50 protein-coding genes and 5 tRNA genes (1 of these 55 running past the window's edge) are annotated in these 56666 nt (G+C 65.9%); 33 read left to right on the plus strand and 22 right to left on the minus strand.

The features are described 5' to 3' along the window. Positions 1 to 143: 143 nt before the first annotated feature. The 7 genes from ACW7G2_RS07990 to yecR all read right to left on the minus strand — a co-directional run bounded on the left by ACW7G2_RS07990 (position 144) and on the right by yecR (position 3962). A complete protein-coding gene (locus ACW7G2_RS07990) occupies positions 144 to 584 on the minus strand; it encodes a DUF4279 domain-containing protein (protein WP_456974526.1) in 441 nt (146 codons plus the stop codon). A gap of 85 nt (positions 585 to 669) precedes the next feature. After that, entirely contained in the window at positions 670 to 1287 is a 618-nt protein-coding gene (locus ACW7G2_RS07995) for a hypothetical protein (RefSeq protein ID WP_456974528.1), read from the minus strand. A 110-nt stretch (positions 1288 to 1397) separates the two neighbouring features. After that, positions 1398 to 1907: a hypothetical protein gene (locus tag ACW7G2_RS08000; protein ID WP_456974530.1), complete on the minus strand. Its 510-nt coding sequence runs from the start codon at positions 1905 to 1907 to the stop codon at positions 1398 to 1400. Between the two features lie 109 nt (positions 1908 to 2016). Then, positions 2017 to 2394, minus strand: coding sequence for a fluoride efflux transporter CrcB (crcB, locus tag ACW7G2_RS08005; protein ID WP_456974532.1), 378 nt, complete (start codon positions 2392 to 2394; stop codon positions 2017 to 2019). Between the two features lie 117 nt (positions 2395 to 2511). Beyond that, on the minus strand, positions 2512 to 3006 hold the full coding sequence (locus ACW7G2_RS08010) for a hypothetical protein (protein ID WP_456974534.1): 495 nt from the start codon (positions 3004 to 3006) through the stop codon (positions 2512 to 2514). A gap of 135 nt (positions 3007 to 3141) precedes the next feature. Further along, on the minus strand, positions 3142 to 3510 hold the full coding sequence (locus ACW7G2_RS08015; RefSeq protein ID WP_456974536.1) for a hypothetical protein: 369 nt from the start codon (positions 3508 to 3510) through the stop codon (positions 3142 to 3144). 122 nt (positions 3511 to 3632) lie between these two features. Further along, positions 3633 to 3962, minus strand: coding sequence for a YecR family lipoprotein (yecR, locus tag ACW7G2_RS08020; RefSeq protein WP_456974538.1), 330 nt, complete (start codon positions 3960 to 3962; stop codon positions 3633 to 3635). A 199-nt stretch (positions 3963 to 4161) separates the two neighbouring features. Here yecR and ACW7G2_RS08025 point away from each other — a divergent pair, with 199 nt between their 5' ends. From ACW7G2_RS08025 to ACW7G2_RS08085, 13 genes are all read left to right on the plus strand, one after another. Next, a complete protein-coding gene (locus ACW7G2_RS08025) occupies positions 4162 to 5175 on the plus strand; it encodes an integron integrase (RefSeq protein ID WP_456974540.1) in 1014 nt (337 codons plus the stop codon). After that, a complete protein-coding gene (locus ACW7G2_RS08030; protein ID WP_456974542.1) occupies positions 5175 to 7544 on the plus strand; it encodes a DNA internalization-related competence protein ComEC/Rec2 in 2370 nt (789 codons plus the stop codon). Before ACW7G2_RS08025 ends, ACW7G2_RS08030 begins: the two co-directional genes overlap by 1 nt. A gap of 102 nt (positions 7545 to 7646) precedes the next feature. Beyond that, the gene (locus tag ACW7G2_RS08035; protein WP_456974544.1) at positions 7647 to 8318 is read left to right on the plus strand and encodes a MotA/TolQ/ExbB proton channel family protein; all 672 of its coding nucleotides are present in this window, start codon (positions 7647 to 7649) and stop codon (positions 8316 to 8318) included. Positions 8319 to 8324: 6 nt separating this feature from the next. Then, positions 8325 to 8753, plus strand: a complete 429-nt coding sequence (locus ACW7G2_RS08040) for an ExbD/TolR family protein (protein ID WP_456974546.1) — start codon at positions 8325 to 8327, stop codon at positions 8751 to 8753. After that, entirely contained in the window at positions 8750 to 10522 is a 1773-nt protein-coding gene (gene msbA, locus ACW7G2_RS08045; RefSeq protein WP_456974548.1) for a lipid A export permease/ATP-binding protein MsbA, read from the plus strand. Before ACW7G2_RS08040 ends, msbA begins: the two co-directional genes overlap by 4 nt. A gap of 77 nt (positions 10523 to 10599) precedes the next feature. After that, complete coding sequence (lpxK, locus tag ACW7G2_RS08050) at positions 10600 to 11601, plus strand: tetraacyldisaccharide 4'-kinase (protein ID WP_456974550.1); 1002 nt, start codon at positions 10600 to 10602, stop codon at positions 11599 to 11601. Then, entirely contained in the window at positions 11598 to 12371 is a 774-nt protein-coding gene (gene kdsB, locus ACW7G2_RS08055) for a 3-deoxy-manno-octulosonate cytidylyltransferase (protein WP_456974552.1), read from the plus strand. The genes lpxK and kdsB overlap by 4 nt, the downstream gene beginning before the upstream one ends. 8 nt (positions 12372 to 12379) lie before the next feature. Beyond that, positions 12380 to 12859: a low molecular weight protein-tyrosine-phosphatase gene (locus ACW7G2_RS08060; RefSeq protein WP_456974885.1), complete on the plus strand. Its 480-nt coding sequence runs from the start codon at positions 12380 to 12382 to the stop codon at positions 12857 to 12859. 30 nt (positions 12860 to 12889) lie between these two features. Continuing rightward, positions 12890 to 14314 carry a thioredoxin-like domain-containing protein gene (locus ACW7G2_RS08065; protein WP_456974554.1) on the plus strand — a complete coding sequence of 475 codons (1425 nt, stop codon included), beginning with the start codon at positions 12890 to 12892 and terminating at the stop codon, positions 14312 to 14314. Continuing rightward, positions 14311 to 16173, plus strand: coding sequence for an excinuclease ABC subunit UvrC (gene uvrC / locus ACW7G2_RS08070; RefSeq protein WP_456974556.1), 1863 nt, complete (start codon positions 14311 to 14313; stop codon positions 16171 to 16173). Before ACW7G2_RS08065 ends, uvrC begins: the two co-directional genes overlap by 4 nt. Before the next feature lie 55 nt (positions 16174 to 16228). Then, positions 16229 to 16828 (plus strand): CDP-diacylglycerol--glycerol-3-phosphate 3-phosphatidyltransferase, encoded by a 600-nt coding sequence (gene pgsA / locus ACW7G2_RS08075; protein ID WP_456974558.1) that lies wholly within the window; start codon positions 16229 to 16231, stop codon positions 16826 to 16828. Positions 16829 to 16864: 36 nt separating this feature from the next. Then, positions 16865 to 16940: transfer RNA gene (locus tag ACW7G2_RS08080), tRNA-Gly, on the plus strand. A 95-nt stretch (positions 16941 to 17035) separates the two neighbouring features. Further along, positions 17036 to 17109 (plus strand) — tRNA-Cys (locus ACW7G2_RS08085). Between the two features lie 102 nt (positions 17110 to 17211). Here the strand turns inward: ACW7G2_RS08085 and ACW7G2_RS08090 are convergent. From ACW7G2_RS08090 to ACW7G2_RS08100, 3 genes are all read right to left on the minus strand, one after another. Beyond that, positions 17212 to 17298, minus strand: a tRNA-Leu gene (locus ACW7G2_RS08090). A 69-nt stretch (positions 17299 to 17367) separates the two neighbouring features. After that, positions 17368 to 17580 carry a hypothetical protein gene (locus ACW7G2_RS08095; protein ID WP_456974560.1) on the minus strand — a complete coding sequence of 71 codons (213 nt, stop codon included), beginning with the start codon at positions 17578 to 17580 and terminating at the stop codon, positions 17368 to 17370. Between the two features lie 229 nt (positions 17581 to 17809). Continuing rightward, positions 17810 to 19438, minus strand: coding sequence for a Na/Pi cotransporter family protein (locus ACW7G2_RS08100; protein ID WP_456974562.1), 1629 nt, complete (start codon positions 19436 to 19438; stop codon positions 17810 to 17812). Between the two features lie 87 nt (positions 19439 to 19525). Between ACW7G2_RS08100 and ACW7G2_RS08105 the strand changes: the two genes are divergently transcribed. Next, positions 19526 to 21151, plus strand: coding sequence for an FMN-binding glutamate synthase family protein (locus ACW7G2_RS08105; RefSeq protein ID WP_456974564.1), 1626 nt, complete (start codon positions 19526 to 19528; stop codon positions 21149 to 21151). Between the two features lie 6 nt (positions 21152 to 21157). Here the strand turns inward: ACW7G2_RS08105 and arsC are convergent, their stop codons facing one another. From arsC to ACW7G2_RS08125, 4 genes are all read right to left on the minus strand, one after another. Beyond that, complete coding sequence (arsC, locus tag ACW7G2_RS08110; RefSeq protein ID WP_456974566.1) at positions 21158 to 21511, minus strand: arsenate reductase (glutaredoxin); 354 nt, start codon at positions 21509 to 21511, stop codon at positions 21158 to 21160. Between the two features lie 62 nt (positions 21512 to 21573). Beyond that, on the minus strand, positions 21574 to 22416 hold the full coding sequence (locus tag ACW7G2_RS08115; protein ID WP_456974568.1) for a MurR/RpiR family transcriptional regulator: 843 nt from the start codon (positions 22414 to 22416) through the stop codon (positions 21574 to 21576). Positions 22417 to 22429: 13 nt separating this feature from the next. Continuing rightward, the gene (locus ACW7G2_RS08120; protein ID WP_456974570.1) at positions 22430 to 23527 is read right to left on the minus strand and encodes a dipeptide epimerase; all 1098 of its coding nucleotides are present in this window, start codon (positions 23525 to 23527) and stop codon (positions 22430 to 22432) included. Positions 23528 to 23548: 21 nt separating this feature from the next. Beyond that, positions 23549 to 24943: a C40 family peptidase gene (locus tag ACW7G2_RS08125; RefSeq protein ID WP_456974572.1), complete on the minus strand. Its 1395-nt coding sequence runs from the start codon at positions 24941 to 24943 to the stop codon at positions 23549 to 23551. A 315-nt stretch (positions 24944 to 25258) separates the two neighbouring features. Here ACW7G2_RS08125 and ACW7G2_RS08130 point away from each other — a divergent pair, with 315 nt between their 5' ends. The 4 genes from ACW7G2_RS08130 to ACW7G2_RS08145 all read left to right on the plus strand — a co-directional run bounded on the left by ACW7G2_RS08130 (position 25259) and on the right by ACW7G2_RS08145 (position 34799). Then, a complete protein-coding gene (locus ACW7G2_RS08130) occupies positions 25259 to 28300 on the plus strand; it encodes a TonB-dependent receptor (protein ID WP_456974574.1) in 3042 nt (1013 codons plus the stop codon). Positions 28301 to 28377: 77 nt separating this feature from the next. Continuing rightward, positions 28378 to 29985 carry a serine hydrolase gene (locus tag ACW7G2_RS08135; RefSeq protein ID WP_456974576.1) on the plus strand — a complete coding sequence of 536 codons (1608 nt, stop codon included), beginning with the start codon at positions 28378 to 28380 and terminating at the stop codon, positions 29983 to 29985. A gap of 242 nt (positions 29986 to 30227) precedes the next feature. Continuing rightward, positions 30228 to 33122, plus strand: a complete 2895-nt coding sequence (locus ACW7G2_RS08140; RefSeq protein ID WP_456974578.1) for a TonB-dependent receptor domain-containing protein — start codon at positions 30228 to 30230, stop codon at positions 33120 to 33122. A 66-nt stretch (positions 33123 to 33188) separates the two neighbouring features. Next, positions 33189 to 34799: a serine hydrolase domain-containing protein gene (locus tag ACW7G2_RS08145; RefSeq protein ID WP_456974580.1), complete on the plus strand. Its 1611-nt coding sequence runs from the start codon at positions 33189 to 33191 to the stop codon at positions 34797 to 34799. Positions 34800 to 34891: 92 nt separating this feature from the next. Here the strand turns inward: ACW7G2_RS08145 and ACW7G2_RS08150 are convergent. Next, positions 34892 to 34966: transfer RNA gene (locus ACW7G2_RS08150), tRNA-Val, on the minus strand. 173 nt (positions 34967 to 35139) lie between these two features. Here ACW7G2_RS08150 and ACW7G2_RS08155 point away from each other — a divergent pair. Continuing rightward, positions 35140 to 35215, plus strand: a tRNA-Phe gene (locus tag ACW7G2_RS08155). Between the two features lie 234 nt (positions 35216 to 35449). Next, positions 35450 to 35932 carry a DUF6491 family protein gene (locus tag ACW7G2_RS08160; RefSeq protein ID WP_456974582.1) on the plus strand — a complete coding sequence of 161 codons (483 nt, stop codon included), beginning with the start codon at positions 35450 to 35452 and terminating at the stop codon, positions 35930 to 35932. Here ACW7G2_RS08160 and ACW7G2_RS08165 read toward each other — a convergent pair. The 4 genes from ACW7G2_RS08165 to ftsY form a co-directional block, all read right to left on the minus strand. Then, the gene (locus tag ACW7G2_RS08165) at positions 35908 to 36183 is read right to left on the minus strand and encodes an oxidative damage protection protein (protein WP_456974887.1); all 276 of its coding nucleotides are present in this window, start codon (positions 36181 to 36183) and stop codon (positions 35908 to 35910) included. The two genes, ACW7G2_RS08160 and ACW7G2_RS08165, sit on opposite strands and share 25 nt — an antisense overlap. A 79-nt stretch (positions 36184 to 36262) precedes the next feature. Then, entirely contained in the window at positions 36263 to 37306 is a 1044-nt protein-coding gene (gene mutY, locus ACW7G2_RS08170; RefSeq protein ID WP_456974584.1) for an A/G-specific adenine glycosylase, read from the minus strand. Further along, a complete protein-coding gene (locus tag ACW7G2_RS08175; protein WP_456974586.1) occupies positions 37303 to 38586 on the minus strand; it encodes a hypothetical protein in 1284 nt (427 codons plus the stop codon). Before ACW7G2_RS08175 ends, mutY begins: the two co-directional genes overlap by 4 nt. After that, on the minus strand, positions 38583 to 39911 hold the full coding sequence (gene ftsY, locus ACW7G2_RS08180; protein ID WP_456974588.1) for a signal recognition particle-docking protein FtsY: 1329 nt from the start codon (positions 39909 to 39911) through the stop codon (positions 38583 to 38585). Before ftsY ends, ACW7G2_RS08175 begins: the two co-directional genes overlap by 4 nt. A gap of 80 nt (positions 39912 to 39991) precedes the next feature. On the opposite strand from ftsY, the gene rsmD reads away from it, so the two are divergent. From rsmD to ACW7G2_RS08210, 6 genes are all read left to right on the plus strand, one after another. Further along, on the plus strand, positions 39992 to 40567 hold the full coding sequence (rsmD, locus tag ACW7G2_RS08185; protein WP_456974590.1) for a 16S rRNA (guanine(966)-N(2))-methyltransferase RsmD: 576 nt from the start codon (positions 39992 to 39994) through the stop codon (positions 40565 to 40567). Positions 40568 to 40628: 61 nt separating this feature from the next. Beyond that, the gene (gene coaD / locus ACW7G2_RS08190; protein ID WP_456974889.1) at positions 40629 to 41135 is read left to right on the plus strand and encodes a pantetheine-phosphate adenylyltransferase; all 507 of its coding nucleotides are present in this window, start codon (positions 40629 to 40631) and stop codon (positions 41133 to 41135) included. Between the two features lie 37 nt (positions 41136 to 41172). Next, positions 41173 to 41649: a hypothetical protein gene (locus ACW7G2_RS08195; RefSeq protein WP_456974592.1), complete on the plus strand. Its 477-nt coding sequence runs from the start codon at positions 41173 to 41175 to the stop codon at positions 41647 to 41649. 27 nt (positions 41650 to 41676) lie between these two features. Beyond that, positions 41677 to 41970 (plus strand): YfhL family 4Fe-4S dicluster ferredoxin, encoded by a 294-nt coding sequence (locus ACW7G2_RS08200; protein ID WP_456974594.1) that lies wholly within the window; start codon positions 41677 to 41679, stop codon positions 41968 to 41970. Positions 41971 to 42003: 33 nt separating this feature from the next. Then, positions 42004 to 43764 carry a gamma-glutamyltransferase gene (ggt, locus tag ACW7G2_RS08205; protein ID WP_456974596.1) on the plus strand — a complete coding sequence of 587 codons (1761 nt, stop codon included), beginning with the start codon at positions 42004 to 42006 and terminating at the stop codon, positions 43762 to 43764. Next, positions 43761 to 44648 (plus strand): MBL fold metallo-hydrolase, encoded by an 888-nt coding sequence (locus ACW7G2_RS08210; RefSeq protein ID WP_456974598.1) that lies wholly within the window; start codon positions 43761 to 43763, stop codon positions 44646 to 44648. The genes ggt and ACW7G2_RS08210 overlap by 4 nt, the downstream gene beginning before the upstream one ends. A gap of 137 nt (positions 44649 to 44785) precedes the next feature. On the opposite strand, the gene upp is transcribed toward ACW7G2_RS08210, so the two are convergent. After that, a complete protein-coding gene (gene upp / locus ACW7G2_RS08215; protein ID WP_456974600.1) occupies positions 44786 to 45418 on the minus strand; it encodes a uracil phosphoribosyltransferase in 633 nt (210 codons plus the stop codon). Positions 45419 to 45855: 437 nt separating this feature from the next. Between upp and ACW7G2_RS08220 the strand changes: the two genes are divergently transcribed. Further along, the gene (locus ACW7G2_RS08220; protein ID WP_456974602.1) at positions 45856 to 46782 is read left to right on the plus strand and encodes an IS110 family RNA-guided transposase; all 927 of its coding nucleotides are present in this window, start codon (positions 45856 to 45858) and stop codon (positions 46780 to 46782) included. 292 nt (positions 46783 to 47074) lie between these two features. Here the strand turns inward: ACW7G2_RS08220 and ACW7G2_RS08225 are convergent, their stop codons facing one another. Then, positions 47075 to 49927 carry a TonB-dependent receptor gene (locus ACW7G2_RS08225; protein WP_456974604.1) on the minus strand — a complete coding sequence of 951 codons (2853 nt, stop codon included), beginning with the start codon at positions 49925 to 49927 and terminating at the stop codon, positions 47075 to 47077. Between the two features lie 191 nt (positions 49928 to 50118). Here ACW7G2_RS08225 and ACW7G2_RS08230 point away from each other — a divergent pair, with 191 nt between their 5' ends. The 3 genes from ACW7G2_RS08230 to ACW7G2_RS08240 are packed head-to-tail and all read left to right on the plus strand — an operon-like array spanning position 50119 to position 53296. Further along, the gene (locus ACW7G2_RS08230) at positions 50119 to 51291 is read left to right on the plus strand and encodes a phytase (RefSeq protein WP_456974606.1); all 1173 of its coding nucleotides are present in this window, start codon (positions 50119 to 50121) and stop codon (positions 51289 to 51291) included. Further along, complete coding sequence (locus ACW7G2_RS08235; RefSeq protein ID WP_456974608.1) at positions 51288 to 52706, plus strand: metallophosphoesterase; 1419 nt, start codon at positions 51288 to 51290, stop codon at positions 52704 to 52706. Before ACW7G2_RS08230 ends, ACW7G2_RS08235 begins: the two co-directional genes overlap by 4 nt. Beyond that, on the plus strand, positions 52703 to 53296 hold the full coding sequence (locus ACW7G2_RS08240; RefSeq protein ID WP_456974610.1) for an inorganic diphosphatase: 594 nt from the start codon (positions 52703 to 52705) through the stop codon (positions 53294 to 53296). The genes ACW7G2_RS08235 and ACW7G2_RS08240 overlap by 4 nt, the downstream gene beginning before the upstream one ends. A gap of 73 nt (positions 53297 to 53369) precedes the next feature. Here ACW7G2_RS08240 and ACW7G2_RS08245 read toward each other — a convergent pair whose 3' ends face one another. Continuing rightward, entirely contained in the window at positions 53370 to 54851 is a 1482-nt protein-coding gene (locus ACW7G2_RS08245) for an aminotransferase class III-fold pyridoxal phosphate-dependent enzyme (RefSeq protein ID WP_456974612.1), read from the minus strand. A 186-nt stretch (positions 54852 to 55037) separates the two neighbouring features. Here ACW7G2_RS08245 and ACW7G2_RS08250 point away from each other — a divergent pair, with 186 nt between their 5' ends. The 3 genes from ACW7G2_RS08250 to ACW7G2_RS08260 form a co-directional block, all read left to right on the plus strand. Continuing rightward, positions 55038 to 55469, plus strand: a complete 432-nt coding sequence (locus tag ACW7G2_RS08250) for an Lrp/AsnC family transcriptional regulator (protein ID WP_456974614.1) — start codon at positions 55038 to 55040, stop codon at positions 55467 to 55469. Further along, positions 55469 to 56518 (plus strand): tRNA preQ1(34) S-adenosylmethionine ribosyltransferase-isomerase QueA, encoded by a 1050-nt coding sequence (gene queA, locus ACW7G2_RS08255; RefSeq protein WP_456974616.1) that lies wholly within the window; start codon positions 55469 to 55471, stop codon positions 56516 to 56518. The genes ACW7G2_RS08250 and queA overlap by 1 nt, the downstream gene beginning before the upstream one ends. A 79-nt stretch (positions 56519 to 56597) precedes the next feature. Beyond that, on the plus strand, positions 56598 to 56666 hold the beginning of the coding sequence (locus tag ACW7G2_RS08260; RefSeq protein WP_456974618.1) for a Fe(3+) ABC transporter substrate-binding protein. It continues 1035 nt past the right edge of the window; 69 of the gene's 1104 nt are visible here — the first part of the coding sequence; the start codon lies at positions 56598 to 56600; the stop codon falls past the right edge of the window.

The following is a 56666-nucleotide window of genomic DNA, read 5'->3' on the forward strand; positions in this document are numbered from 1 at the left end:
TTGCGGGTGTGGCCACTCCAACAAACAGTTCTTTGCCGCCTAACACCTAAGTTAAGCCGAATTGCAGCGTGTAGCCGGCAACATGGCAAGCTCTTTCTGCCATGTTGTTGGCGTAGCGATGCAATTTCGGCTTGAACGCATTGTTAGGCGCCACCCTTAGATAATTTAGGTGCGCCCTCGTAATCTTCCGTGTTGCCGAAGTAGACATCCCACCAGATTGGAAGGCCAAGGCGCACTAGCCCCGTCATTGTTTGCAACTCCAAGGATGGTCCTCCTTGCCCCGACGAAACCCAGTAACAACACACGTCGATGTCACAGCCTGAACTCCGTAATTGTTCCAGCGCCGCCTCTTTGCCGCCCAGGGCACGAATGATTGCATTGATGTGGGCCAGCCCATCCGTGGACTGTTCCGTGGCGCGGCTCTCCAAGTTCCAATAGTGGTGTTCGCGTCTGTGGCGATACTTGGAGTCTGGATCGAGTGGCCGACCAAGCGTCGGCTCAATCCCCAGCACTTCAGTGATCTGGTCAGGGTGCACCGAAGTCGAGAACACCCGGAGTGATGCATACGTTTCAAGACATGTCATGGAGACACAACTCCGGTTGAAATGCTGTGGCGCCTAACGCCTGAATTAAGCCGAGCCGCGAAGCGGCTTCGGCTTGAATGAATTGTTAGGGCGCGCCACGAGGATACCCAATCTCTTGCGCTTGCCCATGTGTAAAATAAATGTCTGCGTCTGGGTTAAGTGCCAAAATTATTGAGTCAGTAAGAGGCTGGTGGGCGAAGATCGCGGTCACCGCATCAAGCGCTACCGGAACCTCAAAGTATTCCTCCGCCCACTCTTTGTAGCCGGATGGTCCAGAGACGAGAAGTGCAAGCATTTCATCGGAACCGTCGTCGTCAGGTCCGCCGTCGACTTTGCTCCAGAAGTTGTCACTCGCTTTGCGCCAGTAGCAAAAGGTGGCGTACTGCATTGAGAACGCCGGCTCATTGAGGAAGGACGAAAATTCCGCCGGGACTTGGGTCTGGATGTTCTGTGAGAGAAGGGGGCCGTCCGCAAGTTCATGGGCAAAGCCCTTAATGGCCGCGCCAGCATGATCTAGGAGCAAGAACCAATCGTCACCAGATCCGTCGCGCATTGACGCCATTTCCTCGCCCGGCCCCCACGCGCTATTGAAGCTGTAGTAGCGGTCCTCCCACTCTGGGCAAAGCATTGCATCAAGCATGGCAAGCGATTGGGCAGTGCGACGCAACTCTGGGATTGACGGCAGATCAAGTGAATCGTGCATAGCGCCCTAACACCTAAGTTAAGCCGAGACGCGTAGTGGAGAAAAGCGCATGGCAAGCTGTACCTGCCATGTGCTTTGCGTAACGAAGCGGCTTCGGCTTGAACGCATTGTTAGGGCCCAGCGCCGCGAGTCGTGAACCCCTCTGGAGCATAGATCCTTTCCTCGCCGTACAGCGAAACGTAGATTCGGACCGGTGGCGAGTCACCGACGACAACGTCATACACATCAAGAAACCCAACTTTAAAGCCCTCAGCAACGAACTTCTCGTCGTCCAAGGCGAAACCGCAGCAGCTTCCGACTCGCTCGAAGTGTATAGGTTCTCCGGCAGGGCCTAGCAGCGAGGCGAAATACTGCCCGGACCAGCTATGCCCAGCGCCTTCAAGAAAGCCGCCAATCTGGACGGGCTTTGTCTTGGTGTAGCCATACTCTTGGTCTTCCGTCGGTACAAGCCAAGTCAGGTACTTCTCATCAGTGCTAGAGCCGCTGGGCGACCCCTTTCCATCACTGGACTGTGTGCGAGCCTCGATCACTGGTGGATCGGAAGCGTCGACACGCCCGGACAGCGCTCCAAGCAGGAGGAAAGCAACAAAGCTAGCTACCAGTACTCGGATGATTGTCATGGGCCCTAACACCTAAGTTAAGCCGAGACGCGTAGTGGAGCGAACCACATGGCAAGCTTTTTCTGCCATGTGGTTTGCGTAGCGAAGCGGCTTCGGCTTGAACGCATTGTTAGGCCTCAGCTCCGCCGGTGAAACGAAGACCTAGCCAGACTGCAGCAATGCCCACGAGGACGCTGCCAAGAATGTACAGCAGAGCAAGGCTGGTTTCTCCGCGCCGCAGGAGGGTGAGCGACTCCAGCCCGAACGCTGAGAAGGTAGTGAAGCCCCCGAGGATACCGGCGACCAGGAACAGGCGAACCGGCTCAGAGACGGATGTCTTGGAAAGAATGCCTACTAGCAGGCCGATCAGCAGACAGCCCAAACAATTGACAGCGAAAGTGGCCCACGGAAAGCGACCCGCCGGCGCAGCACCTAACCCGACGGCCACAGCGTAACGGGCCACCGAACCGATGAAGCCGCCGAGTCCTACCCACAAGTACTCGTTCATATGTGTTTGAGGCCTAACGCCTGAGTTAAGCCGACCTGCGTAGCGTAGCCGACAACGTGGCAATCTTTACCCGCCACGTTGTTGGTGTAGCGAAGCAGGTTCGGCTTGAACGAATTGTTAGGCCTCAGCCAGTTCGTCGGCCGGGCCATAGAAGTACGGTTTGCACCGGGACACAGCAAATGCAACTAATGCGTACAGCCCGAGCATTACCGCGGCTGCAATGAGCATGGACTGCTGCGTAAAGATCATGTCCATTGCCTCTTCACGCACAGCAAGGCCACGTAGCTCACGCCCACGAGCATATGCCTCACGAACGCCCGCGATGTTGTTGAAGGCAAAGCCTAGCGTAACGACATTTTGGACCGCTGCAGCTGCGAGCGCATTGAACAGTACGCGGTACCCCAGCGGCTGAGGCCTAAAGAGATAGAACACGGAAGCTGTATTGAGCAGGAAGACCACCAAGCCCATCACGAAGTACAGCCAAGGCAGTCCTACGCTTGAGAGGACGTAGAAGTCTGATGTGATTGAGTAGCGAACCAGAGCGTCCAGGTCCTTGCCAGTAGCCCACAAGAACCAAACGATGAGAAAGATGACAGTCTTTGACTTGCCCACGAATTTTCCCCCTGAGGCCTAACACCTAAGCTAAGCCGCGCCGCAGCGGGGCGTGAAGCACATGGCAAGCTGTACCTGCCATGTGGTTTGCGCCCCGATGCGGCGTCGGCTTGAGCGCATTGTTAGGTTGCACCCTCAGAATTCCTGCCGGAGATAGATGCTCGCGAATTGCTTGGGCTCCATTGCAATGCCAAGCGCAACAAGCCTCTTCAGTAGAAGCTCTTGAATCTCAACTCGATTCGTGCGGCCGGCTATCAGATTGAGTTGCATATTCTTCATTAGCTCACGAGTAACAACCTGCTCCGGCTGCGACCGAAGGATCCCAATCCATTTTGGAATCTTCCGCTCAAGCTCTCGCTGCCGTGAGCTCGGAAGCATTTCAATGTCGTCACCTTCAGCAGCGCCTGTGGCCTTTCTTATATCCGCAAGCTCTTCCTCAAAGTTGGTCAGCTTGGTGAGGGCGTTTCCGAAGGAGAGCTGAGCAAATATTCCCATCTTATCCATAGCTACATCTAACACCTTGAGTGAATAGTTTGTTTCGCCGCAAGGACGGCAGATGACTAAGAATGCACGAACGAGCCCAGCTCGATGAGAAGCGCGAGGTGCGGTCCGCGTGAGACTGCTTCCTATTGACCGCTTGGACTGCCGGTGCATTGATACTGAATGTCAACGCGCCTTGCTCCGCAATTGCCGAAGCCACGGCGCGACGTGCATGTTGTTCTTTCTGACCCGAAAGATTCAGCTCCCGAGTAGCCCCATGCAACGCACCTTTGGGTAGCCAGCTCCTGGGCTCGCTGAGCATCATACGAAACGCTTTGAAACTCGTTGCTCTCGTATGACAGCGTTACAACACCATCGGATCGGCTCGCCTCTGTCACCAGAAGCTCCTTTTGCGTGGCACATCCAGCAAGAACGATGCTCGTTGCAACAAGCACGAAAGATATCAAGCTACGCATTCTCTCCCCCTCTGTGATGAATTGGCTGTGCAACCTAACAACAATTAGCCCCCTGAAATGAGGCGTCGCCCCGAGTATGCCCGGCAGGGCGAGAGGGGCCAATAGGGAAAATCCTACCGCTCTTCAACAGGTTGGATGACTGTCGCAGCTTTCTCCCGGAACTAGCCTGAAGGCGTTATCCGGTGCGCAAGGAAGCGCTATGGGCTTAGGCGGCCGAAAAGAGGGTGTAACGGGTCACGAAAGCAACGACGGGGCGGGCGAGCCTCGCCTGCTGGATCAGGTGCGGGCCCGGTTGAGGGTGCGCCACTACAGCCTGCGTACCGAACAGGCCTACGTGAGCTGGATCCGGCGTTTCATCCTGGCGAATGGCAAGCGTCACCCGCGGGAGCTGGAGGGACGGCATGTTGAGGCGTTCCTGACCGGGTTGGCTACCCGGGGGCGGGTGGCGGCCGCCACGCAGAACCAGGCGCTTGCGGCGCTGCTGTTCCTGTATCGGGAAGTGCTGCAGGTCAAGTTGCCCTGGATGGACTCGGTGATTCGGGCCAAGCGGCCGCGGCGCCTTCCTGTGGTTCTGTCGCAGACGGAAGTGCGGCGCCTGCTGGCGGCGGTGGATGAGCGCGCTTGGCTGATGGTGGCACTGCTGTACGGCACCGGGATGCGGTTGATGGAGTGCCTGCGGCTGCGGGTGAAGGACGTTGACTTCGAACGCCGGGAGATCCTGGTCCGGAGTGGCAAGGGCGGGAAGGATCGCCGGGTCCCGTTGCCCGACAGCGTGCGTGATCCACTGCTGGCTGCGATTGAAAGGGTGAGGATCACCCACGAGGCTGATCTGGCGGCCGGACTTGGTGCAGTGTGGCTGCCCGCCGCCCTTGAGCGGAAATATCCAAATGCCGCGGTCGAGTTTGGCTGGCAGTATCTGTTTCCCTCGCCGCGGCTTTCCACGGATCCGCGCACTGGCGCCATCAGGCGCCACCATCTGGACGACAGCGTGCTGCAGCGGTCGGTACGTGCAGCGCGGCAGCGGGCGGGGATCATAAAGCCCGCCACCTGCCACACGTTGCGCCATTCGTTCGCCACCCACCTGCTGGAAGCGGGCTACGACATCCGCACCATCCAGGAGCTGCTGGGCCACAAGGATCTGGCCACCACACAGATCTACACCCACGTACTCAACCGGGGCGGGATGGCGGTGCGCAGCCCGTTGGATCGCTGATGGACGCGAAGTCCTCGTCCCGCAGGCAGTCGCCGTTCGGTCTGGCGTTGGTTGCGGCGCTGTTGGCAGGCGCGACGCTGGCATTGCGCCTGCCCGCGCTGCCATCAGCGGGTTGGATGTGGGTCGGGGCTGGGGTCGGTCTGATGGGGTGGCTGTTCGGCCGACGGATGGCACTGCGGGTGCCCGCTGCGTTGCTGGCAGGTTTCATGTGGTGCGGGTTGCATGCGGCCTGGGCGTTGGCGCTGCAGCTTCCGGTGGAGCACGAGCGCGCCGATCTGGAGCTCACCGGACGGGTAGTCCAGCTGCCCGAGCACGATGCCGATCGCACCCGCTTCATGTTCCGGGTGGATCGGTCGGCGGAGAACCCGGAGTTCCTGCAGGGCAGGGTACTCAGGCTGTCGTGGTACGACGGCTGGGGCCAGGAAGCATCGCGTCGGGGCGAGATCGAGCCCGGCAGCGGGTGGCGTTTCACCGCGCGGGTACGGGCGCCGCGCGGGCTGCGCAATCCCGGTTGGTTCGATGGGGAGAAACAGGCGCTGTCCCGACGGATCGCGGCCATCGGCTATGTGCGTGACAGGGATCCGGTGAAGCGGCTGGGCGATGCGCGCGGGATGGACGCTTGGCGTGATGCGATGGCCACGCGCATCGATAGGGCGGTGGCCAGCGAATCATCGCGCTATGTGCGGGCGTTGGCGCTGGGAGATACGCGCCAGCTGGCCGAAGGGGACTGGGAGGCGCTGAGGGCCACCGGGCTGACCCATCTGATCGCGATCTCCGGCTTCCACGTGGGCCTGGTGGCGGGATTTTTCGCTTTGATCGCGGCCGGCATCTGGAAGCTGCTGCCCGGGCTGGGGCGATGGCTGCCCCGGCCGCAGGCGGCGGCGATCGTGGCGTTGGCGGGGTCGCTGGTGTACGCGGCGGTTGCCGGCTGGGAGCTGCCGACCGTGCGCACGGTGCTGATGATTGGCGTGGTGGTGGTGGCGCGGTTGTCGCGGCGCTCGCTGCGTGTGGCTGATTCGTTGGCCCTGGCGGCGGTTGCCATAGTGCTGGTTGATCCACTGTCGCTGCTCACAGCCGGGTTCTGGCTCAGCTTTGCCGGCGTGGCATGGCTGGTGTGGTGCCTGCCGCGGGTAGCCGAGCAGCGTCTGGTGTCGGGCTTCCTGGGTGCGCAGTGGGTGGCCACATTGGGGTTGCTGCCCTTGACCGCGGTGCTGTTTGGCCAGGCCTCGCTGGCCGGGCCGCTGGCCAACCTGGTGGCGATTCCGTGGTGGAGCCTGGTGGTGGTGCCGCTGTCGCTGCTGGGCACCGGGCTGGAGGCGGTGAATCCAGGATGGGGCGGCTGGGCATGGCGGCTGGCGGCATGGTGCTTTGACCTGTCCTGGCCGCTGTTCGGCTGGCTGGCGGAAAGCCGCTTCTCACTGTGGTGGCTGCCCGAGGCGCGCTGGGTTGCGCTGCCGCTGGCACTGATCGGCGCGTTCTGGCTGTTGCTGCCCCGGGGTGTGCCCGGCAAACCATTGGCGGCGCTGCTGTGGCTGCCGCTGCTGTGGCCGGACCGGGAGCTTCCACGCCATGGTGAGGCCGAGCTGGTTGTGCTGGACGTGGGGCAGGGGCTGTCAGTACTGATACGTACTGCCAATCACGCCTATCTGTATGACATGGGTCCGGCCGTCCCCGATGGGTACGACGCCGGTGAGCGGGTAGTGGTGCCTGCACTGCTGGCGCTGGGCGTGCGCCGGTTGGATGGGGCCTTCGTCAGTCATGGCGATGCCGATCACGCCGGCGGCCTGGGGGCGGTAATGCGCCGCTTCCCGACGCGGGCGCTGTTTGCGCCGCATGGTTCGCCGGTGGAGGCGGCGCCCTGCCTGGCCACAACCGCGTGGGAAGCGGACGGGGTCCGCTTCAGCTTCCTCCACCCGACCATGCATTTTCCCTACCTGGGCAACGAGGCCAGCTGCGTGCTGCGGGTGGAAACGGACCACGGTGCGGCGCTGTTGACCGGCGATGTCGGCCACGTGGTCGAGCGCGAAATGACCCGGCGGGATCCGCAATCCGTCCGCGCTGACCTGGTGTTGATGGGGCACCACGGCAGTCGCGGTTCGTCCGATCCCATGTTCGTGGCCGCCACCGGGGCCAGCCATGCCTTGGTGTCGGCTGGCTATGGCAACCGGTTCGGGCATCCGGACGGCGGCGCGGTGCAGCGCTGGCAGGAGGCCGGCGCCCAGGTGCTGTCCACGGCCACCGGCGGTGCCCTGCGGCTGAGGCTGGCGGAAGGCGGCGTGGTTGCGGAGCAGCGGCGGCTGGCCCGTCGCCGTTTGTGGGATGCCGATCACCGTTTGGCAGCCACATCCTCGACAGAGGAAGAGCAGTAATCCGGCGGCGGCCCTGCCACCCGGGCGGATAACGGCTTGGCCGCCGCCCTACGCTATCCTATTCGCCGGTTTTATCAGGCCCGCGGGGCCCTGGGGATATACGTGCTGGAACTGGTCAAGGCTGGCGGCTGGCCGATGATTCCACTGCTGATGCTTTCGGCGGTGGGGCTGGCGATCGTGGTCGAGCGCCTGTGGGCGTTGCGGCGGCAGGCGGTGATGCCGGCCGGGCTGGGCGCGGAAGTACGCAGCTGGGCCGGGCGCGGACGGCTGGATCCGGCCCATATCGATTCCCTGCGCACCAACTCTCCGCTGGGCGAGCTGCTGGCCGCGGCGCTGGATGTACGCAACCGCCCGCGCGAAGAGATCCGCGAGCGGATCGAGGATACCGGCCGGCACCTGGTGCACCGCATGGAGCGTTACCTGGACGGACTGGCCACCGTTGCTTCCACCGGTCCGTTGCTGGGGCTGTTCGGCACGGTGGTGGGCATGATCCAGATGTTCCTTGGGGCAATGGAGTACGGCGTGGGCGATGTCAGCCAGCTGGCCGGCGGCATCGGCAAGGCGCTGGTGTGCGCGGCCATGGGCATGGTGGTGGCGATACCGGCACTCATCTTTCACCGCTGGTTCCGCAGCCGGATCGATTCCTACATCGTGCAGATGGAGAAGGAAGCCATCCTGCTGTTGGACGTGCTGGATCCGCGTTCACGCCGCGCCGGCGCCAGCGTTGCCGCCGAATCCGCACCGCCCGCCAACCCGCTTCCCGCGCGGAGCTGATCCACCGTGCGCATCCGCGACCGCCGTGCCGAGTCCGAGCCCGAGATCAACCTCGTGCCGCTGATCGACGTGATCCTGGTGCTGATCATCTTTTTCGTCGTCACCACCACCTTCGATACCAGCTCGGTGCTCAAGCTGCAGCTGCCCAGTGCCAGCAGCGACCAGACCGAGGCGCCCAGCCAGGCGCTGAGCGTGCTGGTGAACGCCGATGGCCGCTATTTCATTGATGAGCACGAGGCGCTGCGCACCGATGTGGAGTCGCTCAAGCGCACCATCATCGAAGTGGCCGGTGACGACCGCCAGCGCCCGGTGCTGCTGCGGGCCGATGCCCGCACCCCGCACCAGGCGGTGGTGACGGCGATGGAAGCGTTGGGGCAGCTCGGCTTCCGCCATGTATCCATCGCCACCGCGCCGGACCAGGCGGTGGCGCCGTGAGCGGGCCGGCTGCGCAAGAGGAGCAGGCAGCCTGGCCGATCTACCGGCGGCTGCTGGGCTATGCCTGGCGTTACTGGCCGCTGCTGCTGGTGGCGCTGGTGGGCATGACCATCGAGGCGGTCGCCGGCGCCGCTTTCGTCCAGCTGATGGACCCGCTGGTGAACGACGGTTTTGTCGATCCGCAGCCGCGCATGGCGGTCCTGCTGCCGCTGGCCATCGTGGCCTTGTTCCTGATGCGCGGCGTTGCCACATTCGCCACCGACTACGGCATGGCCCGCGCCGGCCGCAGCGTGGTGCGTGACCTGCGCGAACTGGTGCTGGCCAAGTACCTGCGCCTGCCCAGCACCAGCTTTGACCGCGAGTCGGTGCCGGTGATGGTGAGCCGCCTCAATTTCGATACCGAACAGGTCACCCAGGCCAGCGCCGACGCGCTCAAGGTGATCGTGGCCGACGGGCTGACCATCCTGCTGCTGCTGGTGATCATGTTCCTCACCAGCGTCAAGGTGACGCTTGCCATGATCGTGATCGCGCCGCTGATCGGGGTGCTGGTGTGGGTGGTGGGCAAGCGGTACCGGCGCATCAGCGGCGGCATCCAGACCGGTATGGGCGACCTGGCCCAGGCGGCCGAACAGTCTTTGGCCGCGCAGCAGGACGTAAAGGTCTACGGCGCGCAGCAGTTCGAGCGCGCCCGCTACTCGGGCCTGGCCAACCGCATCCTGCGCCTGAACATGAAGGTCGAGACCACCCGCGCGATGGCGTCGGCGATGGTCCAGATCCTGGCCGCGATCGCGCTGGCCGGGATCGTCTGGGTGGCTACCCGCGAGGCGCTGGTGGGTCAGCTCAACCCCGGCGAATTCGTCAAGCTGATGACCGCGATGATGGGCATCATTCCGTCGCTGCGCCGGATCACCAATGTGCAGAGCGTGATTGGGCGCGGCGTGGCCGCGGCCGAGCGCCTGTTCCAAGTGCTGGACACGGAAGAAGAGCGCGACGCCGGCAAGGTGACACTTGGCCGTGCCCGCGGCGAGCTGGAATTCAGGAACGTCGATCTGCGCTACAGCCGCGAGGGCGATGACACGCCGGGCATGGCCCTGCAGGACATCAGCTTCACTGCTCGTCCGGGCACGGTGACCGCCATCGTCGGGCGCTCGGGCAGTGGCAAGACCAGCCTGGTGCGGCTGGTGCCGCGTTTCTACGAGCCCAGCGCCGGCCGGATCACCCTGGATGGGGTGCCGCTGGACGACTACCGCCTGGCCGACCTGCGCCGGCAGATCGCTCTGGTCGGGCAGCGGGTGATGCTGTTTGACGACACCGTGGCAGCCAACATCGCCTACGCCTCAGAGGCGGACCCGGCGGCGCTGGTGCAGGCCGCCAGGGATGCCAACGCGCTGGAGTTCATCGAGCGCCTGCCGCAGGGCATGGAGACGCCGATCGGTGAGAACGGCTCGCTGCTCTCCGGCGGCCAGCGCCAGCGCCTGGCGATTGCCCGCGCCATCCTGCGCGATGCCCCGATCCTGATCCTGGACGAGGCCACGGCGGCGCTGGATACTGAATCCGAGCGGCTGGTGCAGGACGCGCTCAACCGCCTGATGCCGGACCGGACCACCCTGGTGATCGCCCATCGCCTGTCCACCATCGAACATGCCGACCAGGTGCTGGTGCTCGACCACGGCCGGCTGGTGGAGCAGGGCACCCACGCCGAACTGCTCACCCGCGGCGGCCTCTACGCCCACCTGCACAACATGCAGTTCCGCGAGTCCGCCGAATGAACATGGCGTTTGGCGCCAACGCGGACGGCCTGCCCACACCCGTAGGAGCGCGCCACGCGCGCGAAGCCGCGTGAATCATGGCCCGTAAACCCCCCGCCTGGTGGTTCGACGGCGCCCGCGTCCCTCTCGCCGCCCGCGCCCTGTCCCACGTCTATGCCGGTGCCGTGTCCACCCGCCGCTGGCTCTACGACAAGCGCCTGCGCCGCAGCGCCCGGATCGATGTCCCGGTGATCGTGGTCGGTAACCTGATCGCTGGCGGCAGCGGCAAGACTCCGCTGGCCATCGCACTGGTGGAGCGCCTGCGCGCCGCGGGCTTTACCCCGGGCGTGGCCAGCCGTGGCTACGGGCGTGAGGACGAGAAGCGAGCGCGCTGGGTCGAAGCGGATACCGATCCACGCCTTGGCGGCGACGAGCCGGTGCTCATTGCCTATCGCACCGGGGCAAAGGTGCGCGTGGACCGCGATCGCGTTGCCGCCGCCCGCGCACTGGCGAAAGCGGGCTGCAACGTGGTGGTGTGCGATGACGGCTTGCAGCACTACCGGCTGCGCCGGGATATCGAGATTGAAGTGATCGATGGCCGCCGCCGCTATGGCAATGGCCGCCTGATCCCTGCAGGCCCGCTGCGCGAACGCCCCGAGCGCAGTGGCAGCTTTGATTTCCGCGTGGTCAACGGCGGCGGGGAAGGCTTGGACGAGCCTGGCTTTGGCGAATGGCCGATGCGCCTGCAGACCAGCCGGGTCCAGCCCATGCACGGCGGGCGCCCGCTGCCGCTGTCCATGTTCGCCAACAGCCGGGTGCATGCGGTCGCCGGCATTGGTGATCCGGAGCGTTTCTTCGCCACCCTGCGGACGCAGGGCATCGCCGTGGTACCGCATGCGTTCCCCGACCACCATCGCTACATCGCCGCCGACCTGCAGTTCGGCAGCGACCTGCCGGTGCTGATGACCGAGAAGGACGCGGTCAAGTGTCGCGGCTTTGCCGCCGATCGCCACTACAGCGTGCCCATCACCGCCGAGCTGCCCGAGGCATTCTGGATCGCCCTGCTCGACCGCCTCACAAGCCCGTCCCGCACGCCATGACCACAACGCCCGATTTCGTCGTCGCCATCCCCGCGCGCTTCGCCTCCACCCGCCTGCCCGGAAAGCCGCTGCAGCTGATCGCCGGCGAGCCGATGATCCTGCACGTGGCCCGTCGGGCACTGGCCGCCGGCGCGCGGGAAGTCTGGGTCGCGGCCGACGATGCGCGCATCGCCACGGTGCTGGAGGACAGCGGCGTGCACGTGGCCATGACCGCCGGCAGCCACCAATCCGGTACCGATCGCCTGGCCGAGTGCGCTGACATCGCCGGATGGAGCGATGACGTGGTGGTGGTGAACCTGCAGGGCGATGAACCTTTCGCCCCGGCCGCCGGTATCCAGGCCGTCGCAGCCATCCTGGTCGAGTCCGGCGCGCCGATGGCCACCCTCGCCACCCCGGTGGAAAGCGCAGAAGCCCTGTTCGACCCCAACGCAGTGAAGCTGGTGCGCGCCGCCAGCGGTGACGCCATGTACTTCAGCCGCGCGCCGCTGCCGTGGGCGCGCGATGCCTTTGCCAGCGACCGCAACCGGCTGCCCGACGGCGGACCGTGGCTGCGCCACATCGGCATCTACGCCTATCGCGCCGGGTTCCTGCGCACATTCGCAGCGATGGCGCCGGGCCGGCTGGAGCAGCTGGAGGCGCTGGAGCAGCTGCGCGTGCTGGAAGCCGGATATCGCATTGCGGTTGGTGTTACCCCCGAACCCTTTCCCCCGGGCGTGGATACGCCCGCTGACCTGGAGCGCGCACGCAAGCGCATGGAGCAAAAAGAATGACCCGACCCGTGAACCTGCTGGTGGTGTGCCTGGGCAATATCTGCCGCTCGCCGATGGCCGAAGGCGCGCTGCGCGCCCGCCTGGACGAGGCGGGGCTGGGCCACGTGCGGGTGGATTCGGCCGGCACCAGCGATTGGCACGTGGGCAAGCCACCCGACAGCCGCTCCATTGCTACCGCGGCGCGGCATGGCGTGGACATTTCCGGCCAGCGGGCACGCCAGCTCCACGAAGACGATTACCGGCGCTTTGACTGGGTGCTGTGCGCCGATGTGCAGAACCTTGCCGATGTGCAGGCTCGCAGGCCACAGGACGCCAGCGCGCAGATCGACCTCCTGACCCGCTGGGCCGGCGTGCATGCAGACGTGGATGAGGGAGCGATCCCGGATCCGTATACCGGCGGGCGTAACGAGTTCGAACACGTCTGGAAAATGGTGGACGCGGTAGCCGAAGCGGCCGTTGCACGCCTTCGCACCGGTATTGACGCATAATCTGGCGCTCGCCCGTTTCGCCCCGTTCCCATGGATGCACAGGTCGCTCCCGAGTTTCCGGACTCCATTGAATGGCTCAACCTTGCCGGGCCGCTGCGCATGTCGCAGCTGCGCGGAAAGGTCTGCGCCCTTGCGTTCGTCAACGCAGGCTCGGCCTGGTCCATCCAGCGGCTGAAAGACCTGGTGACCCTGCTCGGGCGCCACCGCGAGGGACTCAACGTGGTGGCCGTGCACGTGCCGCGCTTCGAGCACGAGCGCGAGGGGCGCCGGGTGGCCAAGCGGCTGCGCAGGTATGGCTTCGAGTTCCCGCTGGGGCACGATCCCGACTGGACCCTGTGGCAGCACTACGATGTGCAGGCTTGGCCGACGGTGGTTCTGGTTGACGGTAATGGCGTGGTTTCCGGCCGGGTGGTCGGCGACGGCCCGCTGCGCGAGCTGGACGCCCAGGTGGCCGATCTGGTGCGCGCGCTGGTGCCGCAATCGATCAATCCTGAACCGATCGAACTGCGTCGCGGCGGCGAGCCACCGTTGCCGCTGCGCTTCCCCATGGGCCTGGCCCTGGCCGGCAACTATCTTTACGTGGCCGACAGCGCGCACCACCGCGTGCTGGAGTGCGACCAGAGCGGACGCATCCTGCGCCAGTTCGGCAGCGGCGGCGTGGGTTTCATTGATGGACCCATGGAGCTGGCCGCGTTCAACCAGCCGCAGGGCATCGCGGTGGAGCGCGACCTGCTGTACGTGGCCGACGCGGGCAACCACGCAGTGCGCCGGGTGCAGCTGCGCACCGGTGATATCGACACCGTGTTCGGCGCCGGCCGGCCCGGTACGCCGGCCGACGGCACCGTGGCCAATCCCCGCGACACCGTCATGGATCGGCCCACCGGCGTGGCCCTGGCCGCTGGCTGCCTCTACGTGTGCAGCAGCGGCGACAACCGGGTGTGGGCCTATGGGCTGGGCGATCACTCGCTGCGCTGCCTGGCGGGCTCCGGCCGCCTGGAAGTGACTGACGGCGTGGGCGCGGAAGCGGCGTTTGCCGAGCCCACCGGGCTCGCGGCCGTGCAGCAGACCGTTTATGTGTGCGATGCAGCCGGCTCGGCGGTGCGCAGCGTCAACGCGCGCAGTGGCCAGGTGCAGACGGTAATGGGCCGCAGCGCATGGGAGTTCGGCAGCCAGGACGGCCGGCGCAGTGAAGCCCGGCTGCAGCAGCCGCAGGCGATTGCCCTGGACCCCGACTCGCCGCGGCTGTGGATTGCCGATTCCGGCAACGACCTGCTGCGCTGCCTGCGCCTGGGCGGGGGCGAGGTCTCCACCTTTGCGCTGCCGCGTCCGCTGCATGGCCCGGCCGGGCTTGCGGTGGGTTCCGGGGTGATCTGGATCGCCGATACCGATGCGCACGCCGTGCTGCGTCTGGACACTTCTACCGGGGATCTGCACCACATCCCCCTCGGCGAATGAGTCCGGGCGGGGACAGCGTGCCCGGTCCGGCGCCGGAAGTCTTTGACGGCAAGGCGTACGTGGCCGGCTTGCCCAATGCGCCCGGCGTGTACCGCATGTTCGCCGCCGATGGCGGCGTGCTGTACGTGGGCAAGGCCGGCTCGCTGCGCAAGCGGGTGGCCAGCTATTTCAGCGCCTCGCCCAAGTCGGCGAGGATCATGTCCATGCTGGCCCAGGTGGCGAGCATGGAGGTCACGGTCACCCGTACCGAGATCGAGGCGCTGCTGCTCGAGAACCAGCTGATCAAGTCGCTCAAGCCGCGTTACAACGTGATGCTGCGCGACGACAAGAGCTATCCCTACGTGTTGCTGACCGGAGACGAATGGCCCCGTCTCGCCTTCCACCGCGGCCCGCGCAGCACCCCTGGCCGCTATTTCGGCCCGTATCCCAATGCGGGCACGGTGCGCGACACGCTCAACCTGATGCACAAGCTGTTCCGCCTGCGCAGCTGCGAGGACAGCGTGTTCCGCAACCGCTCGCGGCCGTGCCTGCAATATCAGATCGGCCGCTGCAGCGCGCCCTGCGTGGGCCTGGCGCCGGCGGAGGAATATGCCGATGCAGTGCACCGGGTCACCCTGTTCCTGGACGGTCGCAGCGACGAGTTGACCAACGAGCTGAGCGCGGCAATGGAACGGGCCAGCGCGGATCTGGACTTCGAGCTCGCCGCCCGGCTGCGTGACCAGGTTGCCGCGATCCGCAGCCTGCAGTCACGCCAGTATGTGGACGGGCACGTGGCCGATCTGGACGTATTGGCCTGCGCCATGCGTGGCAGCGAGGCCTGCGTGCTGCTGCTGGCGTTTCGTGACGGACGCAACCTGGGGACGCGGGCGTTCTATCCGCAGACCCGCGGCAGCGAGGACGCGGCCGAAGTGCTGTCCGCGTTCGTATCGCAGTACTACGCCGCACAGCCGCCGCCGCCCGAGATCGTGCTGGATCGCCCGATCGAGGAGGGCGAGCTGCTGGAGCAGGCGTTCTCGGAATCGGCCGGGCGCCGGGTGCGCATCCGCTCCAGCGTGCGCGGCGACCGCGCCGGCTATCTGGACCTGGCGCGGCGCAACGCCGAACTGTCGCTGGCCGTGCGGGTGGACAGCCAGTCCGCCCAGCAGGCACGGCTGGAAGGGCTGCGTGAGCTGCTCGGCATGGACGAACCGCCGCAGCGGATCGAGTGCTTCGATATCAGCCATACCATGGGCGAGGCCACGGTGGCCTCCTGCGTGGTGTTCGATGGCGAAGGTCCGGTGCGTGGGCAATACCGCCGCTACAACATCACCGGCGTGATTCCGGGCGACGACTACGCGGCCATGGGCCAGGCGCTGATGCGCCGCTTCCGGCGTGCGGCCGAGGCGGGCGGAGTGGTGCCCGACGTGCTGCTGATCGACGGTGGGGCAGGTCAGGTGCGTCAGGCGAACGAGGTGCTGGCGGAGCTCGGCGTGGCGGACGTGATCGTGGTCGGCGTGGCCAAGGGCCCGGAGCGGCGCGCAGGTCATGAAACGCTGCTGCTGCCGGACGGGCGTGAGCTGCGTCCGGGACCGGCCGCGCCCGGCCTGCAGCTGATCCAGCAGGTCCGCGACGAGGCGCACCGGTTTGCCATCACCGGTCATCGTGGCCGCCGCCAGAAGGCGCGCAGCGTCAGCCGGCTGGAGGATATTCCCGGGATCGGCCCGCGCCGGCGCGGCAATCTGCTGCGCCACTTCGGCGGCCTGGTTGGCCTGCGCGCCGCGGGCGTGGAAGAGATCGCCCAGGTGGAAGGGATCAGCAGCGCCTTGGCCAAGCGCATCCATGCCAGCCTGCACGGGATTGAGTCGCAGGACGGGTCCTGATTCGCACTCTGTCGCAGCAACTCCACTGCCCACCCCGTAGAATGGCCGCGTGCAAATGAAGCTCACTATCCCCACCTGGCTGACCCTGCTGCGGATGATGATGATCCCGCTGCTGGTGCTGGTCTTCTATCTGCCCTTCAGTTGGACCAATCTGGCTGCTGCGGCGATCTTTGCCGTGGCGGCGATCACCGACTGGCTGGACGGCTGGATCGCGCGCCGCTTCAACCAGTTTTCGGCCTTTGGCGCCTTCCTCGATCCGGTGGCCGACAAGCTGATGGTGGCGGTGGCCCTGTTCCTGATCGTGCAGGCGCATCCAACGCCGTGGATGGCATTCTGGGCGGCGGTGATCGTCGGCCGCGAGATCGCGGTTTCGGCGCTGCGCGAGTGGATGGCCGAACTGGGTCAGCGGGCTACCGTACGGGTGGCGATGATCGGCAAGATCAAGACCGTAGTGCAGATGGTGGCCATCCTGTGTCTGCTGTACGCGGTCACCCCGAAGAGCCGGCCCGAGGCGCTCAAGCCGTGGTGGAACGACATGGTGTTCCTGCTTGGCGACTGGCTGCTGGCTGGCGCTGCGGTACTGACCTTGTGGTCCGGGTTGATGTATCTGCGTGCGGCGTGGCCCGTGCTGCGGGGACCGGATGGAAACGGTTGACATACATTTCTGAACCCGTAAAATAACGGGTTCAACGCGGGAATAGCTCAGTTGGTAGAGCGCAACCTTGCCAAGGTTGAGGTCGCGAGTTCGAGTCTCGTTTCCCGCTCCAGATTTGATCCGACGAAACCCCGTACGCGGGGTTTCGTCGCGTCAGGCGCTTGAAATCCGCGCCAAGCTGCGCCAGCCTCATGGCGCAGAGTCACCGGCCTGGTGGCAGAGTGGTCATGCAGCGGACTGCAAATCCGCGTACGCCGGTTCGATTCCGACCCAGGCCTCCATATTGAGCAAGCAAAAGGCCCGCTTTGGCGGGCCTTTTTGTGTGTTGCTTTGCGTAGAGCTGACAAGCCGTGCGCCAAAAAAACGTGGCTAGGCGGAACCACTGGTGCCCGGGGCGGGGGTCGAACCCGCATGGTGTTGCCACCGAGGGATTTTAAGTCCCTTGCGTATACCAGTTTCGCCACCCGGGCCGGCAACGCAGTAGCGTGCCTGAGAGTGGCCTGTGTGGAAAGCCCGGGAGGCCGAGTGGCGTGGGCGGATCAGCCGAAAGTGGCGACGATTTCGAACTTGCCGTCGTCATTCTCCGCTTCAACGCTGGCGGGCAGGCCGTGGTACAGGCTTCTGGCATCGGCCATGATCGTGGCGATCTCCAGGCCCTTGGCCCGTTCGGGGAACCAGAAAACAGGATTGCCGGCGTCCAGAAGTTGCCAGCCGCCATATGACTTGACCAGTTGCAGGGTGGCCGTATTCATGGGCGCGCTCCATGCGGTGAGGAGGGCGCCCCGGCCCAGCTGACGACTTGCTCATGGTCGCGGCCAAATCCTTTGCAGAGCGGCATCCGTTGCCTTGTGCATGACCGTGCTGCCGGGGCACGGCCAGAATGGCTTTTCTGCGGACCAAAGGCAGTCGGCTAGGTTCCCGACACCGGGTAGGAAAAGTCTGACCCCAGCATCTTTCCGGATTGCCGAACACAGCTGGGGATCAGTTCGCCACTTCGCCGCTGTCCTGCTCTGCCAGGAAGCGGTCCAGGTAGTGCGCCGCTTTCGCGCTCTGTTCGCAGATGCGGTGCAGCACGCTGCCGTACTCCAGTACCACCACCATGCGCCGGGGCACGATATCGCCGCTGGAGCCGGCCCGCAGTACCGCGGCCTTGAAGCTCTGGTAGACCTCCTCGAGCACCGCTGCCAGGGCGGCGGACGGTCGCTGCGACTGATCTGGTGAAGGCGCCTCGATCTCCTGCAGCAAGCGCGCGGCGGTCTCGCGCAGCCGGTCCAGGCTGGCCGCCGCCTCATCCACCTCCAGGTGGGCGTGCGGACGCAGCCGGGCCAGCTCCGGCGCAAGCTCGGCGAGGTTCATGTGGTACTGGGACACCCGCAAGGCGTTCGGGAGGCGGGCTTCAAGCGCCGGATCGCGGATCTGGCCGTGGATGCGGGCGGCATATTCCCCCACTTCGGCCTGCAGAGATTCGATCACCCGCCTCCCGGCTTCCAGCTGTGATCCACGCCCGCGGGGTGCCTCCAGCGCCGAGCGGCAATATCCGAGCGCCAATGCCTCCATGCGCCGCAGCTCCATGCCCAGTGCGTCCATGGCCAGCGCGGGGGTCACCAGCAGGTTGGTATCCAGATGACGGGTCCGCGCCTGGTCTTCCTCGGCGCTGCGGAAACGGCGTTCGAGGAAGGTGACGAAACGCGGGGTGAGTGGCCACATCACGCCCACGCCGAGCAGTTTGGTCAGGGTGTGGAACAGGGCCAGGGCCAGTGCGATATGTGGCTCGTTCACCAGCAGCCCGACCATCGCCTGGGCCAGCCACAGCAGGGCCGGCAGCAGGGCCAGGGCCACGGTGGCGGTAACGACGTTGAAGGTCACGTGTGCGGCCGCCACGCGCTTGGCCGGCGAGGTGGCGCCAATGGCGGCCAGCACTGCGGTGGAGGTGGTGCCTACGTTGGCGCCGACGATCATGGCGGCGGCGGCTTCGATTGGCATCATCCCGCCCGCTGCCGCGGTGAGGGTGATCGCCAGCGTGGCGCTGGAGGACTGGGTCAGCAGGGTCACCACCATCCCCGACAGCACGAACGCAGCCATGCCCAGGAGCCCGCCCTGCACCTGCTCGTGCAGGGCGAACCCCGGGCCGAGCCCGGCGAAGGCTTCGCGCAGCACATCGATGCCCAGGAAGAACAGCCCGAACCCGGCCGCGGCCTGGCCCAGTGCGCCCCAGCGCGAATTGCGCGAGAGCGCCCATGCGACCGCGCCCACGCCGATGGCCGGCAGGGCGATAACCCGCAGGTTGAGGTTGAAGCCGGCCAGGGCCACCAGCCATGACGTCAGGGTGGTGCCGAGGTTGGCTCCATACACGAGGCCGATCGCCTGGCCGAGGCTGAGCAGCCCGGCGTTGACGAAGCCGATGGTGGCGAAGATCACCGCGCTGGAGGATTGCACTCCGGTAGTGATCAGCAGGCCCGAGCCCAGCGCACGCAGGCGGCTGCGGGTAGCGCCGGCCAGGATGGTGCGCAGCCCGCCACCCGCCGAAGCGGTGAGACCGTCGGTCATCAGGCGCATGCCCAGCAGGAACAGGCCGATGCCGCCGATCAGGTTGAACAGTCCATTACCCATCACTCCCGATTATCGCAGCTGGCGACGGCAAACCCCGGCCACGGGTACCGCGTTAGACTTGGCTCGAATCCGCTGTGTGGGACATTGATGAGCCGCTATTTCGCGTGGTGGGCAAGCATTGCGCTGGCGCTGCTGTCGGCGGTACTGGCGCTGACCTGGCAGCAGCAGTGGTGGTGGGGCGTGGCCGTGTTTGGCGCGCTGGCTGTGGTCGGGGTGGTGGACCTGACCCAGCGGCGCAGCACCCTGAGGCGCAATTACCCGCTGCTGGCCCATTTCCGCTACGGACTGGAATCCATCGGCCCGGAGATGCGCCAGTACCTGATCGAGGACGACACCGCCGAGGTGCCGTTCTCGCGCCAGCAGCGGGCGCTGGTGTACCAGCGGTCGAAGTCGGTGAGCGATGTGCGTCCGTTCGGGACCCAGCACGATGTGTATGCGTCGGACTTCGAGTGGATCAACCATTCGCTGGCTTCGGTGGACATCGAATCGCATGATTTCCGCATCGTGATCGGTCCGGACTGCGAACAGCCGTACTCGGCCAGCGTGTTCAATATTTCGGCGATGAGTTTCGGCGCGCTGTCGGCCAATGCCATCCTGGCCCTCAATGCCGGGGCACGCGCGGGGGGCTTCTATCACGACACCGGCGAGGGATCGATCTCGCGCTATCACCGCGAGCACGGCGGCGACCTGGTGTGGGAGATCGGTTCGGGTTACTTCGGCTGCCGCGACGAGTTCGGCAGCTTCAACGAGGAGCGCTTCATCGCCAATGCCTGCGACCCGCAGGTGAAGATGATCGAACTCAAGCTCTCGCAGGGGGCCAAGCCGGGCAAGGGCGGACTGCTTCCGGCGGCAAAGGTCACGCTGGAGATCGCCGCCGCGCGGGGTATTCCGGTGGGCGTTGACTGCGAGTCGCCTTCGCGCCATTCGGCGTTCTCGACGCCGGTGGAGCTGCTGCAGTTCCTCGCCCGGCTGCGCGCGCTGTCAGGCGGCAAGCCGGTGGGCTTCAAATTGGCGATCGGTCACCCGTGGGAGTGGTTCGGCATCGCCAAGGCCATGCTCGAGACCGGCCTGCTGCCGGATTTCATCGTGGTGGACGGATCGGAAGGCGGCACGGGTGCCGCGCCGGCGGAGTTCATCGATCATGTGGGGGTGCCGCTGCAGGAAGCGCTGATGCTGGTGCACAACACCCTGGTGGGACTGGACCTGCGCGAACGGATTCGTATCGGCGCGGCTGGACGCATCACCAGCGCGTTCGACCTGGCGCGCACCATCGCCCTGGGCGCGGACTGGTGCAATTCCGGGCGCGGCTTCATGTTTGCCCTGGGCTGCATCCAGGCCCAGAGCTGTCACAACGATCTGTGTCCCACCGGCGTGGCCACCCAGGATCCGTCGCGCTGGAAGCATCTGGACGTGGCGGACAAGGCGCTGCGGGTGCAGCGGTTCCACGACAACACCCTGATCGCGCTGCGTGATCTGATCGGGGCAGCAGGGCTGGTGCATCCGCAGCAGCTGGGTCCCGAGCACATCCTGCGGCGCGAGTCCCCGACCAGGATCCGTTCGCTGGGCGCGATGTATCGCTTCCTCGAGCCGGGCGAGCTGATCCACGGTGCGCCGGAGCACACCGTGTTCAAGGCCTTTTGGGCGGATGCGCGCAGCGACTCCTTCGAGCCGCCCGAGCGCATGCGGCGGATGCGCGAGACCAAGAGCCGCTGAGCGGGCTCAGTCGATCAGTTCAAGCACGCGCTCGGGAGGACGGCCGATCACGGCGCGATCGCCGCGGACCAGGATCGGACGCTCGATCAGCCGCGGATGCGCGGCCATGGCCTGGATGATTGCCGTGTCATCCAGCGCGGGATCGGCCAGGCCGAGGCTGGCATACTCCTCTTCGCCCCGACGCAGCAGTTCACGCGGGCCGATGCCCAGCTTGCGCAGCAGTTCGCCAAGTGCGTCGGCATCCGGCGGGGTGTCGAGGTAGCGGACGATCACCGGCTCGATGCCACGCCTGTTGAGAAGTTCAAGCGCGCTACGGGACTTCGAGCAGCGCGGGTTGTGGTACAGCACGTATCCGGTCATGCCGACTCCGGCAAAGGGGGGTTCCCCATCGTGCCGCGGCATGCAAGCCGCGGCAATGCCGTTCAGGACTCGAGCAGCTGGCGGATCCTGCTGGCGTCGTGGTCAAGCAGCTGCAGACGTTCCTGGCCGTGTTCACACAGCAGCATGAACACCACGTCCAGAAGCTGCTGCAGTGCGGCCTGGTAGAGCAGCGGCTCCACGTGCCTGCGTTCGTCGTGGCCCGAGACCACCAGATTCAGATCGGCGTGCGCGCGCAGGGGATTGGGCGTGTTGCGGGTAACGCTGACCACCTTGCCCACGCGGGTTCGGAACAGGCGGCTGAGCTCGGTCAGAACCGTGCGTCGGCCGTGTTCGGAAAAGACCATCATCACGTCTTCCCGGCTGGCATTGGCCAGGCTGGTGGGCATCAGCACCGGATCGAAGTGGTAGACCGCGAGAATTCCCAGCTGGGCCAGGCGCAGGGTGAAGGCGCGGGCCACGATGCCGTCCTGGCCCAGGCCGATCACGAACACCGTGCGCGCTCCGCGGATCGCATCGACCACGGCCTCGAGCCGCGCCCTGGGATTCAGCAGCCTGGTCTCGCGCACCGCGTCGGTCTTGGCCTGCCACAGCAGCTCATCCATGGCGGCTCCGTCATCCAGAGCCGCGGGGATCGGCGTGCCGTTGTCGCCGTTGTTGCGCACAAGGTCCTGGCCGATGGCGTACTTCAGGTCCGGATAGCCCTTGAAGCCGAGCTTCTGGCTGAACTTCACCACGCTCGACTGGCTGATTTCCAGGGCGTTTGCGAGCTGCTGCGAGGAGTAGTCGCGCAGCAGGTGGGCGTTTTCGAGGATGAAATCCGCGATGCGCCGTTCGATTGCCGACATCTGGTCCCGCTGGGCGCGGATCTTCAGCAGCGACGGCATGACAGTACTCCGCTCAGGGGGCCAACGGTTCAAGCCCGCGGATCTCGCGGATGCCCAGTCCCGGCGCATCGCTGATGGAGATCTCCGACTCGTTGAAAACCACGCCGCCGTCGACCGGGTCGAACGCGCACAGCGAAGGTCCGTCCAGGTCCACCTTGCGGATGATGTCCGACTTGGCCACCGCCAGGTGAACCGCCGCGGCCACGCTGATGCTGGTCTCAATCATGCAGCCGATCATGCACTCCACGTCATACAGGGCGGCGATATCGGCAACCCGGATGGCATTGGAAATACCGCCGGTCTTCATCAGCTTGATATTGATGATGTCGGCGGCCTGCTGGCGCAGCAGCTCGATCACCTCGGACGGGCCGAACACGCTCTCGTCGGCCATGATCGGTGTGTGCACCCGCTCGGTGACGAACTTCAGCCCGGCAACGTCGCGCGCCTTCACCGGTTGCTCCACCAGTTCCAGCTCCACGCCCGCGTCCTCCAGCGTGCGGATGGCGTACACCGCCTGTTTTGCGGTCCAGCCCTGGTTCGCGTCCAGGCGCAGCAGCGCACGGCCCTCGACTGCGGCGTAGATCGCCTTGACCCGCTCCAGGTCAACGTTGATCTCCTTGCCCACCTTGATCTTCAGCGATTCGAAGCCGCGGTCCACCGCTGACAGCGAGTCGGCCACCATCTTGTCGATGTAGTCCACGCTGATGGTCAGGTCGGTGGTGATGGCAGGGTCGCCGCCGCCAAGCATGCGGTAGAGCGGAGCACCGTACAGCTGCGCCCACAGGTCGTAGACGGCGATCTCCACCGCGGCCTTGGCGCTGGTGTTGCGCTCGGCAGAGGTGTGGATCAGCTGCAGGATCGCGTTGAGCTCGGCCACGTCCATGCCGATCAGGCGCGGGCCGATGATCTTTCGGATCACCTCGATGATCGACCCGTGGGTATCGCCGGTGATCACCGCCGTGGCGGGTGCCTCGCCGTAGCCGACGTTGCCGGTGTCGGTGTGGATGCTGACGATGATGTCTTCCACCATATCGACGGTGCGCAGGGCGGTCTTGAACGGGGTCTTGAGCGGGACCCGGAGCATGCCGAGCCGTACTTCAGTGATTTTCATGGGTGTGGCGGCTTCCGCGGCTCAGGGCCGGATACGCTGGATATTGGTGATGCGATCGGTGGTGCGGGTGCTGGCGTTGGACATCATTGGCAGTACCGGTGTCACCACCACGCCATTGAGCCGCAGCCGGACCAGCTCGCCGTCCGCATCGGGCAGCCAGCTCATGCCGGCGGTGTCGTGGATGGCCACGGGCTCGCCGTCCACGTGACCGATGATCATCATCACGTGACCCGGGATGAAGACCAGATCGCCCGGGCGTGCTTCGGCCAGCGCGTCCATCCGTGCCTGGTGACCGTCTTCTGCCGAGAAGGCGAGGCGGTTGAGCGCGGGGGTGATCGACTGCCGGCTGGTGTTGCGCGGCAGCAGCACGCCGAAGCTGCGATAGATTTCGGAGACGAAACCGCTGCAGTCGCGGGTGTTGTAGGAATGGCCCCAGCCATAGCGCTCGCCCAGGAACTTGAACGACTGGCGGATCAGGTTGGCTTCGGTCAGCGGCAGGTAATCATCGGCCACATCGGCCGAGCGCGGCAGCAGCGCCGGCTCGAATGACAGCGTGCCGTCATCGCCGCGCACCGGCAGCTGGATCACGTGGTGGGCCGAGGCCAGCTGGCCGTTGATGACTTCCAGTGGCGACCGGTCCTGCAGCACCGGTACGCGCAGACCCATTTCCAGCTGCACCTGCGAGACGCGCGGGTTTTCCGGGGTGTACACGGTGTGCGCCGTGGCGCCGGTCACGACGAGGAACGGCTCGGCACGGCCCCAGGCGAAGATCTCCTCGCGGTCGCCTTCGGCCACATGCTGGCGCTCGATCCAGGCGGCATAGCGCTGGCTGACCACGAACAGCCATTCGCCGTCGGCGCTCTGGTGGGTGATCACCAGCGGGTCACCGGGGAACAGGGCGCTTTCCTGGAAGCGGTCGATATCGCTGTCACCAGGCGAATGGAACACCCGGAGCGGGGTGGGGAAGGCGCGCAGGTCTGCACGCTGCACGGCCATGCCGTAGCGGATCGCCTGGTCGGCGGGAATGGCATCCAGGGCGAGGTTGGCTTCGATCCGGGCCAGCATATCCGCGCCCACCTGCTGCCCCTGCTCATCAAACAGGTCGCGGCTGGGCATCGAGGAAAGGTCTTCGATCCAGGCGCTGACCTGCTCGCGCGACAGTCGCGCCGGCAGAGCTTCCAGATCAAAGATGGAAGGCTCTTCGGCCACCATCCGAGCGTTCTGCTCGATGATTTGTGCAGGGGTCAGGATCACCCGCTCTGCATCGGGCAGCGCGTTGATCCAGTAATCCGGTGACAGCTGGGCTTCGGTCAGACCCGGGACGGCGAAGGGCGGCGTGGAGGCCGTTGGCCCGCGCGCTGACAGCGTTCCGGGCAACGTGAGCACCAGGCCCAGGAGCAAAACCGCAAGGCGCATGGGTTCCTTCCAATAGTGGGATGTTGCCCCATCATGGAATACATCATTCATCAAAAGCAACAATCGAGAATAAATTATTGACGAGACTCTGACGGCCATGTTACACAGCTCTGACAGTTTCCCTGGGGAGGAGAGAACTGCAGTGAGCAGGGCGAGTGTCACAGCCATCAGCATGTCAACGGATCCGGGCCAACAGCCCGGCCGATCCCCCGATCAATACAACGACCGATCCAGGTGGCTCCCGCTGCCACAGGGCGCGGATGGATTCGCCCGATCGACCAACTACCCCGAATATCTGTACCGGAGAGCATCCAAATGAAGGCCAGTCGTATCAACCTCCGCCGAGCTGCCTTGAGCCTCGCCCTGGGCGCGTGCCTGACCGCCGTGGTACCCGTGGTTGTGGCGCAGCAGGTCACCGGCGCCGTGGCCGGCCGTGCCACCACCGGCGACCAGATCGTGGTCAACAACCCGGCTACCGGGCTGACACGCACGTCAACCGTCGGCGCCGATGGCAACTATCGCCTTGGCCAGCTGCCGGTCGGTGATTACACATTGAGCGTTCGCCGCGATGGCCAGCCGCTGGGTGAGCCGGTGCAGGTCAACGTATCGCTGGGCGGCACCACCACCGTCAACCTCGGGTCGCAGGGCGGCATCGCCGACCTCTCCGCGGTGCAGGTGGTCGGCAACCGCGTGGTGAACCGGGTCGACGTGCACTCCACGGAATCGGCCACCAACATCACCCGCGAGGAGTGGGCGCGCCTGCCCGTGGAGCAGAGCCTGAGCTCGGTGGCGATGCTGGCGCCGGGCGTGGTCGGAGGCAACTCGAGCTTCGGCGGGATCTCGTTCGGCGGCGCGTCGGTGGCTGAAAACTCGGTCTTCATCAACGGACTGAACGTCACTGACTTCTACACGCGGCGCAGCTTTTCGACCGCGCCGTTCGGGTTCTTCCAGGAATACCAGGTCAAGACCGGCGGTTATTCGGTCGAGTTCGGCCGTGCCACCGGCGGCGTGATCAACGCGGTGTCGCGCTCGGGCAGCAACGAGTTCGAAGGCGGCGTGGAGGTGACATTCGAGCCGAATGCGTGGAAGACCTCAGGCCAGGACCGCATCATCACCGGCGAGAACTCCGACGGCACCACGTCCACCGCGACCTACCGCGGCAGCCGCGACCGCGCCAGCTTCACCAAGGCGAATGTGTGGGCTTCCGGACCGATTGTCCGCGACCGGCTGTTCCTGTTCGCCATGTACGAGCAGCGCGACAACGACTCCAAGTACACCAGCAGCACCGGCTCCACCTGGTACAACAGCGGTTCCGACAACGGCTTCTGGGGCGCCAAGATGGACTGGCGCATCAGCGACAACCACCTGCTGGAACTGCTGGCGTTTTCCGACGAGGGCGACAGCGAGCTGACGACCTACGGCTACAACTGGGACACCGGCGAGCGCACTGATGCCACCGGTACCAGCATCACCGACACCGGCGGCAAGAGCGGGTCGATCGCCTACACGGGCTATTTCGGCGAGAGCTTCGTTGCCAAGGCGATGTATGGCATCAACGAGAGCCGGCAATTCACTTCGTCCCCGGCGGACATCCCCTGCGAAGGCGTGTTCTTCAATTCCAGCTACAGCGACATCTACGACGCGATGGGTAACCCGCCGCTGGGCTGCCACCCCACCGGCGGCACGATTGTGTCCCACGAAGACGAGCGTGAAGTGGGGCGGCTGGACTTCGAATGGACGCTGGGCAACCACCAGCTCCGGTTCGGGCTTGACCACGAGATCATGACCACGGACCGCATCACCTACTACCCCGGCCCCACGGGAATGCAGTACACCGCATATGACCTGGCGCCGGGCTCGGACCTGGGCAACGGTACGGTGGTCCCCCCGGGCATGAACGAGGTCATGTTCGCGCGTCGCCGCCTGGACGGTGGCGTATTTGAAACCACCGCCAGTGCGTACTACATCGAGGACATCTGGAGCGTCACCCCGAACCTGCTGCTCAACCTCGGCGTGCGCCTGGACACCTTCGAGAACAAGACCGCTGCCGGTGACGCCTTCATCAAGATGGATGACCTGTTTTCGCCGCGCCTGGGCTTTTCCTGGGACATGAAGGGCGACGGCAGCACCAAGCTGTTCGGCAACCTGGGCCGCTACTACCTGCCGGTCACCAACAACATCGCCTACACGTTTGCCGGCGGACTCACCGACGAACGCTCGTACTACCAGCTCGATGGCTGGCGCGAGCAGGCCAATCCGGTGACCGGTGGCTCCTACATGCAGCCGATCATCGGCCAGCAGCTCGGGCCGATTGATACCAGTGGCAACGTGGTGGTCAACGATCTGCGGCAGCAGGTCGACAACGACCTGGATGCGGTGTACCAGGACGAGGCCATCCTTGGGTTCCACACCATGCTCAGCCAGGCCTGGTCGTGGGGCGTCAACGCGACCTACCGGCGGATGAAGAACGCGCTGGACGACGTGCGCATCAACCATACGCCGTGCGGGCCGGTGGGCTACAACCTGTGGCCGATTGCCAACCCGGGCAAGGACCTGACGATCTGGGGTGATTCCAGCATCGGTTGTGATACCGAGGGCTGGATCACCATCGACACCTCGCAGGACGGCTACATCATGGGTGGCAGCGGCAACGTGATCGGCTACTTCGAGCCCAAGCGCACCTACAAGTCGGTGGAGCTGCAGCTCGACCGGGCATGGGACGGCAAGTGGGCGCTCAACGCGTCCTACATCTGGTCCAAGTCAGATGGCAACCATGAAGGCCCGGTCAACTCCGACACCAACTACGGTGACACCGGCATGGTCCAGCACTGGGACCACCCGGCCAACAACGAGGCCTATGGAGCGCTGTTCAATGATCGCCGCCACCAGATCAAGCTGCGCGGCAGCTATGCACCCAACGAGCAGTGGTCGTTCGGCGGCATGCTGACCGCCATGTCGGGTGGCCCAATCAACGAGCTGGGCGTGACCTGGCCGGGCGACACGAACTCAGGAGCCAGCTTCGTGAGCGAAGGCCTGGGCGGAGGAACGTTCTGGCACTGCGTGGCGGACTGCTCGGGCACCTGGGAGGAGCGCCAGTACGAGTACGTCGGGCGTGGTTCCGGTGGGCGCCTGCCGTGGACCTACAACCTGGCCGCGAACGTGACCTGGACCCTGCCGGTCGACGGCATCGACCTCAAGGCCAGGCTGTCGGTGTACAACCTGCTCGACAACGATCAGGTGATCAACGTGCGCCAGCGCTACGAGATGGGCCCGGGCGTGACCCGTGGCCTGCACGGCACCGGCACCCGCTGGCAGTCGCCGCGCTACGCGCAGCTGGTGGTGACCTGGAACTTCTGAGTCCAGGCAAAGCAGTAAACAGGCCCCCGCCGGCTCCGGCCGGCGGGGAGGCCTTCAATCAAGGAGCAGTTCTGGCTGTGATCCGTCATCTTTCCCTCGTCGCGGCCGCTTTCACGGTCGCGATTTTTTTTGCCCCGGCTGCAGCAAGCGGGCCGATCCCTGAAGTGACCGCCGCGGTGGACGATGTCATCGAGCGCTACGACCTGCCCGGCATCGCCGTCGGGGTGATCGTGGATGGCCAGGTGCGACAGATCGAGGTGCGCGGTGAAACCGCTGCCGGCAGCGGCGATCCGATCCGCAACGACACGCTGTTCAAGGTGGCCTCCAACACCAAGGCCATGACCGCGGCGCTGCTGGCACGGCAGGTGGACGCAGGCCTGTTGGCCTGGGATGACCCGGTCATCAGCCATCTGCCGGACTTCCGCATGTACGAAGACTGGGTGACGCGCGAGATCCAGGTGCGCGACCTGCTGATCCACAACAGCGGCATGGGGCCGGGGGCCGGCGACCTGATGCTGTGGCCGGAGCCCAACCACTTCACCCGCGAGGATGTGATTGCCGGGCTGGCGCATCTCAAACCGCTGTGGAGCTTCCGTTCGCGCTATGCCTATGACAACACGCTGTACATCGTGGCCGGGGAGGTAGCAGCCGCTGCTGGTGGTGCGCCGTTCGACGAGCTGTTACGACGCGAAGTGTTCTCTCCGCTGGCAATGCAGGGTTGCCGCATCGGTGAGTGGCGGGTGGACGAGGCAGGCAGCGTGGCGGCTCCCCACGCCCGTCGCGATGGCGCCTGGGTGGCGCGTCCGGATGGTGAGGTGGTGGCCGACATGCCCATGGCTGCAGCGGGTGGCGTGCGCTGCGGACTGAATGACATGCTGCGCTGGGTGCAGGTCTGGCTGGATCCGGATACCGCCAGCGAGACGGATGGCAGCCAGTGGCTGTCCACAGAGCAGCGCGAGGCGGTCTGGGCGGCGCATATGCCGATGCCCATGAGCCAGCGCATGCGCGACTGGAACAGCAGCCACTTCTCCGCCTATGGCTACGGCTGGCGGCTGACCGATGTCGATGGCACCGCCAAGGTCTCGCATACCGGCACGCTGTCGGGGATGTACTCGGCGGTCACCCTGCTGCCGGAGCTGGATGTGGGCTTCGTGATCCTGATCCATTCCAATGCGGGCCAGGCGCGGACCGTGCTGGAGCAGACCCTGGCCAAGCACTTCACCGATCCGGACGCCGGCAGGACGGTGACGCATTACGCCGAAGCCATGGCGCGCGAGCGGGAGGTAGCGCTGGCTGCGGGCACCGCCGGGCTGCCGGCGGACGCCAGGGCGCCACGCACCGCGGCGGCGGTCGAAGGCATGGCGCAATGGCTTGGCCACTATCGCGACCCCTGGTTCGGCGAGGTCAGCATCTGCGCTGCCGCTGACGGCGTGCGCTTCGAGTCGGCCAAGTCTCCGCGCCTTGCAGGTCCGGTGCATACCGCGGCCGGCCGCCTGCTGGTTGATTTCGACACGCTCGGCGCTGATGCCGATGCGTGGCTGGAGTTCAGTCGCGGCGACGATGGAGTGGCCCGCCTGACGATTGCCAAGGTCGATCCGGAAGCGGACTTCAGTTACGACTACGAGGACCTCGGCTTTGTTCGCGAGGGGGAGTGCGCATTGGCAGCAGGCACGGCTGATCCGTGAGCTTTGACCCTTTACAGGGGCCGTGCTACATAAGTTGTGAATGGGTGGGCATGCGGTAGGGGATCGCATGCTTCCGTCCAGGGGCAAGGGGAGCAGGCTTTACCGCAGGAGTGGTTTGAATCGGACATGGCGCTGTCGGCGCGCCCGAGAGGGGTGCGTGTGCGAAGCACGTTTCGCCGACCGCGATTGTCCAACTGCCCGTGTCTCGTGATCAGCGGCATCACCTTCATCGGAGAACACGAATGCAAGCAAGTCAGCCGTTCCTGAAGCACAGTCACCTTGCCATTGCGGTATTGCTGGGCCTTGCGCTGCCGGGACTTGCGGCGGCCCAGGACTCCGAGGCCGAACAGTCTCCGCAGGCCTCGGCCCAGACTCTCGATACGGTCAGGGTGACCGGATCCCGGATCAAGCGCACCGATGTGGAAGCCGCGCTTCCGGTGACGGTGATCCAGCGGGAACGGATCGAGGCACAGGGGATCTCCTCGGCCGAGCAACTGCTGAGCTATCTCAACATCGGCGGTAACGGATCGGACAACCTGTCGGCCAACGCCGGTATCGCGCCGGCGGACCTGCGTGGCAACAACGGGGTGTCGGGTGCCAACCTGCGCGGGCAGGGCGCGGACGCCACGCTGGTGCTGCTCAACGGTCGCCGTGTCGCCGCCCATGGACTGCGCGGCACCACGGTGGACCTGAACTCCATTCCGTTCGCAGCGATCGATCGCGTCGAGGTGCTGCGCGACGGCGCCTCGGCGGTGTACGGCACCGACGCGATCGGCGGCGTGATCAACTTCATTACCCGCAACGATTTCACCGGCGCGCAGATCAGCGGCTTCGTCGACCTGCCCGAGGAGGGCGGCGGCAATATCTACAGCTCCAACCTGCTGGTTGGCGGCGGCGACCTGGACACCCGGGGCTGGAATGCATTCGCCACCATCTCGGTGAAGAAAAACGACATCCTGCGGGGCAACGCCCGCCACTTCTCCAACAGCTTCCAGCCCAGCCGCGGCCTCTCGCCGGATACGCGCGGCACGCCGTTCGCCACCATCTTCAACCTGGCCGACTCGCTGACCGGGGCCGGCCTGATCGATCCGGACACCGGGCAGGTGGTGAACGGGGTCAATACCCTGAACCTGCCTGGCGGCCCGGGCTGCGAAGCTGGCGACCCCATGATGGGGCCGTATGACTACCGCCTCTGGGCCACCACGGCCACCAACGTGGCCTCCAAATACGGATGCTCCTGGGATTACCCCGCGGCAGCGGTGATGCAGCAGCCGCAGGAGAGCGTGCAGTTCATCGGGCGCGCCACCTTCAAGGTTGGCGAGGCCAGCCAGGCGTTCGTTGAGTTCATGGGCTCGGACGTTGACGTAAACCGACAGTTCGAAGCCAACCAGATCTCCTCCAGCGCCACCGCCACTGCCACGTTCAATCCGGGCACCTGGTTCCCGCTCAATGACCTGACCCGGGACACCTACGACATGGTGTACGGATCGCTGGAAGACTTCTTCGGCCCTGACCAGCTCGAGTACGGCGCGCCGATCGCGTACCGCTGGCGCTGCTATGCCTGCGGACCGCGTGAGGTGCTGACCAATACCAAGGCCTACCGGGTGATGGCGGGTTTTGAAGGCGAGGCGGGGCGCTGGGAGTACAGCGCGGGCCTGTCGCGGGCGTCCAGCGAGTCCGAATCACGCCTTGGCAGCGGCTATCACTACGTGGAAGGGCTGCAGCAGGTGCTCGGCAGCGGCTTGCTCAATCCCTTCCTGATGCCGGGACAGCAGCAGAATCCGCAAGGGCTGGCTGCGCTGGAAGCGGCTTCAGCCGCGGGTGTGGTGCTCTATGGCGGCCGATCTACCGTGACCAACCTGGACGCGGTGGTCTCCACCAGCTTCTGGAACCTCGCCGGCGGTCCGCTCCAGGTGGCCTTCGGCACGGACCTGCGGCGTGAGCAGTTCGAGTTCAACGGCGACCACCACGAAGTGGAAGCGCGCCCCGCGATCTTCAACGCGCCGTTCGACGCGGCCAATACCCTGCCATCCGTCAGCCGCGACGTGAAGGCGGTGTTCACCGAGATCTACCTGCCCCTGCACGACACGCTGGAAGTCACAGTGGCCGGCCGCTACGATCACTACGATGGCTTCGGCGGTACCACTAACCCGAAGGTTTCCTTCATGTGGAAGCCGATCGGCGCGGTGGCCTTCCGCGGCGCGTACAGCACCGGCTTCAAGGCGCCGGAGTTCAGCAAGCTGTTCAGTGGCGCCACTGCAACCCAGAACACCGCCCTGGACGTGGCCGACCCGGAGAAGTGCCCGGGCGGAGTGGTGGATGACTCCAGGCCGGGGTGCGAATCCATCCGTCCCGACATCCTTGTCGGCGGCAAGGCGGATCTGGAGCCGGAGGAGGCGCGCCAGAAGAGCTTGGGCGTGGTGGTTGCGCCGGTCGATTGGTTCAACGCCAGCCTCGACTGGTGGGAGATCGAGCGCACCAACACCATCCGCACGGGCCCGGATCTGGACGTGCTGCGTGACAACTACGAGCTGTTCCGTAACAACTGGGTCCGCGATGCCAATGGTGATGTGGAGCTGATCGACCGCCGCTTCATCAACTCCGGTGGTTCCTTGATGAGTGGCCTTGAGCTGGACGCCAACATCATGGGCGAGCTGGCGGGCGGCAGCTATCGGGTCAACTTCAACGGCAGCTACCTGGACAACTACCAGGAAAAGCTGCTGGAGTCCCAGCCGTATTCGGACAACCTGGTAGGCAACTACATCCGTTACTGGAGCCTGCCCCTGAAGTGGAAGCACACCCTCGGCTTCTCTTGGGCCAAAGGCGACTGGGCGCACAGCCTGACCCAGATCTACCGTCATGGTTACAAGGATGAAGAGCCCACGAGCGTCTCCAGCGGCCATTACATTCCAAGCGACTGGGATCCGGATGTGGGCCGCTATGTCACCTACAATTACAGCCTGAGCTACACCGGCTTTGAAGGCCTGAGGCTGGTGTTCGGGGTGAAGAACCTGACCGATCGCGATCCGCCGTTCACTGCCCACAAGAATGACTGGGCCAGCGGTGCGGGCTGGGAGCCCCGGGTAGCCGATCCGCGTGGTCGGGCTTATTCGCTGCTTGCCGAATACCGCTTCTAAAACAGGCTCCACTTCGCCGGCTGCGCACCTCATGGTGTGCAGCCGGCTTTTTATTTGGATGAAAGCATGGCCCCACTGCGCATGACCCCTCTGCTGAAGCGCACCTGCGCACTTGCCGTCCTTTCCACCCTGGTCCTGGCGCCGGCCTGGGCCAATCCCCGGCTGGATGAGCTGTTCGACCAGGCCATGGAGCGCTGGAACCTGCCCGGCATGGCCGTGGGCGTGGTGCAGGATGGCGAGGTCATCTACATGCGCGCCGATGGTGAGCGGCGAGCAGGCGAGGGCGACCGGATCAACGAGGACACGCTGTTCAAGATCGCTTCCAACGGCAAGGCCATGACCACCGCGCTGCTGGCGCGTCTGGCGGACCAGGGCAAGCTGGCCTGGGACGACCCGGTCACCTGGCACCTTCCTGATTTCCGCATGGCCGATCCGTGGGTAAGCGAACAGATCCAGGTCCGCGATCTGGTGATCCACAACAGCGGGCTTGGACCTGCAGCTGGCGACCTGATGCTGTGGCCGGAGCCCAACCTGTTTACCCGTGAGCAGGTCGTGGCCGGGATTGCCCACTTGCCGCCGGCATCCAGCTTCCGCACGCGCTACAACTACAGCAACGTGATGTACATCGTGGCCGGCGAGGTGGCTGCGGCGGCTTCGGGCGCCGGCTCCTACGAGCAGGCACTGCGGCAGGAGCTGTTCGAGCCACTGGGTCTGGAGCGCTGCCAGGTGGGTGAGTGGCAGCGCGACGAAGTGGGCAACGTGGCCCAGCCGCACATGCAGCTGGACGGCCGCAACGTGGTCATCCGCGAGGACGGCGAAGTAGTGCCCGGGGTGCCGATGGCGGCCGCCGGCGGCATCCGCTGCAGCCTGCACGACATGGTGTCGTGGATGCAGATGTGGCTGGCGCCGGACGCGCATGGCCTGACGGACGGTCAGCCGTGGCTGTCGGAAGAGCAGCGTCGCAATCTGTGGAGCGTGCACATGCCGATGCCGCTGGGCCAGCGCATGCGTGACTGGGAAGGTGCCAATTTCTACGCCTATGGCCTGGGCTGGCGGATCAGCGACAGCGACGGCATGTTCAAGGTCGGCCACACTGGAACCCTTTCGGGCATGTTCTCGGCCCTGACCCTGCTGCCACAGAAAGGCGCGGGCTTCGTGTTGATGATCAACGGCCCGGGCGGTGACGCCCGGAGCGCGCTGGGGCAGGCGCTGAGCATGTATTTCACCAGTCCGGATAGCGGCCTGGACGTGAACCACTACGCCAACCTGATCGAGCAGGACCGCGCGGCAACGGCCGGCCTGGCATCCGATGGTGAGCCGCTGCCCGACACCAGCGATCGAGTGCCAGCCGAGCCTGCATCCATGACGCGCTGGCTGGGTCTCTATGAAGACCCCTGGTTCGGCCGCGCATCGGTATGCGCTGTTGAAGGGGGCCAGGTGCAGTTCGCCTCCGAACGCTCGCCCATGCTCACCGGTACCGTCATGGAGAGCGGTGGGCGGCTGCTGGTGGACTGGAGCGAAGTGACCGTGAGCGCCGAGCCGTGGCTGGATTTCAGCCAGACGGGGGCCGGCGACAAACCCACCCTGGCGGTGACCCGCATCAATCCGCGCGTCGGCTCCAGCTACAACTTCCAGGACCTGGCTTTCGTGCGCACCGGCGACTGCCCGGTAGACTGAAACCAGTTTGACGTCACAAACGAAAAGCCCCCGGGCCTGGGCCTGGGGGCTTTTTGCAGCACGGGGATGGAGATCTCCGTAGCTGATGGATCTGGTGGGCGGTAGTGGGATCGAACCACTGACCCTTGCCGTGTGAAGGCAATGCTCTACCGCTGAGCTAACCGCCCTGATGTTGCGTTCCGGGGCTGTTGGGCCTCGGCGGGCCGACTAGTTTACGGTGCCCGTGCTCCGGGGACAAGTACTGACCCTTGCTGTGTGAACGTAATGCACAAACGCTTGCCCAAACGCGGTTCGCTACGTATCATTTCCGCTTTCACGGTTTGGCCGTGCAATGTATTCCGGCCAGGTAGCTCAGTTGGTAGAGCAGGGGATTGAAAATCCCCGTGTCGGGGGTTCGATTCCCTCCCTGGCCACCATGGAATTTCAAGCCCCGCACTGGGTTACCAGCGCGGGGTTTTTTTTGGTTCTTACTCAGTTCTCGAGTGTGTGCGGAAGAGAAGCAACGCTTCTTCGATCCGCCTCGTTGTGACCTGAAGGGCCTCCCGGCCACGACGGGGCTCGGCTTGCGGTGGGCACGCATCGGACTGGCTCCGGATTCACGCCGGATGGGTCATCATCCAATGGGTTCCTTGCATCTGCAGGAGATGACCATGAACAGATCCATCAGGGCGGTATCGGCGGGGCTGCTGTCGGCGCTGTTGCTGGCCGGCTGCGCCAGCACGCGAATGGACAGCGGCGAGAAGCTGGCCATGTACCGGACCAGCGCGGGTGAGCCCGTGCGCAGCTTCCACTTCTTCGGGCGGCTGCACAGCTGGACGCCGCTTGGCGATCGTGCGCTGGCGGTGTGGACCAAGCCGCGCGAAGCGTGGCTGCTGGAGCTGACGGGCAGCTGCCCGGACCTGGCCTTCGCTCACTCCGTATCGATCACCAGCAGCCTCAACACTGTGCACGCCCGTTTTGATCGGGTGCGGCCGATGGGTGCTGGGCCGATGGCGATTGCCTGCCAGATCGGTGAGATCAGGCCGCTGGATGTCAGTGCGCTGCGCGATGCGGAGCGTGACTGGCGTGAGGGCGGCGAGGTGATCGACCAGCCGCCGGAAGACGCGGATCAGTCGTCGGGTGTTGGCACGTAGCCGGCAGGTTTTTCAGCGCCGCCTTCGAACAGGAACTTGCGCATCTCCGCTTCCAGGAAGGCGCGATGTTTGGGGTCCAGCGGCGAGAGGCGGTTTTCGTTGATCAGCATGGTCTGGTGGGCCAGCCATGCCGACCATGCGCTCTTGCCGATGTTGCCGTAGATCCGCTTGCCCAGCTCGCCCGGCCAGGGGGCGAAATCCAGACCCTCGGTTTCGACCTGTTCTCTCTGGCAGAAGACGGTGCGCATGATGGTCAGCTCTCAAAGTGGGGGACATCCTATTGTAGGGTGCCGGCACCGGCCCGGCCCGGATGGCCCACGATGACGGCGCTCAGGAGTGGCCTGACAAGAGCCTGCGGATAGGGGCCGGGATGCCCAGGCCCTCCAGAGCGGTCACCGCCACCCAGCGGTGGTCGTCCCCATCGCGTACAGCTGGTCGCGGAGCGATGCCCTGCCAGCGCAATGGGTGCAGCGTCAGCCGGTAATGGGTGAAGGCGTGTGCAACCGGGTCCAGCACGTGGGCGGCTGCGTAGTCGCCGTCCACATTGGCGTTGAACCAGCTGCGTGCGTCCTCGTCACCGGTGGCTTCCGGCAGTGACCACAGCGAGCCCCAGATGCCGGTCGGCGGGCGGCGCTGGAGCAGGATGCGGCCGGCACCGTCGTAGAGCAGCAGCACGATCGCTTCCCGTTCGGGGAGAGGCTTGCCCGGCTTGGGTGTCGGCAGGTCAGCCACACGTCCCTGGGCGAGGGCGGCACAGCCTTCGCTGATCGGGCAAAGCATGCAGGCGGGCTCGTGACGGGTGCAGAGGGTGGCGCCGAAATCCATCTGCGCCTGGGTGTAGTCGGCCAGACGATCGTCCGGCAGGTGCGATTCGGCCAGCGTCCACAGCTGCCGCTCGACGGGCGATGTCCCGGGCCAACCTTCCACCGCGTGCCAGCGGCACAGCACGCGCTTGACGTTGCCGTCCAGGATCGGGTGCCGGTCTCCCCAGGCCTGGGCCAGGATGGCCGCGGCTGTGCTGCGGCCAATGCCGGGCAGGGCCATCAGGGCGGTGTGGTCGCGGGGTAGTTCGCCATCGTGCCGTTCCACGCACGCCCGGGCGGTCGCGTGCAGGTTGCGGGCGCGGGCGTAATAGCCGAGTCCGGACCAGAGCGCGAGCACATCGTCCAGCGGCGCTGCGGCAAGCGTGGGAAGATCGGGCAGGGCAGCGACAAAGCGCTCGAAGTAGGGCACCACCACCCGCACCTGGGTCTGCTGCAGCATGATCTCCGACAGCCATACCCGGTAAGGCGTGCGCGGATGTTGCCAGGGCAGGTCGTGGCGGCCGTTGATGTCGAACCAGGCCAGCAGGCGCGAGGCGAAGCTGTCCGTCATGGCTCCGCATCTGCCGGTGCCGGCGCGCGCTCCGCGGGCGCGCTCTCGGCAGGTGTGTCCCCGGTCGTGATCTCCACGCCGTGCAGCACGGCGCCTGCGATATCCACGCGGGGTGCGGTGAGATGACCATCAAGCGGTGGCAGAGGGGAGCCGGAGTCCATGTCGCCCAGCCATGCCCCCACCTCGGCCACGCGCAGCTGCCCTTCAAAGCGGGCCTGGTCACGGGCGAGGCGCAGCAGCAGCGGATCGGACAGGTTGGAAGCACCCTGATAGACAAGTTCAAACGGCAGCGCGGCATCGGAGTCGCCGATCGGCGATGGCAGTTCGGGCCATGCAGCGGGCCAGCGCTCGAGCTGCCCGGTGAGCGCCAGCTCAAGCTGATGGCCAACAGCGACGTGGCCGCGACCCTGCAGGCGGGGGATCATCGCCTGGCCGCGAAGCACCAGCGCCGCGGGCTGCAGGGTGAAGGCGCCTTCGGCAAATGCGCCTTCGCCGGCAAGCCCGAGCGCGAACGGCTGTTCCTTGCCTGTCGAAACGAGACGCGAGCTTGCCGAGAGTCGAAGTGCGGACAGCTGTACGCCGGCGGCGGCAGGTGAGTCCTTCAGGTGGGTGGAAAGCACGGCATGGGTGGGCAGTCGCCAGCTGCTGTCCTGGGGAGCCAGGGTGCCGGCGACGCCGATGCCGGCACCCATCCCGGGACGGGTCATGGCCAGATGCAGGTGGAAAGGCGCCAACAGGGTGCCTGCCTGGTAGCGGCCACTGATGTCGGCGCCGAGCCGGGCCTGCTGGGCGAATCGGGGCAGGCGGATCGAGAGGTCGCCAACCGACCAGGTGTCCGCCTGGAGGATGCCACGCTGCACATGCAGGCCCTCCGCCAGTACCGGCAGCGGGCCATCGCCGCGGGGGCGACTTGCCCACCACTCCAGCGCGGGTTGCAGCTGTATCCGCGGCGCGTCGACCTCAATGCGGGTGATCACCGGATCAGCGCCTCGCGAGCGCAGCGTGGACCAGGGCACCGACACCAGGACCCGCTCTGCTTCCAGGACCGTGTCCGGCGCGCCCGGGATGCGCGCGCTGACGCCACGGGCCACCAGCTGCGGACTGCCGCGCAGGCGGTAATCGAATTCGTTGGCACTGATGTCCAGTCCCGTGGCCTGTCCGGCCAGCGCCATCACCCGCGGGCCCAGCACCTGCGGCCGCATCGCCCAGCGCAGCGCGACCGCGACCAACAGCAGGAGGGCAACGACCACGACCAGCGCGATCGCGGAACGGCGTTTCACCCGCCCAGCGCCTCCGGCAGCAGGGCGTCAACGAATGCTTCGGCGTCGAACACGCGCAGGTCTTCAGACCTTTCGCCGATGCCGGCATAACGGATCGGAATGCCGAATTCGCGGGCCAGGGCGAACACCACGCCGCCCTTGGCGGTGCCGTCCAGCTTGGTCACCACCAGTCCGGTCACCTTGACCGCGGCGTTGAACTGGCGCACCTGGGAGACGGCGTTCTGGCCGGTGGTTCCATCCACCACCATCAGCACTTCGTGCGGGGCGGTGGGATCGATCTTGCCCAGCACCCGCCCGATCTTGCCCAGTTCGGCCATCAGGCCTTGCTGTGTGTGCAGGCGGCCGGCGGTATCGGCAATGAGGATATCGGTACCGCGCGAACGGGCCGACTGTAGCGCGTCAAAAGCCACTGACGCGGCATCCGCGTTCTGGCCCTGGGCCACGACCGGCACGCCATTGCGCTCGCCCCAGGCCTGCAGCTGGGCCACGGCGGCGGCGCGGAAGGTATCGCCTGCGGCCAGCATGAGGCCGTGGCCTTCTTCCTTGTAGCGCCGGGCCAGCTTGCCGATGGTGGTGGTCTTGCCCACGCCGTTCACGCCCACGGTGAGGATCACGAAAGGCTTGGCGGAAGCGTTGATCTGCAGCGGCCTGGCAACCGGTTGCAACAAGGCGATCATCTCGGCGCGCAGGCTGGCCAGCAATGCAGCGGAGTCGGCGAACTCGCGCGCCTTCATGCGCTTGCGCATGGCCTCCACCAGTCCGGTAGTCGCAGCCACGCCGACGTCTGCCATCAGCAGCGCGGTCTCGATCTCGTCCAGTAGATCGTCATCCAGGCGCGGATTGCGCGAGAACAGGCCGCCCAGGCTGACGGCAAAGCCGCTCCCGCCCAGGCGCTGTCGCCAGCCGGTTTTCCCGGGAGCGGCGGCAGGAGCGGATTCCGGCTCGGCAGCGGGTGCCGGCGGGACGGCGGCCGGTACAGCTGGTGCAACGACGGGAACAGGCGCGGCAGGTGCCGGCACGGGCTCCCGGGCGACCGGAGTGCTGACAGGAGCCGCCGGTGCGGGGGCGGTTTCAACAGCAGCTCTTGCGACAGGCTCTTCCGCCGCCGGGGTTGTTTCCCTGGCCGGAACCGGCGCTGGGGTCGCTGCCGGCTCATCGGCCGCGGGCACGTCGGCTTCAGGCGGCTCGGGCGCCACAGTCTCTGCGGCCGGAGGTGCGGTCTGGTGACTCTCCGGGAATGCAGCGGCCAGCTCCTCGATGCTCAGCCGGCGGCGGCCGTCAGCCTGGTCTGCATCGGATTTTTTGCGTCGGAACCAGCTGGACATGCCGCGATCAAGTCCTTGATGGGGGAGAATGGCCGAATGGTATCACTCGGCCCCCAGCCTCCAGCCGTGGAAAGCGCCCTATGAAGCCGGTTCCGGGCAGGGTGCGGATCATTGGCGGGCGCTGGCGCGGCACCCGCCTGCCGGTGGTCGATGCGCCCGGCCTGCGGCCCACTTCCGACCGTGCCCGCGAGACCCTGTTCAACTGGCTGCAGCCGGTATTGCCGGGAGCGCGGGTACTGGACCTGTTTGCCGGCAGCGGAGCGCTTGGGCTTGAAGCGCTCTCCCGCGGCGCTGCCGAAGCCCTGCTGGTGGAGCGCGATGCCCGTCTGGCACAGGGGCTGGAAGAGACCGTGCAGCGGCTGGATGCCGGCGCTGTCGCGCGTGTTGTGCGTGCCGACGCGCTTCAGTTTCTGGCTGCACCGCTGCACGGCCGCTTCAACCTGGTATTCGTTGATCCCCCTTTTGATGCCGACCTCTGGCAGCCAGTTCTGGCCCAGCTGGATCCGTGGCTTGCCGATCAGGCGTGGCTTTACCTTGAGTCACCGGTGGATGGACGGGTGGAACCTGGAGCAGGCTGGCTTCCGCATCGCGAATCACGGACCCGCGATGCACGGCACGCGCTGTACCGGCGCGTGGCGGATACGGGTTCCGCATGATGCGACGCTGTTACACTGGCCGCCCACCGACCCGGCCGTTTCCGACAGGCGATTTGCTGACATGAGCGTGGCGCGCAACCGCATCGCGGTCTATCCCGGAACCTTCGATCCGATCACCAACGGGCACATCGATCTGATCCACCGTGCCTCGCCGTTGTTCGCGAAGATCATCGTGGGCATTGCCGAGAGTCCGGGCAAGGGGCCTACCCTGGAGCTGGATCTGCGCCTGGAACTGGCGCGGCTCGCGCTGCGCGGACACGACAACGTCGAAGTGTGCAGCTTCAACTGCCTGCTGGCGGACTTCGTGCGTGAAGTGAGCGGTGGCGTGCTGCTGCGTGGCCTGCGGGCGGTGTCGGATTTCGAGTACGAATTCCAGATGGCAAGCATGAACAGGCATCTGATTCCAGAAGTGGAAACCCTGTTCCTGACCCCTGCCGAAAAATACGGTTTCATATCCTCGTCGCTGGTCCGCGAGATATCCCGCCTTGGCGGCGACGTCTCCGCGTTCGTGCCGGCGGCGGTGGCCGAAGCGCTGCAGACCGAGTGGCGGCGTAAAGCATCAACCTGACCTTGTAAATCCTGAAGGGAACGCTGAAATGAAGATCATGACCCGACTGCTGCTGTGCGCCAGCCTTGCCCTGCCGCTGGCAGCCTGTCAGAAAGAAGAGGCCGTGGAGCAGGTGGTAACCGCCCCGATGGCTGCGCCGCAGAGCGGTGATCGCGAAGGGTGGCGCGCGTATCTCAACGACGTTGTGGGCCGGAACATGGACGGGATCTACAGCCAGCCCTTCGTGTACCTGGTGCCCGAGGAAGGCGGTGAGAATTTCGACGACGAGTACGAGCGCCTGGCCGAGCGCGCCGAGAACGATCTGGCCCGCGGCATCGTGCGCGGCAACCTGCTGGCCTACGCCGGCCACAATTCCAACCGCGTTGCGGACCTGGCGGTGCGCGCGTTCGAAAACGTGCCCGAAGGCACCATGGAAGGCGTGCGCGTGCTGTTCATCGGCGACGCCGTGGACAACCCGCGGGTTGAAGCCGCGGTGGCACCGGCCCAGGTTGAATACGTTTTCATCGAGAAATAAGTCGCGCCGGGTCGCGCTGGAAAGCAGATGTCGCTGAAGATCAACGAGCTGTGCATCAACTGCGATGTCTGTGAGCCCGCGTGTCCGAACAACGCGATTTCACAGGGCGAGGTCATCTACGTGATCGACCCCGCCCTGTGTACCGAGTGCGTCGGCCACTTTGACGAGCCGCAGTGCATGGAGGTGTGTCCGGTGGAATGCATCGACCCGGACCCGGAGCACCCCGAGACCGAGAGCCAGCTCCTGGCCAAGCTGCGCAGGCTGCAGGAGCAGGGCGCCGCGCCGGCCGATGCCGCTACCGGCGAAATGGCTGGAGCGTGATGCGCAACTGATTTCCTGAGTCGTGGAGCAATTATGAAGTTCTGGTCTGGTGTGATCATCGCGGTGGCCCTGGTCGCCACCCCTGCTTGTGGCCGCGATGCGGTTGCCCAGCCTGAGCAGAACGCTGCCAGCACCGCCACGCCGCCGGGTGTTGCTATTGCCTCGGCGCACTCGTTGGCGACTGAGGCCGGACTGGAAATGATCCGCGAGGGTGGCAACGCATTCGATGCCGCAATCGCGGTGTCCGCCGCGCTGTCGGTGGTGGAGCCGATTAGCTCCGGCATCGGCGGTGGAGGTTTCTTCCTGCTGCACAACGCGGATGATGGGCGCGATGTGTTCCTGGACGCGCGCGAGACGTCACCTGCCGCCGTTACATCCGATGACTACCTGACCGAAGACGGCCAGTTCAACCGTGACCGGGCCACCAACGGTCCGTGGGCTGCCGGCATCCCTGGCCTGCCGGCGGCGTTCGTGCACCTGGCGGACGAGTACGGCGAGCTGTCACTGGCCCAGTCGCTGGCGCCGGCGATCCGCCTGGCCGACGAGGGCTTCCCCGTCTACGGCCGCATGGTGCGCGGCTATGAGAACCGGGCCGAGGTGATGGAACGCTACCCGGGCACGCGCGATACCTTCCTGATCGAGGGCCGGGCGATGCGCGAGGGCGACACCTTCCGCCAGCCGGACCTGGCCCGTACCCTTGAGCGCCTGGCTGCCGACGGCTTCGACGGTTTCTATCGCGGCCGCACTGCGGAGCTGCTGCTGGAAGGCGTGCAGGCCGAGGGTGGCGTGTGGACCGCGGAAGACCTGGCGTCCTACAAGGTGGTGGAGCGCGAGCCGCTGCGCCTGAAGTACCACGAGTGGGACATCGTGACGGCGCCGCCGCCGTCTTCGGGCGGGGTGGCGCTGGCCCAGATGCTGCAGATCCTGGCGGGCTGGGAGCTGGAGGAACTTGACCCGGCCCTGCGCGCGCACCTGACCGTTGAATCCATGCGCCGTGCGTTCCGTGACCGCACCTTCTATCTGGGTGACCCGGACTTCGTGGACATCCCCATGGACACCTTGACCAGCCGCGACTATGCGGCCGGACTGCGCGCCACCATCCATCCCGGGCGGGCCACGCCGAGCGACATGCTCTCCGGCGAGCCGACGCCGCTTGAAGGCGACGAAACCACCCACTTCTCCATCATCGATGCCGAGGGCAACCGCGTGGCCGCCACGCAGACGGTGAACCTGCTGTACGGCTCGGGCCTGGTGCCGCCGGGCACCGGCGTGCTGCTGAACAACGAGATGGATGATTTCGCCCTGCAGCCGGGCGAGGCGAACGCGTTTGGCGTGATGGGCTTTGATGCCAACGCCCCGGAGCCGGGCAAGCGCATGCTCAGCTCCATGACCCCGACCTTCATGCTGTCCGACGACCGCATCGCGGTGCTGGGCACGCCCGGTGGCACTCGCATCATCACCATGGTGATGCTCGGGATCCTCGGCTACGACGCCGGCCTGGATGCCCAGGCAGTGGCCGCCCTGCCGCGCTTCCACCACCAGTGGCTGCCCGACCGCATCTCCGCCGAGCGCGGTGCGTTCAGCCCCGAAGTCATCGCCCGCCTGCGGGAGATGGGCCACGTGGTGGATGCGCCCGATGAAGAAGACGAGATGCGCCGCAGCGGTGGCCGCACCTCCAGCCACAGCTGGGGCAACCTGCAGACCGTGGCCTGGAACCTGCGCACCAATACGCTGGAAGGCGGCACCGATCCGCGCAACGAGGTCGGTTCGGCCAAGGTCGAACTGCAGCCATGAAAATCTGGTCGCTCGAGGGCAACACCCAGAAACTCGACGGCGGCGCGATGTTCGGCAATGCGCCGCGCGCCCTGTGGACGCGCTGGATGCAGCCGGATGAGCTGAACCGCATCCCGCTCGCCTGCCGGGCCCTGCTGGCCCAGCCGCTCAATGGCAAAACAGTGCTGTTCGAGACCGGCGTGGGCGCGTTCTTCGAACCCAAATACCGCGATCGTTACGGCGTGGTGGAAGAGCGCCACGTGCTGCTGGATTCGCTGCGCGAGGCGGGATTCTCGCATGAGGACATCGACGTGGTGGTGCTGTCGCACCTGCACTTCGACCATGTGGGCGGGCTGCTGCGCGAGTACCGCGAGGGCGAGCCGCACGAGCTGCTGTTCCCCAATGCCATCTATCTCACCAGCCGGCCGCATTGGGAGCGCGCATGCAACCCGCACGCCCGCGACCGGGCCAGTTTCATTCCCGAATTACCGGCGCTGCTTGAAGCCAGCGGCAGGCTGCAGTTCGTCGAAGGTGGGCGATCAGAGGTGTTGGGCGACGCGGTCAGCTTCACCTACAGCGATGGCCACACCCCGGGCATGATGCTGGCGGAGATCCACGGAGCGCCGGGTCCGGACGGTCGGCCGCGCGGCGGGATTGCCTTCTGCGCCGATCTGGTTCCCGGGCGGCCCTGGGTGCATCTGCCGATCACCATGGGCTACGACCGCAGCCCCGAGCTGTTGATCGACGAGAAGCGTGCCTTCCTCGAGGACAAGCTGGAGCGGAACGTGCACCTGTTCCTCACCCATGACCCCGAGATCGCCCTGGTCCAGCTCACCCGCGATGATCGTGGCCGTTACGCCCCGACCCACGAAACCGCAGCCCTGAAGGCCCGTCCCCTCCCGTAGGAGCGCGGCATGCGCGCGAAGCCGCGTGACACATGGCGGTGCCGAGGGGTGTCGGATGGTACGCCGCAACCGAAGCGGCCACGCACGGGAATGATTCACGCGGCTTCGCGCGCATGGCGCGCTCCTACAGGGGAGAGTCAGCTGCCGGGGGTGCCGAAGATCTTGTCGCCGGCGTCGCCGAGGCCGGGCAGGATGTAGCCGCGTTCGTCCAGGCGATCGTCGATGGATGCGGTGTAGATTTCCACGTCGGGGTGCCTGGCCTCAACCGCCTGCAGGCCTTCCGGCGCGGCCACCAGAAACAGGCCCTTGATGTGGGTTGCTCCGGCCGCCTTGAGCATGTCGATGGTGGCGATCAGGGTGCCGCCGGTGGCCAGCATCGGATCCAGGATCAGGGCGGTGCGGTCGGCCATGTTGTCGACCAGTTTCTCGTAATAGGTCACCGCCGCCAGCGTGTCTTCGTCGCGGGCCAGGCCCACCACGCTGACCTTGGCCGCGGGAATCATCTCCAGCACCCCGGGCAGCATGCCGATTCCCGCTCGCAGGATCGGCACCAGGGTCACCTTGCGCCCCTTGATCCTGCGCACCCGCACCGGGCCGGCCCAGCCGTCGACTTCGGCCTCTTCGGTTTCCAGATCCGCCGTGGCCTCGTAGGTCAACAGGGCTGCCACCTCGGCCGACAGCTCGCGGAACGTCTTGGTGCTGTTGTCCGCCCGGCGCATGAGGCCGAGCTTGTGCTGCACCAGGGGGTGGCGGACTTCGATGATCTTCATGGATTCGCGGGGTTCGATTCGGGTTGGGAAAGGATACCGTCCCGAGCAGTTGTCACGAGGCTTCGAGCATGTTGACGACGCGGGCGCGCTGGGTGGGGGTGCCCTTTGGTCTCCATGTCCCCCGGCGTCGGCCTGCGGCCGCCACCTCCTCCCTTACTTACGACCAAAGGGCACCCCCACCCAGCGCCCCGGGATTCACGCGGCTTCGCGCGCATGGCGCGCTTGTGTCTGCCTGAGCCGGTAGCGTTGGGGTGGAGAGCGATGTGCGGCACGCCGAAGGCGCGCAGTGTCTTGAGCACGTGTAGGAGCCCAGGCGGCCGCACATCGACCTCGTTCCATAGCCCGAACAGTTGAACGAGCCGGAGCTCGAACTTCACAAGCGTGGGCAGGAGCGAGGCGGCTCTCTCCTGGCCCACAGTCTACGAAGTCGAGGTCACATGTCTATCTGGATCGGTATTGATGTCGCCAAGGCTACCTTGGCCGTTCACGTGCTTCCCGAAGGCCGCTTCCTGAGCCTTCCCAACAGTCCGGAGGGGCACGGCCAGCTCCTGGCCCACATCGCCGGACAGTCAGTGGGCAATGTCCTGCTGGAAGCCACCGGTGGCTACGAACGGTCCGTCATGCGGGCTTTGGCCGACGCTGGCTTGCCCGTCACCCGGATCAACCCCCGCCGTGCCCGGGCCTTCGCACAGGCGCTGGGCAAGACCGCCAAGACCGACCCGATCGATGCGGCCATGCTGGCCCGCATGGGTGAGCTGGTCGTGGCCGAGCGCATGCACCCCAGCGCACAGCAGGAAGAGTTGCGCGCCCTGGTCCAGCGGCGCGAGCAGTTGGTCCAGCAGCGTGACGACGATCGACGCCGGCTCAAGCAGGCCACCCATGAAAGGGTCCGCGCCAGCCTGGCCGTGCACATCAGCTGGCTGCGCGAGCAGATCCGCGCCATCGGCAAGGACATCGTCCAGCTCCAGCAGCAGGTCGATGACGACCTGGCTCGGCGGCTGATGGCCGTCCCCGGCATCGGCCCGGTCACTGCCGCTTCCCTGCAAGCCTACCTGCCCGAGCTGGGGCACCTGGACCGGCGCGAGATCGCGGCGCTGGCCGGCCTGGCACCCTACAACGCCGACAGCGGCCAGAAGGAAGGCAGGCGGCGCATCCGCGGTGGCAGGGGCGCCATCCGCAGGGTGCTCTACATGGCCTGCTGGTCCGTCATCCGCATGCAGCCCGACTTCAACGCCCGATACTGCCGACTGCGCGAGCAAGGCAAGTGCGCCAAGCTGGCGATTACCGCCTGCATGCGGGTGCTGCTGATCAGGCTCAACGCCATGGCACGCGACAAGACTGAATGGATATCAGCTGCCGGCTAAGCAGACAGTTGCTCCTACACAAAGCCCCGGTTCCGGGACGCAAGCCTCGACTGGCACGAACCTCCCGATGCCGAGCCCCGTCGTGGCTGGGAGGCCTTTGCGCGCAAGTAAAGGAGGAGGCCTTCGCCGCAGGCGCAGGCCGGGGGACATGGAGCGCAAAGGCCTCCCGGCCGCGACGGGGCCCGTCACGTCGCGGCAAGATAAAGCGAAGAGGCAATCTCGAACCTGGAGTAGAACAAAAAAAGGGGCCGGATCAGCCGGCCCCGTTTCAAGGGTTGATACAGCGCGGATCTTAGTAGTCGTAGCGCACGCCCACCAGCCACGAACGACCGAACCCCTCCATCTCCAGCACGCGGTTGCGCTGGCCCTGGTAGCGCACCTGACGGGTGTCGTTGATGTTGTTGACCTCGCCGAACAGGCTGACGCCGCTGTCGAAGCGATAGCTGGTGGTGAAATCCAGGCTCGAGCGGCCGTCCCAGAGAATGTTGAGCTCGGGGTTGGTGATGTTGAACTCCTGGATGAACTCCGAGCGGTGGTTGTAGGCCAGGCGCGCGTTGAAGCCCGACTTCTCGTAGGTCAGCGCCAGGTTGTAGTTGTGGCGCGAGGTGCCGGGAAGTTCGGTCTCGCCCAGGCCAAACGGCAGCTCGGCCTTCGACTTCGCCCAGGTGTAGTTGGCATACACGCCCAGGCCGTCGAACGGACCGGGCAGCATGTCAAACGTCTGCTGCCAGGCCAGCTCCAGGCCGTACATGCTGCCCTTGTCGCCGTTCTCCGGGCGGGTGACGTCCTGCCGGATATCGCGGATTTCGCCGTCATCCATCACCACGTCTTCCCACACCACGGTGCTGCTGGCCACGAACAGCGGATCATTGATGCGCTTGTAGAAGGCCGCGGCGGATACCAGGCCCAGCGGGCGCAGGTAGTGCTCGAAGGACACGTCGAGGTTGTGCGCGTAAGCCGCCTTCACGTTGGGGTTGCCGACCGAGAGATCGTCCCAGTCACGCTCGCCGCGGATCCGGTAGGGTGCGGTGTGCATGAAGTCCGGGCGGTTCAGGCCGGTCGAGTACGAAGCGCGCAGGATGGTGTCCGGATCGAACTCGTAGCGGAAGTGCAGACTCGGGAGGAAGTGGCCGTAGCTGCGACTGGCATGCTGCGGGGTGAACTCCTCCGTGTCCTCATTGAATTCCGTGGCACTGCCCTCCAGCTCGGTGTGCTCGTAGCGGGCACCAGCGATCATGGTCAGGTCGCCCCAGTTGGCATCCAGGCGCACGTAAGTGCCGTAGACGTCTTCGGAAGCCGTGTAGTCGGCGGTGATCGAGTCGGCAATCAGTCGGCCGTGGTTGTCGCTGCCGATCAGCGGGCCGGCATTGCTGGAGAACACATCGCGACAGAAGCGGCGGCCGGTCAGGAAGTAGTCGAAGTTGTTGGACCAGCTGTCGCACAGCAGGTCCGAATAGCCGATGCCCATCGCATCGAAATCGGCCGCCGAGCTGTTGCGATGGCGCTCTTCGTTGAACAGTTTGTCACGCTGGCGCGCGCGCAGGCCGAACTTGATGTCGCCGCTTTCGCCAATGAAATTCTGGTCGCGGCTCAGATCGACGCGGAAGCTGTTCTCCTTTTCCTCGCTGTATTCATAGCGGTCGTTGAGGCGGCGGAACTGGTACCAGTCTTCCGGCAGGTTGACGCCGGTGGTGGGGGCATCGGCCACGTCCAGGATCGTCCACTCGGGGAAGTCCGGGTTGCTGTAGTCATAGGCCATCCGCGGCCGCACCTGCGAGCGGAAGATGTACTGCATCCGCGGGCTGGTGGTTTTGTCGGCCTTGCTCTGCGCGGCCTGCCAGTCCAGCTTCCAGTCCTGGCCCAGCCAGTGTTCGCCACCAAGGTTGTAGGTGCGGATCGACTTGTCGTAGGTGCGTTCACGCAGCTCCTTGTCGAATGTGGCGCGACCGGCCACGCCGGTGACCTCGTCGGAGCCGTCCTCGTGGCGCTCGAGCTCGATCGCCATGGCGTCGCGGAACTCGCGGTCCTTGAAGGACGAGTCCGAGGCAATGAAGTACAGCAGGTTGTCAGGGTTGATTCGGAAGTCGAAGCGGCCGGTGAGGCCGGTGCGGGTACGGGTGCCTTCGTAGTCCTTGACCTCGATTTCCGCAGGCATGATCACGCCGTCGAATTCGTCGAACACGGCTTCAACGTTGTCGGTAAAGCGCTCCTGCTTGCTGCGCGAGGCGGCGATCAGGATCCCGATGTTGTCGTCTGCGCCGAAGCGGTTGCCGATGGTGGCGTTGTAACGCTCGTTGTCACCGCTGCCGAGTTCGAACGCGCCCTGTGCCGCCGAGGCGCGCAGGGTCAGGCCGTCGCGGTCGAGCGCGCTCTGCGTACGGATGTTGATGTTGCCGGCGATGGCGTCGCCGTCCATGTCCGGGGTCAGGGCCTTGGTCACTTCCAGCGCGGCGATCACGTCGGCGGGGATGGTGTCCAGTTCGACGCCGCGGCTTCCCGCATCCGGGTTGGCAAGCTGCACGCCGTCGATGGAGACGGTGGTGAACTCCTTGGGCGCGCCGCGCATGGTCACGTAGCGGCCTTCGCCCTGGTCGCGCTCGATCGACACGCCGGGAATGCGCTGAGTGGATTCGGCGATGTTGTTGTCCGGGAACTGGCCCAGCAGGTCGGCCGATACCACGTTGATGTAGTTGGTGGAGGCACGCTGCTGGTTGAGGGCCTGCGCGTTGGCGTCGCGGGTGGCGCGCACTTCCACGGTGCCCAGCGTGGCGGCATCGGCGGCGCCGACAGTGCTGTACAGGCTGACCTCTACCCGTGCGCCCTCGTGTGCGGGCACCTCCACCTGGGTGTCCACGCTGTGATAGCCGAGATAATCGATGGTGACGGTGTGGACACCGGGCGAGACGCCTGCAATGCGGAACTCGCCGTTGCGGCGGGTGATCGCCACCTGTTCACCGTCGAGCGACACCATGGCGCCGTCGAGGGATGCGCCAACCGAGGCTTCGCGCACCCGGCCTACGATGGTGCCTGCGGAGACGGCTTCACCGACGAGGGCAGCCGCCTGGGGCTCGGCATGGGCGGGAGCGGCGGCGAAAGTGAGTGCGGAGGCGATGGCGGCAGCGATCAGTGAGCGTTGGATGGTCATTGATTACTCTGGTAACGGACAGGTGGAAGCGCGGTCGGGGGCGATCGCGGATGCCGCATATGGTCACGGGGGGTGGTTGCCGCCTTATGACTGAATTGCTGCAGTTCGCTTACAGCGACGCCTGCCTGTCATCGAATGGACACATGCGCTGGCGACAATCGCCGGCTTTCCAATGCCTTTGTGACCAGCCCATGACGATCTGCCGTTCCTCCCGACCTTCCTCCTCCTTCTCCGCCTGCGGCAGCCGCTCCACGGTGCGGGGCTGGCGCCTGGCCGGCGTCAGCCTGCTGGCGCTTGCGTTGGCCGCCTGCGCCCAGCAGGAGCTGGCGGCGCCCGCCGCCGCTGATGACGCGGCCGACGAAGCCGCCCTCGGCCCCGTGCTGGTGAACGAGACCTTCGCCACGCCGATGACGCCGGAAGACAACATCGATTCAGTGGCCAGCTGGAGCAGTCCGGACGGCGAGGTGCTGGTGCTGACCACCGCCAAGTCCACCGACCGACTGGTGGTCTACGACGGCTTCACCGGTGAGTTCGTGCGGCACGTGGGTGGGCCGGGTGCCGGCCGTGGCGAGTTCGATCGCCCCAACGGCATCGCGGTGGCCGATGACCTGGCCTTCGTGGTCGAACGCGATAACCGCCGTGTGCAGGTGCTGCAGCTGCCGGGCATGGAAACGGTGGCCATGTTCGGCAGCGACGTGCTCGAACTGCCCTATGGTCTGTGGATACACGCCGTGGGCGATGGCTACGAGCTCTATGTCACCGACGCCTATATGGCCGGTGAGGACGCGGAAGGCGAAGACATCCTGCCGCCGCTCGCGGAGCTGGACCGCCGGGTGCATCGCTTTGTCTTCAATCCGGAGGAAGGGGACGCCGGTGCGAAGCATCTCGGCGCGTTTGGCGACACCTCTCCCGAAGGCGCGCTGCGGGTGGTGGAGTCACTGTGGGGTGACCCCGCCAACAACCGCCTGCTGGTGGCCGAGGAAGACGAGACCTATTCAAACGAGTTCAAGGTGTACGACCTGGAAGGCAACTTCACCGGCGAGCTTGTAGGCGACAGCGTGCTGGAAGCCCAGGCCGAGGGCATCATGCTCAAGGCCTGCGGCAATGGCGACGGCTGGTGGATCACCACCGCCCAGGGCCGCGACCGGACCACCTTCCATCTGTTCGACCGTGAAAGCCTGGAACACGTTGGCGCCGTGACCGGCACCACCGTTGCCAACACCGACGGCATCTGGCTGCATGACCAGCCCACGCCGCGCTTCCCGGCCGGTGTGCTGTATGCAGTGCACGACGACCAGGGCATGGTGGCCATCGACTGGCGCGAGATTGCGGTGGGCCTGGGACTGCAGGAGTGTCCGCGATGAAACCCGTTGCCATGCGCCCCCTGAATCGCGGCCTGGCCGTACTGCTGCTGGCGGCACTGCTCGGCGCTCCGGGCCTAGCGCTTGCCGATACTGGTGCGTCGCAGCCGCGGCAGCTGGAACCCAATGTCCTCGTGCCTCCGGGCGACCTGCACTATGCGCCGGCTGCGCATCCGGACAGGATCATTGCTTCTCCCGCCGCCGATCCGGCGCGCGGCTTCCAGGTGGCGTGGCGCACCTCGCTGGCGATTGAGAGCCCGGTGCTGGAGGTTGCGCTGGCCGGCGATTCACCGGACCTGGGCGAGCCGCGCAGACTGGTGGCCCGCAGCAGCAGGCTGGAGTCGGAGACCGGGGCAGGGCACCAGCATCGGGTCGAGGTTGACGGGCTCGAGCCGGACACTCTGTACGCGTTCCGGGTGCAAGGGGCGAACGGCTGGTGGAGCCCCTGGCGGCAGCTGCGTACCGCCGGTCAATCAGGCCAGCCGTTGGAGTTTCTGTACTTTGCCGACACCCAGAACAAGAACGCCAGCCATTCCACCCGTGCGGTGCTGGAAGCATTGCGCCATGCGCCGCGGGCGCGCCTGGCGCTGTTCACCGGTGACCAGGTCAGCGGTGGCGACGGCGAGGACGACAGCGAGTGGGGTGAGTGGTTTGATGCAGTCGCGCCGGTGACGGCGACCATGCTGGTCGCACCGGTGACCGGTAACCACGAATACGCCAAGGAATTCGAGGACACGCCGCAGGAGCGGCGCGTGCTCGGTGCCCATTGGCCACACGCGCATGCGCTGCCGGACAACGGCGCGCCGGGTGCGGAAGCAAGCACCTACTGGTTCGACATGCACGATGCGCGCTTCGTGGTGCTGGACGGCACCTCCGCGCTGGACCTGGGCACCGCCCGGACACAGGCGCGATGGTTGGACGACGTGCTGTCGGCGAATCCGCCGGAGTGGCTCATCGTGGCCATCCACCAGCCGATGTTCTCGCCCCGCCAGGATCGCGACAACGCGCTGCTGCGCGAACACGTGCTGCCGGTGCTCGAGCGGCACCGGGTGGATCTGGTGCTGCAGGGCCATGACCACGTCTACGGCCGTCGCGGCGGCCTGGTGGAAGGGCAGGGCACGCCGCAGTACCTGGTCAGCGTGGTGGGCGCCAAGCAGTACCGGCTGTCGCCGGAGGCCCGCGACACCATGGCGCCAGTGGCTGAGGACACCCAGCTGTTCCAGGTGATCCAGATCGAAGGCGGCGAGCTGCATTACCAGTCGCGCACCGTGACCGGTCGCCTGTACGACGCGTTCTCGCTGGAGGGGGATCGTGCTTCGGGCCGTCAGCTGGTGGAGCGTATGGAAGGCAGGATCGACCAGCGTGACTGCCCACGGCCCGCGACCCTCAAGGGCCGCACCGACCGCTGCTGGGAATGAGCATCACACGCGTGGCGCGCTCCTGCATGGGGGGAGCCTTTGTGCTGCTGATGGTTGCAGGTATTGCCACTGCGGGCGCGCCTTTGCAGCCCGCGATGGCGCCGGACGAGGCCCTGCTGATGGTGGAGATCCCCGCCGGCAGCTTCACCAAGTACGAGATCGACGTGGACGGCCACGTGCATGTGGACCGCTTCCTGTCGATGCCGGTGGTGTACCCGGCGAACTACGGCTCGATGCCCGGCACGCTCGCTGGCGACGCCGATCCCCTCGACGGGCTGGTGCTGACCCGGGCGCCGCTGCATCCGGGCGTGCTGATCAGGTTCCGTCCGATCGGGGTGCTGCGCATGCTGGACGGCGGAGAGGAAGACACCAAGCTCATCGGTGTGCCCGCCGACGATGTGGATCCGCACTATGCGGGCGTGCGGGAACTTGCCGACCTGCCGGCAATGGAGCTCGAGAGGATCGAAGCGTTCTTCCGTGTGTACAAGGACCTGCCAGGCGGCGAAGAGGCAAGCCCGGTGCGCCTGCACGGCTTCGGCGATGCCGCAGAAGCCCGCGCCCTGGTCAGCGATTCGCTGATCGGCCCATGATCCCGGCAGGAGCGCGCATGGCGCACTCCTGCACAGGCAAGCAAAGGCCCGGGCGGGTGCCCGGGCCGTGTAGTCAGGCCTTGCGCGGGCCTTCCTTCAGCACCCGGCGAACCATGTCGACCAGCAGGTCGAGCTCGTCCTCGCCCATTTCAAAGCGCGGGGTGAAGCGCAGCGAATTTTCGCCGCCGTGGATCACGCCCAGGCCGTTCTCACGCAGCCACTCCTCGCTCGAGCCGGCGCCATAGCCCTTGAACTCCGGCGACAGCTCGCACGAGAACAGCAGGCCGGTGCCCTGCACCTTGGTAATCAGCCCGCCCAGCTCGGCCTTCAGCGCTTCCAGCTTCTCCACCGCCTGGCGGCCGCGCTGCTGGATATTGGCCCGCACCTGCGGGGTCACCATGCCCAGTACCGCCGAGCCGACATCGGCGGCGCGCGGGTTGGCGGTCATGGTGTTGCCATAGGTGCCGCGCTTGTAGATGCCGGCGGCGCGCTCGTTGCACGCCAGCACCGACAGCGGGAACTGGCCGGCGTTGAGCGCCTTGGAATAGGCTTCCATGTCGGGGGCTTCCTGGCCCTCGAAGCCGGGGTAGTCGACGATGGACAGGGTACCGGTGGCGCGCAGGCCGGCCTGGATCGAGTCGATCAGCAGCAGCGAGCCGTGGGCCTTGGTGAGCTCACGCGCAGCGGCGTAGAACTCCGGCGGCACGCTGCGGCCGGGGTCGCCTTCGCCCATCACCGGCTCCAGGAACATGGCTTCGATGAACCAGCCGTTGGCGTCGGCATCGGCGAAGGCCTGCTTCAGCGCGTCCAGGTCGTACGGCTCGATCACCAGCACGCTGTCTTCGCTGCGGTAGCTGGCCAGCGCGCCTTCGTACGCCTTGCGGGTGGAGTCCGAATACAGGGCCGGGGCTTCGGTGCGGCCGTGGAAGGCCCCCTTGACCACCAGGCGCTTGACCGTGCGGCCGGCGTGGCGGCCGTCCGGGTCGGTCATGGTCTTGGCGTTGGTATCGGCGATGCGCGCAGCCAGCGACACCGACTCGGAGCCGGAGTTGAGGCACATGAAGGCCGTGAACGGGCAGCCGCCGCGGGTGTGGCCGATCTCGGCGCGAAGCACCTGGGCCAGGCGCATCTGCGACACGCTCGAGGTCATGATGTTGGCCAGCGCCTGCGGCTTGACCATGGCGTCGATCACCGGCTTGGGGGCATGGCCGAAACCGAGCATGCCGTAGCCACCGGTGTCATAAAGCACGGCGCCCTTGAGTGTGACGATCCAGGGGCCGCGGGCGGTCAGGGCCACGTAGGGGTTCACGCCGTCCTGCGGATAGAAGTTGACGAAGTCGGCCTGGGTCTTCTGGATCTGCTGGTCTTCATCCAGATCCAGGAGTTCCGGATGCTCTGCGCGGATCAGCGCATATTCTTCCGCGGCCGCCTCGATCGCTTCCACCAGCTCGGGGTGGCCAGCGGCGAAGCGCTCGATGATGGCGTCGTCCAGGCCGTTGGTGCGGCGTGCGCCGGAGTGGGCGCGGAGCGCGGAAAGCTTGTCGATCACGGACATGGGCGTGTTCCTCAGGTTCGAAAAAGTGTCGGGGCGCCCCAGATGGGGCGCGGCGTGTGCAGGGGGCAGATGCCCACGCAGACACGCATGCTATCCATTGTCGGAAATTAAATCGTCGCTTGAAAGGTATGGATTGCACGGATTGGTGCATAATTTCGTCATAACGACGAATCCAATGGGGCCAGCATGAAGCTCACGCCTGCCGACGAACAGCTGCTTTCGGTGCTGCGGGAAAACGCACGCCTGTCGACCGCCGAGATCGCGCGGCGGCTGAAGCTGTCGCGCACCACGGTGCACAGCCGGGTCGAGCGGCTGGAGCGGCGCGGGGTGATCGAGGGCTATACGGTGCGGGTCTCCGACGACTACGAGCGGGCCCAGATCAGGGCGCACATCCTGATCGCGGTGCTGCCGCGGCAGATGGCTTCGGTGGTCCAGGCCCTGCATGACATCCCGGAAGTGCGGGAGCTGCACTCGGTGAGTGGGGCCTCCGATCTGGTGGCACTGGGGGCCGCCCCCACGGTGGGCGACATGGACGTTCTGACCGATCGCATCGGCGCCATCGATGGCGTTGAACGCACCACATCCTCCATCATTCTTTCCACCAAGTTTTCGCGCTGATGAAAAAGTCCGACTTCAACTATCGCCTGCCGTCCGAACTGATCGCCCAGGCGCCGCTGCCGGAACGCTCCGCCAGCCGGCTGCTGCTGGTGCCGCCGGACAGCGCGGGGTTCGATGATCGCAGCGTGGCTGATCTGCCCGACCTGCTGCAGGCCGGCGACCTGCTGGTGTTCAACGACACCCGGGTCATTCCCGCGCGCCTGTTCGGCAACAAGCAGAGCGGGGGCAGGGTGGAGATCCTGATCGAACGGGTGCTTTCGGATTCGCAGGCACGCGCGCAGCTGAGGGCGAGCAAACCGCCGAAACCCGGATCGCTGATCGAACTGGATGGCGGAGGCAGCGCACAGCTGCTTGAGCGCGACGGCGGGTTCTATCTGCTGCGCTTTGACGTGCCGGATGCGCTGGAATCGTGGCTGCTGCATGCGGGCCGGATGCCATTGCCACCGTATATCCAGCGGGCGCCGGGCCGGGACGATGCGGAGCGCTACCAGACCGTCTTCGCCCGCGAGGCCGGGGCGGTGGCGGCGCCCACGGCGGGCCTGCACTTCGACGAGCCGCTGCTGGAGGCGCTGCGGGCGCGCGGGGTGGAATTCGGCCACGTCACCCTGCACGTGGGCGCAGGCACATTCCTGCCGATGCGGGGGGATGACGTGCACGCGCACCGCATGCACAGCGAGTGGTTGAACGTGGGCGCGGGGCTGGTCGCGCAGATCCGCCGTACCCGCGAGGCCGGGGGGCGGGTGATCGCGGTCGGCACTACGGTGGTGCGGGCGCTGGAGAGCGCCATGCGCCTGAACGAAGCCGGCGACGGCGAGCTGCACCCGTTTTCCGGTGAGACGCAGATCTTCATCTTCCCGGGCTATCGGATCCGCAGCGTGGATGCGCTGTTGACCAACTTCCACCTGCCGGAGTCGACGCTGCTGATGCTGGTGTCCGCTTTCGCCGGCAAGGACCGGGTGCTGGGGGCTTACGCACACGCGGTAAAGCAGCGCTACCGCTTTTTTTCCTATGGCGACGCAATGCTGCTGTTCCCCGCCGTTCGGCGTTAATGATTACAATTCCCATCTTCGCTCCAGCCACCTAACAACCGGGCAAGCCAGAGCGTCGACCAATTCTGTGGAGTTGCCCATGCGTCCGATGTCCCGTTCATTCCACCTGTCCCGTCCCTCCGGCCTGCTGGCCGCCGCCTGCGCTGCG

It is taken from the genome of Luteimonas sp. A277 (assembly GCF_054052045.1).

Excerpts from the sequence above, each read along its gene's own strand:
- ACW7G2_RS08210 (WP_456974598.1), top strand. The coding sequence starts at position 43,761 with ATGAAAATCTGGTCGCTCGAGGGCAACACCCAGAAACTCGACGGCGGC.
- mutY (WP_456974584.1), bottom strand. The coding sequence starts at position 37,306 with ATGACGGACAGCTTCGCCTCGCGCCTGCTGGCCTGGTTCGACATCAAC.
- ACW7G2_RS08030 (WP_456974542.1), top strand. The coding sequence starts at position 5,175 with ATGGACGCGAAGTCCTCGTCCCGCAGGCAGTCGCCGTTCGGTCTGGCG.
- pgsA (WP_456974558.1), top strand. The coding sequence starts at position 16,229 with ATGAAGCTCACTATCCCCACCTGGCTGACCCTGCTGCGGATGATGATG.
- rsmD (WP_456974590.1), top strand. The coding sequence starts at position 39,992 with ATGAAGCCGGTTCCGGGCAGGGTGCGGATCATTGGCGGGCGCTGGCGC.
- ACW7G2_RS08015 (WP_456974536.1), bottom strand. The coding sequence starts at position 3,510 with ATGGATAAGATGGGAATATTTGCTCAGCTCTCCTTCGGAAACGCCCTC.
- lpxK (WP_456974550.1), top strand. The coding sequence starts at position 10,600 with ATGGCCCGTAAACCCCCCGCCTGGTGGTTCGACGGCGCCCGCGTCCCT.
- ACW7G2_RS08160 (WP_456974582.1), top strand. The coding sequence starts at position 35,450 with ATGAACAGATCCATCAGGGCGGTATCGGCGGGGCTGCTGTCGGCGCTG.
- ACW7G2_RS08000 (WP_456974530.1), bottom strand. The coding sequence starts at position 1,907 with ATGACAATCATCCGAGTACTGGTAGCTAGCTTTGTTGCTTTCCTCCTG.
- ACW7G2_RS08200 (WP_456974594.1), top strand. The coding sequence starts at position 41,677 with ATGTCGCTGAAGATCAACGAGCTGTGCATCAACTGCGATGTCTGTGAG.
- ACW7G2_RS08140 (WP_456974578.1), top strand. The coding sequence starts at position 30,228 with ATGCAAGCAAGTCAGCCGTTCCTGAAGCACAGTCACCTTGCCATTGCG.
- ACW7G2_RS08220 (WP_456974602.1), top strand. The coding sequence starts at position 45,856 with ATGTCTATCTGGATCGGTATTGATGTCGCCAAGGCTACCTTGGCCGTT.
- ACW7G2_RS08225 (WP_456974604.1), bottom strand. The coding sequence starts at position 49,927 with ATGACCATCCAACGCTCACTGATCGCTGCCGCCATCGCCTCCGCACTC.
- ACW7G2_RS08025 (WP_456974540.1), top strand. The coding sequence starts at position 4,162 with ATGGGCTTAGGCGGCCGAAAAGAGGGTGTAACGGGTCACGAAAGCAAC.
- ACW7G2_RS08240 (WP_456974610.1), top strand. The coding sequence starts at position 52,703 with ATGAGCATCACACGCGTGGCGCGCTCCTGCATGGGGGGAGCCTTTGTG.
- ACW7G2_RS08235 (WP_456974608.1), top strand. The coding sequence starts at position 51,288 with ATGAAACCCGTTGCCATGCGCCCCCTGAATCGCGGCCTGGCCGTACTG.
- ACW7G2_RS08100 (WP_456974562.1), bottom strand. The coding sequence starts at position 19,438 with ATGGGTAATGGACTGTTCAACCTGATCGGCGGCATCGGCCTGTTCCTG.
- kdsB (WP_456974552.1), top strand. The coding sequence starts at position 11,598 with ATGACCACAACGCCCGATTTCGTCGTCGCCATCCCCGCGCGCTTCGCC.
- coaD (WP_456974889.1), top strand. The coding sequence starts at position 40,629 with ATGAGCGTGGCGCGCAACCGCATCGCGGTCTATCCCGGAACCTTCGAT.
- ACW7G2_RS08230 (WP_456974606.1), top strand. The coding sequence starts at position 50,119 with ATGACGATCTGCCGTTCCTCCCGACCTTCCTCCTCCTTCTCCGCCTGC.
- ACW7G2_RS08065 (WP_456974554.1), top strand. The coding sequence starts at position 12,890 with ATGGATGCACAGGTCGCTCCCGAGTTTCCGGACTCCATTGAATGGCTC.
- upp (WP_456974600.1), bottom strand. The coding sequence starts at position 45,418 with ATGAAGATCATCGAAGTCCGCCACCCCCTGGTGCAGCACAAGCTCGGC.
- ACW7G2_RS08120 (WP_456974570.1), bottom strand. The coding sequence starts at position 23,527 with ATGAAAATCACTGAAGTACGGCTCGGCATGCTCCGGGTCCCGCTCAAG.
- ACW7G2_RS08145 (WP_456974580.1), top strand. The coding sequence starts at position 33,189 with ATGGCCCCACTGCGCATGACCCCTCTGCTGAAGCGCACCTGCGCACTT.
- ACW7G2_RS07990 (WP_456974526.1), bottom strand. The coding sequence starts at position 584 with ATGACATGTCTTGAAACGTATGCATCACTCCGGGTGTTCTCGACTTCG.
- ACW7G2_RS08125 (WP_456974572.1), bottom strand. The coding sequence starts at position 24,943 with ATGCGCCTTGCGGTTTTGCTCCTGGGCCTGGTGCTCACGTTGCCCGGA.
- yecR (WP_456974538.1), bottom strand. The coding sequence starts at position 3,962 with ATGCGTAGCTTGATATCTTTCGTGCTTGTTGCAACGAGCATCGTTCTT.
- ggt (WP_456974596.1), top strand. The coding sequence starts at position 42,004 with ATGAAGTTCTGGTCTGGTGTGATCATCGCGGTGGCCCTGGTCGCCACC.
- ACW7G2_RS08250 (WP_456974614.1), top strand. The coding sequence starts at position 55,038 with ATGAAGCTCACGCCTGCCGACGAACAGCTGCTTTCGGTGCTGCGGGAA.
- queA (WP_456974616.1), top strand. The coding sequence starts at position 55,469 with ATGAAAAAGTCCGACTTCAACTATCGCCTGCCGTCCGAACTGATCGCC.
- ACW7G2_RS08130 (WP_456974574.1), top strand. The coding sequence starts at position 25,259 with ATGAAGGCCAGTCGTATCAACCTCCGCCGAGCTGCCTTGAGCCTCGCC.
- crcB (WP_456974532.1), bottom strand. The coding sequence starts at position 2,394 with ATGAACGAGTACTTGTGGGTAGGACTCGGCGGCTTCATCGGTTCGGTG.
- ftsY (WP_456974588.1), bottom strand. The coding sequence starts at position 39,911 with ATGTCCAGCTGGTTCCGACGCAAAAAATCCGATGCAGACCAGGCTGAC.
- ACW7G2_RS08115 (WP_456974568.1), bottom strand. The coding sequence starts at position 22,416 with ATGCCGTCGCTGCTGAAGATCCGCGCCCAGCGGGACCAGATGTCGGCA.
- ACW7G2_RS08195 (WP_456974592.1), top strand. The coding sequence starts at position 41,173 with ATGACCCGACTGCTGCTGTGCGCCAGCCTTGCCCTGCCGCTGGCAGCC.
- ACW7G2_RS08095 (WP_456974560.1), bottom strand. The coding sequence starts at position 17,580 with ATGAATACGGCCACCCTGCAACTGGTCAAGTCATATGGCGGCTGGCAA.
- arsC (WP_456974566.1), bottom strand. The coding sequence starts at position 21,511 with ATGACCGGATACGTGCTGTACCACAACCCGCGCTGCTCGAAGTCCCGT.
- uvrC (WP_456974556.1), top strand. The coding sequence starts at position 14,311 with ATGAGTCCGGGCGGGGACAGCGTGCCCGGTCCGGCGCCGGAAGTCTTT.
- ACW7G2_RS08105 (WP_456974564.1), top strand. The coding sequence starts at position 19,526 with ATGAGCCGCTATTTCGCGTGGTGGGCAAGCATTGCGCTGGCGCTGCTG.
- ACW7G2_RS08245 (WP_456974612.1), bottom strand. The coding sequence starts at position 54,851 with ATGTCCGTGATCGACAAGCTTTCCGCGCTCCGCGCCCACTCCGGCGCA.
- ACW7G2_RS07995 (WP_456974528.1), bottom strand. The coding sequence starts at position 1,287 with ATGCACGATTCACTTGATCTGCCGTCAATCCCAGAGTTGCGTCGCACT.